This window comes from Pseudomonas sp. AC239 (genome assembly GCF_979258545.1).
On sequence record NZ_OZ409864.1, the window covers coordinates 3,459,247 to 3,514,975 of the forward strand.

Here is a 55,729-nt window from a genome sequence, read left to right on the forward strand (position 1 = left end):
TTCGCCTTATTGTTGTAGTGCGAGCGAGACCTTCAGTTGAAATGCGGTGCTTGCCCTGTGGGAGCGAGCCTGCTCGCGAAAGCGGTGTCTCAGTCAATGATGTGTTGACTGACCCTCCGTTTTCGCGAGCAGGCTCGCTCCCACAGTTGTGGTTACGCACTGGATTTGCTCAGCACTCATTCAAATCCTGCTTTGGCTTGCTCTTGTCGCCAAGCCCTTCAAGATCGAACACCTGATTTTCACCCAATGCTCGGTAGTGCTGGCGCAGCGCCTCCAATTGCTGCAAATCCAGCGCCTCCAGCCCGAGCATTGCGTTCTGCGCCTCCTTGTTCACCCGCAACAGCTCATCGAGCTTCAAATGCAGAATGTCGGTATCGCGGTTCTGCGTGTTCTGAATCAGGAACACCATCAGGAACGTGATGATCGTCGTCGATGTATTGATGATCAGCTGCCAAGTGTCGTTGTAACCAAAAATCGGCCCGCTCAAACCCCACAACCCGATCAGGATCAACGCCCCCATGAACGTCTTCGGGCTACCGGCCCACAGGGCAAGTTTTTGGGCAATTTTTGCGAATTTCATGATGGGAGTCCTTGTTTTGGGAGCTTGAAATTCAGACATCAGCGTTGCGCTGAAAATTCTGTTTACAAGTTTCGGTGCAGGACTTTGGTAGGGAAGGCGTGCCGCACGGATCGCTGTATTGTGTCGGCAGTTGCCAGAACACCCTCGACAGGAGAACGCAATGAGCTGGTCTGCCAAGCAATACGTCGCTTTCGAAGATGAACGCACCCGCCCGGCCCGTGATCTGCTGGCGGCAACACTCACGGCACAGCCGCGGGCGGTGATGGATATTGGTTGCGGGCCGGGCAATTCCACCGAGTTGCTGGTGCAGCGTTTTCCCGAGGCTGGGGTCAGTGGCTTGGACAGTTCGGCGGACATGATCGCCGCCGCGCGCAAGCGCTTGCCTGATGTGCTGTTCGAGGTGGCCGAGATCGACAAGTGGACTGATCAAGGCCCGTTCGATGTGATTTTCGCCAACGCGGTTTTGCAATGGGTGCCTGATCACGCTTCGTTGCTGCCAGCCTTGGCGAGCAAGCTTTCAGATGGTGGCAGCCTGGCGATTCAGATGCCGGACAACCTCAACGAACCGTCCCACCGTTTGATGCGTGAAGTCGCCGCCAATGGGCCGTGGGCGAGCAAGCTCGCAGACGCTGCCGGGCAGCGTACCGACATGGCCAGTGCCAGTGAGTATTTTTCAATCCTGCGGCCGCACTGCGCGCGGGTCGATGTGTGGCGCACCACCTATCACCACCAACTTCGCGATGGTGCGGCGGGGGTGGTGGAGTGGTTCAAGGGTAGCGGGTTGATTCCATTCCTGAGCCCATTGACCGAGGAGGAGCGGGCGCAGTATCTGCAGCGGTATCTGGCGGAGGTTGCCAAGGCTTATCCGGCCTTGGCTGACGGCTCGGTGCTGCTGCCGTTTCCACGGCTGTTTATTGTTGCGACTCGCTGAATCACGCCGCTAACTTTCTTGAGTTCGCCACGTTATCTCAGGTCGGCGCATCTCTTGAACACAACTCGGTCAGTTCCTCAAGGCCGAGGAATATATCGAGCAGACTCTCGCTGCGCTCGCCAACTGGAAGAAAGTATTAACTCGATTGAATGTCCCGCACAAAGCCGGGGAGCCGATCTTCAATGTACTGGCGAGGCTGCATCTGGATTTCGAGGAAGCAAGCTGCAGACGGGTGGGCAGCATTGTTCGTTCTGATAGATGTTGACGCTGACATTTCAAATCCCAGCCGCTAAAAAGCGACCAGCAAGGCAATTCCAACACGCCGTGACAACTGCCCAATAAAAAGCCCGGCGCGTGCCAGGCTCTACTTTACTCTCTCAGCACCGTCACGCTTGCTTCTCACGTGCCGCCAGCATCACTTCAATCTGCTTTTTGGTAGCTTCGGTCAGCACTTCGCTGTAAACACGCTTTTTCTTCTCCGATTTAGCATTTCGGATGAAGTCTGCGAACGGACTGGTGGATTCCTTTTCGGATCCGAATTTCATGTGATTGCTCCGTCTGTGATCCTCTGAATTGGTCTGCGCTGGTAACCAGATCTCAAATCCCACGCACAAAAAAACCGGCCATCAAGACCGGTTTTTTCCATTCCTGCATCCCGCGTCAGACGACACAACGCGAGATCAATATTCGGTGGAGCGGGTAGAGGGAATCGAACCCTCATCTAAAGCTTGGGAAGCTTTCGTTCTACCACTAAACTATACCCGCTCAGAGCGGCTGACTTTGTACCAGACTCGGCCACGGATTTGAAGTTTTCTTTTCTCTGCGAGGGCCTTGCCACGCAGAAATCGGTCGATCGCGAGCAAGGGCTGCGCCGGTGCAACAGGCACTTCAAGCTCGCAGCCTTGCCCGCGATGACGCTGTTTCAAATGGCCAGGGCATGGTGATCCTGCATAAACGAGTAGCGCGTTCGGCTGGCTTGCGGCGCAGGTTTCAGGAAGCCGAGCAGAGCGTTCTGGCTGTCGCGGCAGGCGGCTTTGTGCTCCATGTCGAGGAAGTGCCCGGTGGCTTGCAGGGTAGTGAAGCTGCTTTGCGCTACGTGATTGCCAAACAGGCGTGCGTCTTCAGCGGCGGTGTATTCGTCCCATTCACCGTTCAGGAACAGCACCGGCACGTTGATCTTTTTCGCCGCATTCAGATAGCACTGCCGATCGCTGTGCAGGACGTCGTTGATGTGAAAGTGCATCTGCCCGTATTCATGCTCGGCGAGGCTGCTGACGTGGCGATAGTTGAAGCGTTTGAACAGCGACGGCAGGTGTTTGCCAATCGTGTTGTTGACCAGATGGCCGACCCTGTCGCCGTCGCGGCTGCCGAGGTAATCGACGCCGCGCTCAAGGTAATCGAGCATGTGCGCATTGATCACCGGCGAGAATGAGCTGATCACGGCTTTTTCGATGCGCCGGGGCTGCTGGGCGAGGGCGACCAATGTTGCCGCACCGCCCCAGGAGAACGACAGCACGTGCTCGGCAGCGAAGTGGTCGATCAGCTCCAGCAGAATCTGCCCTTCGACTTCCTTCGTAAGATGTTTCTCATGCCGGTTGTGGGCTTTTGAGCGGCCCGCGTAGGGCTGGTCATAGCAGACCACGTTGAATTGCGGGTGCAGGTTTTTCACGGTCTGTGCAAACGACGCAGTCGTGGCCATCGAGCCGTTGACCAGAATGATGGTCTTTTCTGCGGCGTCTGCGCGATAGAACTCCGTGTAAACCCGATACTGACCCTGTATATCCAGCACAGCGATTTCTGGCCTCATGTCATAAGACTCCTGGCAAGCAAGCGGGTATGCGCGCAATCGAGATTGCACGAGCTTTGTGACAGGTAGGCATACGCCTGGAATTTGCTGGCCCATGTCGATCCGTTACGGCAGGTCGACGGGTGTTGTTATTGGCGGGCAGATTGCCGGCTGAGGCGCAGCCCTTGAGGGCAGACGACCGACAAAAAGTTTCTTGGAAGTATGTGGTGACTCATCGGTCACATTTCGGCCGACGTCCTGATTCAAGCAGGGGACTCAGGATCACGCAAGTGCCGTCGGCGAATTGTTCGACAACTTCGGCTGAGCGGTCGGCGGCTTAGAACAAATGAATCTCTTCGGTGCGCAAAGCGCGGTACTCGCCCGGTTTTAGCGCGTGATCGAGCGCCAGTTCACCCACGGATTCGCGGTGCAGGCGCAAGACTTTGTTGTTGAAAAACCCAAACATGCGCTTGACCTGATGGTAGCGGCCTTCAACGATGCTCAGCCGCGCCGAGCGTGGGCCGAGCAGCTCAAGCTGCGCCGGTAGCGTGGTCAGATCTTCGAAAGCGAAGTAGATGCCCTCGGCAAATTTCAACGCGTAGCTCGCGTCAATGTCCTGCTCGGTTTCGACGTAATAGACCTTCGGCAGTTTGGTTTGCGGCTGCGTCAGGCGCCGCGACCAGGCGCCATCGTTGGTGATCAGCATCAGCCCGGTGGTGTTGAAATCCAGACGTCCGGCGATGTGCAGGTCGTCCTTGTGCGGTTCATCGAGCAGGTCGAGCACGGTCGCATGCTGCGGATCACGGGTGGCGCTGACGCAGCCCGGCGGTTTGTGCAGCATGAAATAGCGCGTCGGTTTGCCACTTTGCAGCACCTCATCGTCGACTTCGACCCGACTGAATTCCTGCACGTCACTGTGCGGGTCGCTGACGACTTTCCCGTCAATCCGCACGCGCTTTTCTACCAGCAACAGGCGAACCTGCTGACGGTTGTAGCGAGGCAGATTGCTGAGGAAACGGTCGACGCGCATGGTCAGAATTCAACGGACAAAGGGCCGCGCATCTTACGGGATCGGCCGCCGGCCTGCTTGCAGTTGCGCTTCGACCTGCGCGCAACGCGGGCACAGGCAGGCTTGATTGCGCAACTCGACCGGCAGCGCTTCGAGCACCGCCGGGTCGATGGTTACGCCGTAACACCAGCATTCGCGGTCGGCGGTGCGTGGGTCCGCGAGGCTGCAGTCGTTGCGGGCGCCGCAGGCCGGGCAGTGGTCGGGTTTGACGTCGTTATCAGGCATAGGTCGAGTGCGGCATTTCCATGCAGGTGCGGTTGCGCCCGGTTTGCTTGGCGCGGTACATCGCATGATCGGCCCGCGACAGCAGAGTGTGCAAGGTGTCATCGCGTTGCACGGTGGTGGCGCCGATGCTCACGGTCAGATGCAGGCTGTGGCCATCGTAGGCATATTCGTGTTGCTCGACGTGTTGACGGATTTTCTCGGCGATTTTCTGCCCGGTCTCGCCGTCGGTATCTTTCAACAGAACGATAAACTCTTCACCGCCCCAGCGGCAGACGATGTCGGCGTGACGCAGGCAACTTTGCAGGTCACGGGCGAAACCGATCAACACCTGATCGCCGGCCATGTGGCCGTAGGTGTCGTTCAACGCTTTGAAGTGGTCGAGGTCGAGCAACAACGCGGTCAGCGGCCTGGTTTCTCGTTGGGCCTCGTGCAGCGCTTGCGCGGCGAGGATGTCGAAACCGCGTCGGTTCGGCAGTTCAGTGAGACTGTCGAGGGTGGCGTGCGCCTGAATCTTCGCCTGGAAGCGCTTGATGACCCGATTGAGCAGCGCCAGCACGATCAACGTCACCAGCAGGCAGATCAGCAGATTGAGATACAGCGACTGGCGGATCTCGCTCAGCGCGCCATCCTCGCGTTTATCGACGAACAGGTACCAGTTCAACTCGGGGATAAACCGCACGTTGAGAAAATGCCCTTGGCCCTGAGTGGAATATTCGTAGCTGCCGCTGTGCGGCTTGGGCAACTGGCTGACCAGACTTTTCATGCTCTCCAGTTCGCCAAGACTCTGGCCGATGTGCGCGCCTTCCGGGCCACCCTCGGCACCGGTCAATACGAGCCGGCCGAAGGTATCGACGAAGTACACGCTGCGTTGATAGCGCTGTTGATACTTGTCGATCAGCTTGATCACCGCATCCACGGTGAGGCCCACGCCCGCTGCACCGATGAAGCGGTTGTGGTAGTCGTAGACCTTGTAGTTGATGAAGAACGTCAGGTTGTCCTTATTCGCCAGATCCGGGTCGACGTTGATCTCGTACGGGTCCTGCATGTCGCGCACGCGGAAGTACCAGGTGTCGCGCGGTTCATCGACTTTGACCTGCTTGAGCACGCCTTTGGCGTGGTAGTAGGTGAGCGTGGCATTGGAAACGAAGAACGCCGTGTAGGCGCCGTAATGGGTCATGACCTCGTCGAGATAGCGGGTCATCTGCTCGGGATTCTGCTCGCCGTTAACCACCCAGTCGCGCATGAACGTGTCACGGGACATCATCGAGGAAATCAGGATCGGCCGGACCAGATCTTTCTGGATTTCCGAATAGACCGTGTCGGAGGTCAGTGGCAGTTCAGTGTTGACGATGTTGTCGCGGATCGACTCGCGGGAGGCGAAGTAGCTCAACAGTGACGTGGCGAGAAAGCCGGCGCCGAGCAGGGCGACCAGGGTGAGCACCAGGGAACGTTGCGAGTACAAGGGAGAACGAAGCGGCATGGCAGATCCGTTGGCAGTGGCCCGATGGGATGCATTCTAGTGGGATGGTCGGGAAAACACTGCGGGATTTGTGCCTGAAATGGCGGGGGATATGACGTAGCGGTGTGTCAGGGAAATCGCAGCCCCTCACCCCAGCCCTCTCCCGGGGGAGAGGGAGCTGGATTGTGGGTGATGGAAAATCTGTGATCGACTCGGTATCAGCCAATGGCAACCGATGGACAATCGCCTCACCCTGGCCCTCTCCTGGGGGGGAGAGGGCCAGGGTGAGGCGAGCTTTCGGATCAGCCCCGGGATGCCAGATACGCCCGCCATCCCCCCAAATGACTGATATCCACCGCACCCTCCAACCCATACGGCTCACAGATAAACCCGCTCTCCCAGCGCCCATCCGCCAGTTGCACCTTGCCCAAACCCAGCGGCGCCGGAATCCCGGTCAGAAACGAGCCCAGCTCACTGCTCGGCAATTCCCACACCTCCACGGCAATCGCCACGCCGGCGTCCTTGACCCGTACCATGCCCGGCCGCAATGGCGGGCCGCCGGCGAGGGCGTGCAGTCGATAGTCCGGCGAACTGAACGTGGTTTCCAGCAAGCGCCCGCCACGCTGGGTCAGTTGCCAGTTCAGTGCCAGCCCTTGCAAGTGCGCACCACAGACCACCAATCGTGCACGGTCATTGCGCGCAGCGTTCGCCGGAGCTGGCAGGGCGCTGTCCTGCTGGCGCTGCAAGGCATCGGCCACGCTCAACAGATATTGATCGGTAAACACCCGCCCGAACAGCGTTACGCCCCACGGCAAACCGTTGCTCATGAACGCGGTCGGCACGGCGACGGCGGCGTAGTCGAGCAGGTTCATGAAGTTGGTGTAATAGCCGAGTTCGGAATTGCGCAGCACCGGCTCGGCCGCAAGCTCGGCCAACGTCACTGGACGGCCGATGGTCGGCGTCAGTACGCAGTCGAGATTTTCCAGGGCCTCGTCGCAGAGGGCCTTCAGCGCCTGCAATCGATATTGCGCGCGGAAGGTCTGCACGCCAGTCACTGCCGGAGCCTTGGCCAGCACCGCACGGATCACTGGCAGCACCGCTTCGGGATTCTGCTCCATCAGCTCACCGGCGACGCTGTAACGCTCGGCGACCCAAGGCCCGTCGTAAAGCAACCGCGCTGCTTCGAGAAATGGCGACAGGTCCAGTTCGACCGCTTCGCCACCCAGAGCCTTGAGCCGTTCGATGGCCGCTGCGAACAGTTGCGGCCCTTCGTTGCAGCCGAAAAATTCAAGGTCCTGCGCCCGTGGCACGCCGAAGCGAAACGGCCGTACCGCGCCGAATGCCGAGCCGTCGTTCCATGCCGGGTTGCGTCGGCTGTATTCATCGCGAGGATCATGTTTGGCTGTCAACGCCAACAACTGACTGGCCTCGCGAGCAGTGGCGGTGAAGGTGGTTACGCAATCCAGCGTGCGGCACGCCGGCAGCACGCCAGCGGTGGAAATCAGGCCCTTGCTCGCCTTCAAGCCCACCAGATTATTCAGCGCCGCCGGCACGCGCCCGGAACCGGCGGTGTCAGTGCCCAAGGCAAAACTCGCCACACCCAGTGCTACCGCCAGTGATGAACCCGCGCTGGAACCGCCGGACGGATACTCCGCCAGCACACTGTTCGGGCACGCACCATAAGGCGAGCGGCTGCCATTGAGGCCGGTGGCAAACTGATCGAGATTGGTCTTGCCCAGCGGTATCGCGCCCAGCGCCAACAGTTGCTCGACGATGGTCGCCGACTGTTGCGGCACATAGGCAAACGCCGGGCACGCGGCGGTGGTGGGAATGCCGGCCAGATCGATGTTGTCCTTGATCGCGAACGGCACGCCATACAGCGGCGAACTGTCGAGGTCACGACCGTCGAGGGCGGCCAGATACGGCTCCAGTTCATCGACGCTGAGCAGGTGGATGAACAGGTGATAGTCGGGATTCAGCGCAGCGGCTTTTTCGCGCAATTGCAGCAGCAGTTGGCGCGGTGTGGTGTCGCCATTGCGATAGGCCTGGCGCAGTGCATCGAGTTGCAGATTCATCGGTTGATCCTTTTCAGAAATGGCTTCAGTCGAGTTCCAGCACCACCACCCGTTGTCCGGCGCGCACCGCCGAACCGGGCTGCACGCGGATCTCTCGCACCACGCCGGCCAGCGGTGCGAGCACAGGGATTTCCATCTTCATCGACTCGAGAATCACCAGCACATCGCCCGCCGCGACACGCTGGCCGGCCTCGACCTGCACCTGCCAGAGGTTGCCGGCGATGTGGCTGTCGACGCTGTGTTCACCGCTCTGCAGCGGTGCTTCTTCGCTGGCGTCAGGCACGGCTTCTTCGCTGTCGAAATGCGCCTGGCCGCTGGCGATCCAGCGCTCGCGTTCAGCCTTGAACGCGCCCTGTTGCTGCGCACGGAAAGCGCTGATGCCCGCGGCTTCCTGACTGAGAAATGCCTGATAGTCGGCGAGGTTGAGCTGGCTGTGTTCGATGTTCAGATCAAAGCGCCCAAGGGGGAAATCGCGGCGGATGCGCAGCAGTTCTTCGGCGCTGACCGGGTAGAAGCGGATCTGATCGAAGAAGCGCAGCAGCCACGGTTTGCCGTCGAACGCGGCGACTTCGCGATAGCGATTCCACATCTGCAGAGTGCGCCCGACAAACTGATAACCGCCCGGGCCTTCCATGCCGTACACGCACAGGTAGGCGCCGCCGATGCCCACCGAATTCTCGGCGGTCCAGGTGCGTGCCGGGTTGTACTTGGTGGTCACCAGACGATGACGCGGGTCGAGCGGCGTGGCCACCGGCGCGCCGAGGTAAACGTCGCCAAGGCCCATCACCAGATAGCTCGCATCGAACACCGTGCGCTGCACTTCGTCGAGATTCGGCAGGTCGTTGATGCGCCGGATGAACTCCAGATTGCTTGGGCACCACGGCGCGTCCCTGCGCACGGTGGTCATGTATTTCTCGATCGCCAACTGGCAGGCCGGGTCGTCCCACGACAGCGGCAGATGCACGATGCGCGATGGCACCTGCAAATCCTTGGCGGCGCACACCGCGTCCCATTCGCCAGCGATGATGCCGAGCAGATCGGCCAGCGGCAGTCGCTCCGGCTGGTAGTGGATTTGCAGCGAGCGGATGCCCGGGGTTAGGTCGATCACGCCGTGCAGGGCTTGGCTTTGCAGCGCTTGCATCAGCGCGTGGGCGCGAAAGCGCAGGACCAGATCGAGCTCCGGCGCGCCGATTTCCAGCAGTAAATGAGTGTCGCCAGAAACCCGGCCGACAAGCCGCCGATCACCTTGACCCAACTCAAGAACCACAGGCGACACAATCCCTTGTGGGAGCTGGCTTGCCAGCGATGAAGTTGATGCGGTGTCAAATCGGGCGCCATCGCTGGCAAGCCAGCTCCCACAGGGTGCATCCCATTTCAGGGCGAGATCGCGGGCGGTGCCGAGGTCGACGGCGATGAACTGAATTTTATCGCCCGCCTTGAGCTGCCCCAGTTGCCACAGATCCGCCTCGATCACCGTCACCGGGCAGACAAATCCGCCCAGACTCGGGCCATCCGGGCCGAGGATCACCGGCATGTCCCCGGTGAAATCCACCGCACCAATCGCATACGGATTGTCATGGATGTTCGACGGGTGCAGACCCGCTTCACCGCCATCCTCACGCGCCCACTCAGGCTTCGGCCCGATCAGGCGCACGCCGGTGCGGCTGGAGTTGAAATGCACTTCCCACTGGGTCGCGAAGAATGTGGCGATGTAGTTTTCGCTGAAGTACTCCGGCGCGCCGTGCGGGCCGTAGATCACCCGGATCTGGCGCACGCTCGGCAGCGCAGTGATGAGCTGTTCGGCCAGTTGCTGGCCGGCGCTGCGCTCGGTCAATGCCGGCAGATGCAAGACATCACCGGCCCTCAATGCGCGACCGCCATGCCCGCCAAACTGGCCGAGGGTGAAGGTACTTTTGCTGCCCAGATAATCCGGCACCTGCACGCCGCCGCGCAGGCACAGATAACTGCGCGCGCCGGCGCCGCTGATGCTGCCCAGCTGCAACGTCGCGCCGGCCGGGATCAGCAGCGCGGTGTTCATCGGCACCGGTTCAGCGTCTAGCGTCAGGGCAATCGGTGCGCCAGTGACTGCGACGACGGCATCACAATTAAAACGCAGGATCGGCCCGCTCATGGTGATTTCCAGCGCGGCCGCGCCTTGTTCATTGCCGAGCAGACGATTGCCCAGACGCAGCGCTCGGCTGTCCATCGGCCCCGACGGAGGCACGCCGACGGCCCAGTAACCGAGGCGTCCGGGATAGTCCTGCACGCTGGTCTGCGTGCCGGCGCTGAGCACCTCGAAGGTATTGGCGTGATACAGCAGATTTTCCAGGCAACGGGTCCACGGCTGGCCGCTGGCGAATGGAGTATCGAGCAGAATCTGGCGCAGGTAATCGCGGTTGGTTTCCACGCCATATAGCAGGCTATCGCCCAATGCCTGATTGAGTTCGGCGCGAGCCTGTTCGCGACTCGGCGCCCACGCGATGAGCTTGGCGATCATCGGATCGAAATACGGCGGGATTTCCACGCCGGCCTCGACCCAGGTGTCGATGCGCAACTCAACGCCGTTGGCGGGCGCAAATTGCACAGCGGTCAGCAGGCCCGGGCTTGGCTGGAAATCACGCCCCGGATCTTCCGCGTACAGACGTGCCTGAATCGCATGGCCCTGCGGTTCCAGGCCTTGATACAACTCGCGCAGCGGTGGCAGATCACCGGCGGCCAGCTCGATCATCCAGCGCACCAGGTCCACATCCCACACCTGTTCAGTGACGCCGTGCTCGACCTGCAGCCGCGTGTTCACTTCAAGGAAATAAAAACGCTGAGCCTCGCTGTCGAAGACGAATTCGACGGTGCCGGCGCTGCGGTAATTCACCGCTCGCGCCAGTTTGATCGCCGCCGCGCACAGCTCATCGGCCATGCCTTCGGGCAGGCTCGGCGCCGGGGTTTCTTCGAGGACTTTCTGGTTGCGCCGCTGCACCGAGCAGTCGCGCACGCCGAGAGCGATGACTTCACCGCAGCCGTCGCCGAACACCTGCACTTCCAGATGCCGCGCGCGTTCGATGTACTTCTCGATGAACACCCCAGCGTCGCTGAAGTTGTTCTGGCCGAGGCGTTTCACCGCTTCGAATGATTCGCTCAATTCATTGGCGCTGCGGCACACGCGCATGCCGATGCCACCACCGCCAGCGGTGCTTTTCAGCATTACCGGGTAGCCGACCTGTTCGGCGGCGCTCAGCGCGCAATCGAGGCTGTCGAGCAGGTCGGTGCCTTCGAGCATGGGTACGCCGTGCTGTTTGGCCAACGCGCGAGCAGTGTGCTTGAGGCCGAATACCCGCAATTGCTCCGGCGTCGGTCCGATGAAGGCGATGCCCTGCGCTTCGCAGGCTTCGGCGAACGCTGCGTTCTCGGAGAGAAATCCGTAGCCGGGATGAATGGCGGTGGCGCCGCTTTGTTTGGCGATCGTGAGGATTTTGTCGACGGCCAGATAGGTCGCGGACGCCGCGCCTTCGCCCAGGCTGTACGCTTCAGCGGCCTGTGAGATGTGCAGGCTGGCGGCATCGGCTTCTGAGTACACGGCGACACCTTTGGCCTTCAGCACGTCAATCGTGCGCAGGATGCGACAGGCGATCGCGCCACGGTTGGCGATAAGGATTTTTTCGAACATGGCATAACCCCTGAAGGGGAAGCGGGCCGTCCCGCTGTTTTTCGACAGACATCCGGGCCGTCCCGGATGGAAAAAACACACTTCACTCAAACCCACCGCAAACTCCCTGTGGGAGCGAGCCTGCTCGCGAAGGCGGTGGATCAGCCACATCAATGCTGAATGACACGGCGCATTCGCGAGCAGGCTCGCTCCCACAGGGTTCAGGGTTGTCTGGTGGATTTCAGGCACTGCCCGGAACGCGCCTGGCACAGTGCAAAAAGCCAACGGCGTAAACGGCTGATGGTCAGTTCCATACCAGCAACTCCGCCGGAGTCGGGTTGTAGGCATTGCACGGGTTGTTCAACTGCGGACAGTTGGAAATCAGCACGATGACGTCCATCTCCGCGCGCAAATCAACGTACTTGCCCGGCGCCGAAATACCGTCCTCGAAGGTCAGCCCGCCATCCGCCGTTACTGGCACGTTCATGAAGAAATTGATGTTCGGCCCGATGTCGCTCTTGCTCAATCGGCCGTCGTGGGCGCAGGCGCGCAGGTAGTTGTCGCGGCAGCTGTGCATGTAGCGTTTTTCCAGGGCGTAGCGCACGGTGTTGCTCTCTTGCGCGCAGGCGCCGCCGAGGGTGTCGTGGCGCCCGCAGGTGTCGGCAACGATGGTCAGCATCGGCTGGCCGAGGTTGGAATACAGCACGCTGCCGGTGCTCAGGTAGACGCTGTTCTGCCGGCGCAAGGTGCGTTGCACGTCGTAGCGTTCCTTGGGGTTGGCGAGGCTGTAGAACAAGGTGTCGACCGCCTGATTGCCTTCCAGATCAAGGATGCGCAGGGTCTGCCCGGCCTTGACCTCCATCAGCCAGGGCTCGCCGGCGGGAATGGTCGCGCGGTAGATCGCGCTGTCGGCTTGCTTGTGCGAAGTGGCGATTGCGAGTGACATGGCAGCGATCCTCAGGCGAACAAACGGTCGGTGTTGATGAAGCCGCGCTCGTTTTCCGGGCGCGAAATGCGGCAATGTTCGGCGACGCTGGCGTCGGCGTTCATCCAGCTCAGCTTCAAGGGTTTCGGGGCGTATTCGGGGGACGGGTCCATCGGATGTTGCAGGGCGGTGAGCACCACCAAAGTGTCCATCGGCGCGTATAACTCGATGTAGTCGCCGGCCTTCGAATTGCCCTCGACGAAGTGGAAACGCCCGGCCTCATCGACGTTCACGCGGCTGAACAGATTGAGGGTCATCAGCAGGTCGGACAGGCCCAGGCCCCACTTGCCGAGTTCCACCAGCAAGTTGTCGGTGCCGTTGCGAAAGAAGCCGTTGCGCAATTCCTGATAGCGGCCCTGGCCGTATTTTTCGGCGACCTCTTGCGCGCACAGCACGCCGCCGAGGCTGTCGCTCCAGCCGCAGGTGTCGGCACTGATCGCGGCGAGTACGCGGCCCATGTCCGAGTACAGGCAGTGGCCGGCGGTGAGCTTGGCGGTGTGCTGGCATTTGAGGCTGTCGGGCAGGTTCAGCCGCTCGGTTTTTTCGTTGGCATTGAGCAAGGTCAGGCTGACATTGGCGCCGCCGCGCAGGTCGGTCAGACGCAGCAATTGGCCGCGCTTGAGCACGAACGAACGGTGGCCGCCGCCCGGCAGCAGTTCTTCAGCGAAGGGTGGGAAGAGTTGGATTGAATCAGTCATTGGAGCAGTCCTCTCAAGCAGTGCGAAGGGTGCCCGCCAGCGGTAGCGGCAGGGCCTCGACGGCGGCGCGCTGGGCGCGGCGGTCGCTGTTCAACGGGATGTCGTAGGTGATGCGTGCGCCGTAGGCGCCGGGGGCGTGCGGGTCGAGGCGCACCTTGTCGAACACCAGCAGACGCGTGCCGAGGCTGAAGCCTTCCGACAGGTCGTGGGTGACCATGAACACCGTCAGTTGCGTCTCGCGCCACAGCTCCAGCAGCAGCGCGTGCATGTCTTTGCGGATGCCCGGATCCAGCGCGCCGAAGGGCTCGTCGAGCAGCAACACGCGCGGCTTCATGATCAGCGCCTGAGCGATGGCCAAGCGTTGCTGCATGCCGCCGGACAGCTGTGCCGGGTACTTGTCCAGCGCATGGCCGAGGCCGACTTTTGTCAGCAGGGCTGCAGCCTGTTCGCGGGCCTCGCGTTTGGCGCTGCCAAACAGCCGGCCGAGCAAGGGCGCGCGCGGCAATTCGAGACCAAGGGCGACGTTGTCGAGCACGCTCAGGTGCGGGAACACCGAGTAGCGTTGGAAGACCACGCCACGGCTGGCATCCGGCTCGCTGGCCAAGGGCTGGCCGTCGAGCAGAATCTCCCCGCGACTGGCGCTTTCCTGGCCGAGCAGCAGGCGCAGGAAGGTCGATTTGCCGCAACCGGAGGCGCCGACCAAGGTGCAGAACTCGCCTTCGCTGACGCTCAGGTTCAAGCCTTCCAGCACCACTTGATCGGCGTACTGCTGCCAGACGTTTTTTACTGTGATGAAGCTCATTTTGCCGCTCCCTCGTACCAAGGGAAAGCGCGCTGGGTCAGCTGTTTCAAGCCCCAGTCCATCAGCCAGGCGAGCAGGGTGATCCACACCACGTAGGGCAGGATCACATCCATCGCCAGGTAGCGCCGCACCAGAAAGATCCGGTAGCCGAGGCCATCGGTGGAGGCGATCGCTTCGGCGGCAATCAGGAACAGCCACGCCGAACCGAGCATCAAGCGCAGCGAGATCAGCAAGCGCGGCAACAGCTGCGGCAAGACCACGCGCAGCATCAGCGTCCAGGTCGAGGCGCCGAGGGTCTGCGCCTTGATCAGCAGTTCGACTGGAATGTCACGGGCACGCTGTTCCAGATCCCGGGCCAGCGCTGGCGTGATGCCGATGACGATCAGCATGACCTTCGACAACTCGCCCAGGCCGAAGACGATGAACAGAATCGGCAGGATCGCCAGCGGCGGCACCATCGACAGCACCGTCAGCAACGGCGACAACGGCGCGCCGAACAGCGGCAGGGTGCCCGCCGCAATACCGAGGCAAAGACCCGCCAGCGCCGCGATGCCGAGGCCGATGGCCAAACGGCGCAGACTCGACGCAGTGTCTTGCCACAGCAGGTATTCACCGGTGCGGCTGTCGGCGTTGAAGGCCAGGCGTTTTACCGCGTCGCTCATCTGCACGGCGCTGGGCAGCAGTTTGTCGTTGGGGTTGTCCGCCAGGCGCTCGGCCGAGCCTGTGAAGTAGGCGAACAGGACAAGCGCGAACGGCAGGATCACCAGCAACAAGCGACTCGGGCGATCGGGGTGGCGATTGATCAGGCGCATGGCCAAATCCTCTGTGGCTTACAGCTTGGCGTCGGCGGCCATCTGCACGTAGGTCGGATCGAAACGCAGCTTGAGATTGGCGGTGTCGCCGCTGGTCACGCCGTTGGCGAAGGACATGCCGACCGCGCTGGGGTCCTTCGCGCCTTCGCCGAGCAGGCCGTGCTCGAAGGAGAACTCAGCGACCTTGCGCATGGTGTCCGGCAGTTGTTTGCTGGTGGCGAAATTCAGCGCTTCGCTCGGCGTGGCGAACAGCTTTGTGGTGTCCAGTTGCGCCTGGAAGCCTGCGAGATCGGTGCCAGAGGCCTTGGCCATGTGTTCCAGTGCGGCTTTGCTCGCGGCATTTTTCGCGTTCATCAAAGCGACCACTTCGAACCACGCCCCGGTCAGCGCTTTGCCCAGTGCCGGGTTGTCTTTGAGCGTGGCGCTGTTGACCACCATCATGTCCATGATCTCGCCGGGAATCTGGCTGGAATTGAACACTTCGGTGACGCCGGGTTTGGCCTTGATATCCGAGAGCATCGGGTTCCAGGTGGTCACGGCGTTGACTTCGTCGGTGTTGAACGCGGCGGCAATGTCGGCGTCGGAGGTGTTGACCACTTTCAGGTCTTTCTCGGTCAGGTCCACCGAGTCCAGCGCGCGAGCCAGCAGGTAATGCGAGACCGACAGCTCGACCAGATTGACGTCCATGCCTTTCAGATCGGCGACTTTTTTACCTTCGCCTTTGAGCACGATGCCGTCGTTGCCATTGGAGAAATCGCTGACGATCAACGCGGTGCTGTCAACGCCGCCGGCAGCGGGAATGGTCAGCGCATCCATGTTGGTCATGGTGCAGCCGTCGAACTGGCCGGCGGTGTACTGGTTGATCGATTCGACGTAGTCGTTGAGCTGCACGACGTCGATCTTGATCCCGTATTTCTTCGCCCATTTGTCGACGATGCCCTGGCTGCCGGCGTATTCCCATGGCATCCAGCCGGCGTAGATCGTCCAGCACACGCTGAAGTGGTCTTTCTGGGCGGCGGAAGATTGCGTGCTGATGAGCGCGGCGAAGGCGGCGGCGAGCAGGGCGGGGAAACGTAGTCGGATCATTGCGGATTCTCCAGTTGATCGAGGGCGGACAGGAAGGCAACGCGGCACCGCGAACGGTGGCTTGTCTCCCGGGCTTTTGTCCCGCCGTGTAACCTCAACTGGAGGTCGCCAACTCTCGGACCAGCCACTCGCGCTTGCGAGCCGGAACCCTAGTCAGCCATTGCAAATTGTGGTGCCGCGAACCTGTGATGACTCCTGCACAGGTTTGCTAAAGCGAGAGACGTGCCAAGTCGCGCCGAGGCCTCTGCGGCGGGGATCTGCTGGATTGCCGAGGGAAGCGGGGGGAGCTATAGCGCATCGTGGTGGTGCGCGGTTGCACCGTCATGCAGCGCGTTTACGCTTCACGGGTCGCTGATTTTGCGGATAAACAAGATTTCATAATCACTTGTTTCAACTTGTTGCAGGAACGCACCAGATTCTGAAATCGCTGTCTGATTCTTCGACAGTCACGCAATTGCTGACGGTCGCCTGCCAGCGTCGCTGGTGTGGCCAACCCGCGGTCCAGGAGGCCGCCATGTATCGCCGAATCGTACTGCTTGCCGTGATGCTTTTTTCCCTTGGCGGATGCGTTCCTTATTCCTATGGAGACAGCTACTACAGGTCAGAGGTCTACACATCACCCGCACCGGCCTATTACAGCGGTGGCGGCTCCTATTACCGCAGCGGCGGCACTTATTACACTCAGCCGCGCTACTACCAGCCAGCGCCGCGGTACTACCAGCAACCGCGTTATTACCAGGCGCCGCGTTACTATCAACCGGCCCCGCGTTATTACGAAAGCCGTCGCTGGCACGGCAACGATCGCGGACGCTGGGACGGCCACCGTCGCGGCGGTTGGGACAACGACCACCGGGGTCGCGGCAACTATGACCGTCACAGCGGTCGCCGTGACTACAACGGCCGTGGCAACCGCTGGTAAATCACCGCAACGAACAAGCGGCGCATCAAGCGCCGCTTTTTTTTGCCTGTCGAAAACGTGTTCCGTGGGCCGTCTCCCAAGGCAATCCCGGAAGCGTCCTACAGTTTCATTTCGTGGTGTTTGTTAGCGTTCGTGGATGCCGAACGAGGCGAGCAATCCTCAGCTCGATAGCGGCGAAAAATGGACGTTCAGCGCTATGAAGCTACTGGTTATTCATCAAAATTTTCCCGGTCAGTTCCGTCATGTGGTGCTGGCAGCACTGGACCGCGGTGATGAGGTCGTGGCGATAGGCCGGGACACGGCACCGGGCGTCGACGGTGTGAACACCCATCGCTATCGAGCGACCAGCCGAGCGCCCGGCAATATTCACCCCTATCTGATCCGATACGAACAAGCGGTAATTGATGGGCAGAAGGTCTTCGAAATTCTGAGCAGGCTGAAGCGTTCGGGTTATCAGCCAGATGTCATTCTTGCTCATCCCGGATGGGGAGAAACGCTGTTCGCCAAGGACGTCTATCCCGATACGCCGCTGATTCACTATTGCGAGTATTACTATCGAGCGCAGGGCGCCGATTGCGGGTTCGACCCTGAATTCCGCCGAGCCACAAGGGAGTCGTCACGGCTGCGAGTGCTCAACTCGCTGCATCTGTTGAATCTTGAACACTGTGATGCCGCGATTGCGCCTACGCAGTGGCAGCGCAGCCTGTTTCCGGCTGCTTACCAGTCGGCAATCCGGGTAGTTCACGAAGGTGTGATTCAACGTTCTGACCTGGCGAAAGTCGCGGCAGTCAGATTGCCCAATGGAATCGAGTTCAAAGCCGGACAGCCGATCGTCACCTATGTCGCCAGAAACCTCGAGCCTTATCGCGGCTTTCACAGTTTCATGCGAGCGATCCCGCTTATTCAGGCCGAGTGCCCCGATGCGCAGATCATCATGGTTGGCGGTGATGGTGTCAGTTACGGGAGTAAGCCGGTCGGGTATCCGGATTGGCGCAGCAGGATGGAGGCAGAGGTCAGTTTCGATCACTCCAGCGTGCATTTCACAGGGAAACTTCCTTACCAGACTTACCGCGCGGTTCTCGCATGTTCCAAAGTCCATGTTTATTTGACGTATCCGTTTGTCTTGTCGTGGTCGTTACTGGAGGCGATGGCGTCCGGTTGTGTGGTTGTTGCGTCGGATACGGCTCCGGTAAGGGAAGTCATTGTCGATGGGGCTAATGGCATGTTGGTGGATTTCTTCGACCATCAAGGAATTGCCAGCAGTGTAAGCAAGGTTTTGCAGTCGGCAGGTGAGTACGATGGTCTTGCCAGCGCCGCGAAGTTGACGGCAGGTCGGTTCAGTGTGGAATCGGGCGTGAGCCAATACTTTGAGGTTTTTGCAAACGCGATATCCGGACATAACGACATACCAACCGTTCCGCAGTTTGAGCGGGAGGTTTGAAATGTCCAGGAAGTCGCGTAAGCAGGCGATCAGGTGGTTTAAAAGGTTATTGAAGTATGGATTGTTCTTTTATGTCTGTTATTGCGTAGCGGGATTTTATATTCGCCAAGAACAATCCGCGGCGTCGGCGGCTATTCACCAGGCAGACGAGAAAGCTTGTCAGAACAAACTGGCGAGCATGCAGCAAGTGCCGATATTGGGCGGCGCCTATGTGGATAAGACGCTGGTCCCGGAGTTTTACGTTGGCATGCCGGAAATGGTGAACAAGAAAGCTTGCCTGGCCATTGCTCTGAAGGGGCTTTTCTGGTGGACCGGGACGGGACTGCACCGGCACCAGAATCAGCGCCTGGGACCGATCCCCGAAAGCTGGCGGCTCTATAAATTGAATGCCGGGCTTTTTACCAGAAAAGAAACTACCGAGCCCCATGAACGGGGTTATCGGCACGTCAACTGGCCGGATGAGTTGATTGTGAAACTAAAGAATTATCCGGGGCTGGAGATTTGGCTGGATGCACCTCCGCCGCATTTCAAGAATGAAGACTCGGTTAGAACGTTTGTCATTACTGGCTGGCCGCGGCGAGATGGAACCCCTCGGTTGATCAACTGTGACGGCTTGATTCGCCCGGCGTCGGAGGAAAAACTGACTGACGAGAAACTGGCAAGGTTCAGCAGAGCTGAATTGGAAAATCTTGATTTCGGCAAACTGAATTTCTTCTGCAATATCAATCTGGATAACTTCGACTTTTCCGGGGGGCACGGTAGCGTAGGACTCGGATTAGCGTCATTACGCGAAGCACCTGAGATGCTCAAATATCTCAGTGACTATCTTTCACGCTCTGTTATTACAAGGAAGTAACAATGAGTTATTTATTCAGCGATATGGAAAAATCAGAGATTATCAACGCAGCCAATATTTGCAAAGGAATGAGGCTGCGCTCAAAACAGCTTCAGTACGATGCACTGAAATTAGCAGGGGCAAGCTGCGCCCCCCTGTACCAAAAGCTGTTCGATATTATTGGCGAAAAAATTTCTGAGGTTTTCGCTGTCGATAATGAGGCTGGAGAGGTGCTGAAAAACGCCAGACTCTGGCTTGCCGTGGCCATTGATGCCAACGGTGGAAACGGTGCCTACTCGGCCCTGATTCGTGGTTACACCTCACGTCAGGGTGAACTCAGACTGAATACGATTTTCAGTGAAGACCTGATGCAGCTTTCATCCAACCAGGTTGCCGTCAACTTCATCAATACCCTGATCAACGGATCCCTTGCCGGTCAACTGGCGCCATGGACGGTTCCGTCAATCAGCCAGATCGCTGAAATCGACGCCAGCGCGATTGGCGAGGCGCTGTTCAAGGAGGTTTGCGGGGAGGACGATACCGCCGTGAAACGCAATGCCGGCTGGTCTGGAACAGTCGGATTCAGCCTGTTGGGCGGTAAACCTCCCTATGAAACGTGGAGACTGATCTCTGCGGGCGACCCGGATGCGGAAGATGGCGGCCCACCCACCCATCCAGGCAAAACCCAACCGGCTCGACGACTATAAAAACATTCTCTTCGCCATCGACGCCTACAGCGTCGGCCTGCGAGCGGCGATCAGCAATTTCGGCATCAATCCACTGCAAAGTCTGCTATCGGTCGTACCCGAGCAAATCAACATCGCGCTGGCCAGTGGCAGTGTGAATCCGCTGATTCAGCATGTAGTCAAAGGCACGCCTGTTGCCGCCGTGGTCGAGCTGATCTTGCGCTACGGCCAGAACGAATTTTTCGACATGTTCAAGCGCACTTACGACGGCGATTCTGCTGCCACACCCACCACCAACGAAACCTTCGCCAGCAACGCTTACGCATTCTTTTCGGCATTTTCCCCAGAGCAGTCGCAAAGCATCGTCACCCGGACAATAGGCGAGTTCGGCAATGCCAATGCATGGGCGAAACTGGCAGGCGAGGCGACGCCGCTCGGTCTGGCGTTGCGCAACTCTTTGCAGCAACTCAGTGAAGTCGTAATAGAGCGAGCCGACGCTTATCCCGACCGCAACCTTGAACTTTACGATCCGCACACTGGCGAAGGCGTCATCACCGCGCCGTGGCTGGCGGATCGAGCGCAAATGCTGGCGCGGTTGATTGCCCGAACCCAGGGCTCGTTTGGCGAACACTCGCTGCAGCAGTTTTCCTACTCCGATCTCGCCTCAGGCAAACAGGCGCCGATGACCACAGGTGTGTTGAACCCGCTGGCCCTGTTCGGTGATGACGGCGGGCGATCTTTCGCTGGTGGCGCCAATGCCGATCATCTGTATGGCGGCGTGGGCAATGACTCGATCCATGGGATGGCCGGTCGCGATGTCATTGAAGGTGGTCGCGGCAATGACTCGCTGAGCGGAGGTGACGGCAATGATGTGTTGTACGGGATGGCCGGTGATGATGTGCTGATCGGAGGAAGGGGTAACGATTCTCTGATCGGGGGCGAAGGCAACGACCGTTATGAATTCTCCAGCGGCGATGGCCTCGACGAGATTCTTGAGGCCAATGCCGATGGGCAACTGTGGATCAACGGCGCGCCGATTCCCCAACTCAAACGCCACGCGCCTCTGAGCAATATCTTGTCTACCGAGGATCGGTCCATCAGCCTGACGCTTGTTGAAAGCACCCTCAACATCAAATACGGCGAGGGCGATCTGGTGGTGATCAAAAACTTCCAGCCCGGGATGCTTGGCATCCGCCTCCCTGAATACGAGGGGCAGCCGCTCACTGCTGCGGATTTGACGCTTCAGGGCGACTGGAAAGCCAAAGACACAGATCCAACTGTCCCCGGCGATCAGCCCTCCTTTGATGAACTGGGCAACGTGGTGCTGCTGCCCCAGGTAAAACAGCGCAACAAGGCCGACGTACTTTACGGTTCCGCCGCAGACGACGTCATTCTCGGCTTGGGTGGTTCTGATCGATTGTTCGGCAAGGCTGGAGACGATCGATTATTCGGCGACAAGCAGACGACAATCGAAAAGGCCCTGGTTGAGGGTGATGCCATGGGCAAGGCAAGTCGCGGAGACTGGCTCGACGGCGGGCAAGGTGACGATTTGCTTATCGGTACGGCATCGCGAGATGTTCTGCTCGGTGGCAATGACCGGGATACCCTGATCGGCGGTGCTGGCGATGATGTGTTATCCGGGGACGAAACCACCGGTGCGCTGGAACAAGGTTGGGCGGTCAAGCGCGCTGCCGTCACGATTGCTCGCGGTGTGACCAGTCACCGAGCGGTCTATTCAAACGCCTCGATAAACAGCGCGCCCGAGGGCGCTGACGACGTGCTGTACGGGCAGGGCGGCAAGGATATTATCAACGGCGGCTGGGGGGAGGACCTGCTTGACGGCGGAGCTGACGACGATTTTCTCAAAGGCGATCAAGGTAACGACACCCTGGCCGGTGGCAGCGGCAACGACGTAATGCTCGGCGACAACCTCGATTGGGGCGGTGGTCTACCCAGCAAACACCATGGCAACGATATGCTGGACGGCGGCAGTGGTGATGATTCACTCGGCGGTAACGGTGGCAGCGACGCTTTGTATGGTGGCCCTGGCAACGACATCTTGCAGGGTGATGACGGCGTACTGGACGGCGTCGAAGGCGATGCCGCGCATTTTTTTGGCGATGATCTGCTGGACGGTGGCCCCGGCGATGACAAGCTCTGGGGCGGCGGTGGCGATGATTTGCTCTTCGGCGGCGAAGGCAATGATGATCTGATTGGCGATAGCCCCGAGCATCCGGTTCGTTATCACGGTAACGACTTTCTTGATGGCGGTGCGGGGGATGACACCCTGCGAGGCATGGGCGGCGCGGATACGCTGCTGGGTGGGGCGGGAGCTGATTTCCTCGATGGTGACGTGTCTGACCTGCAGCCGGGCGGCATCAATGATGATTTGCTTCAGGGCGGTGAAGGAAACGATACGTTACAGGGTGGTTTCGGTGCGGACACGCTGTACGGCGGCGCGGGTGACGACATCCTGGCCGGCGATTACGAAAACAGCGCTGAGGCCGAGCACAATGCCGATTATCTGGACGGTGGTTCAGGCAACGACACGCTGCTCGGAGGCGGTGGCAACGACACCTTGCTGGGCGGGGAAGGGACGGACTACCTGCGCGGCGATTCTGGCGATAACGTGTTTGATGGCGGTCCCGGTCACGACGTGTTGGATGGGCTGGAGGGTGCTGACATCTACTATTTCGGCACTGGCGACGGGCTGGATGTTGTCAACGACTCGGGTGGCCGCAACGTTGTCAGGTTCGGCGCAGGTTTCTCCGCGCAAAGTCTGAAAGCCGACGTTATCGAAGCTGCCGTCGGTACGGTGTTGCGACTGGCCAATGGCACGGGCGATGCGATACTCATCAAGAATCACCAGATGTGGAAGGATTCCACATTCAGTTTCAACGACGGCGTGGTACTTGATTACGCAGATGTCCTGCGCAAAACATTGCCGCCGATAGAGGTGCCCGAATCACCCGTATCGGAAGTTGTAACCGCCACAGGAACCCAGGAAGGCAAAGTTGAGGATCCGGTTAAGCCAGACGATGTAACCGCTGCGGCGCAAGCCCCGGTGGCATCTGTTCAAACGGTCAACTGGACCGATCAACTCCTCGCGCAACTCAAGTCAAAACGCTCTGCCCGCAAACTCGCCACAGGTTTTACCTTGAACGACCAAGGCGTCTGGGTTCGCAGTCATATCTCCACCAGCGCCACCGGCTACACCACTCACACCGAACTGAACGATGACAGCATCGGGGCCGGGGCACTGTCTGAAACGCCGCCATGGATGAAGGCTGATGCCGGGCAAGCCGTGATCAGTGAGAGGCAGTCGAAGACCACAACCCGTGTCGAACATAAACCGGTGAAAGCGGAGGGAGCAATGCCTTCCTCAAGCCAGGCACCTCGCTATTATCGATCCGGCTCGGCCAACGGGTTTTCATTCAATACGGGCGACGTATTGGTTGAAGACCGACAGCAATCCGGCGCGCTTGAAGGCTGGTACGTCTATCCGGCGGCAAGCTTCAGTTCGGGTGCAACAGTGCCCAAGGCGTTTCGCTGGGATGTCACGACTGAAACGATCAAACGCAAAATCGTCCATGGCAACGATGCCGGCGGGCGAGTCAACGTCGAAGTGGAAAACGTTTTCCACGGCGGCGCGGGAGACGATCTGATCGTCGCTTATGCAGGCTCCCCACTTGACTACGGCACTGTCGGTGACAGAACACCGGGCGCGTTTTTATCCGCAGGTGCAGGTGACGATACCTTGCTGGGCTCCGAGGGCGCCGACTATCTGCTCAGCGGCTCGGGTGATGACTGGCTCTACGGCGAAGACGGCGCCGACACCTACATCGTGCAAGCGCATGCCGGAGCGACAACCACGATTGCGGACGTGCTCAACCCTGTTTTCCACCGAGCAGAAATTGGCGTAGCGGGGTGGAAAGACGAATACGGATTGATCGATCAGGACACGGTCGTTCTTCCAGCAGGCGCGCAGCGCGATGTACTGCAATTGAGCTGGGGTGCTGCGCTGATAGAGACCACCCATGTCGAGCTGGAGCCCAACCCGAGTCGCGGGGCTTACCGCAACCCGCCGAGAGCGAAAATGCTTCATCCGACACTCGATATCCAATGGGGCGGGACGCAAAAAGTCCGCATCGTCTTGCCCCACAACGGTGAACTTGAGGGCGCCGGTATTGAGCTCGTAAAGTTCGCCGATGGGTCGGTCGCAAGTTTGAAGCAGCTCCTGGAATCAAGTCAGCTGGGACCCGCGCCCGAGACTTTTCATACGGGTGTCATCGTCAACCATCCCACCCGTTCAACTTCCTTGCGAGACGGACGAGCACTTCCATTAGTCGGCGGTCGTGGCAATGACACGATAACCGGGGCGGGAGAGATCCGAGGTATGCAGGGGGATGATGTGCTCACGGGCAGCCCCGGTGATGATCTGCTGCTGGGTGGGCCGGGTGATGACACGCTGGCGGGCGGCGCTGGAAGTGATCTCTACCGATACGATGGCCTCGGTCGAGACGTGATCATCAATAACGGAGGCGGCCGGGACGGGATCGATTTTTCCGAACGCAGGTTGACGATCGACAACTTGAAGTTTCACCGTGAGCGCGATGATCTGGTGATCGTGGTGGATTACGGCATGGCGCCGAAAATCCGGGTTTCCAATCACTTTGCCGCAGGTGAAAGCGCTATTGGCTTCATAAGGGTCAGCGAAGGAACAGCGACTCAAGACTACACCGCAACGCAAATTGCCGAACGTCTGCATCCTCTCCCGCCACTGAGGGACGTCGAGGATATTTTGATAAAGGGCGACGATGAAGCGCAGCGGGCATTGAAGGAAATCATTGGGTTCTACGAACTGAACGTCTGAGTTGCCAAACGACCGATTGAGCCAGCCCGCGACGCAAACCAGTTGCCATCGCGGGCCACGAGTCAGCTCAATACTGAGTCAGATCCGCCAACGGATGCCGCCCCTCCCAGGCTTTATGAAAGTGCGCCTCGACCACCGCATCCGGCACGTTATTGATATCCGGCCAATGCCAGTGTGGCTTCTGATCCTTGTCGATCAACCGCGCGCGCACGCCTTCGCTGAATTCCGGGTGGCGACAGCAATTGAGGCTCAGGGTGTATTCCATCTGGAATACTTCGGCCAGCGACATGTGCCGCGCGCGGCTGATCTGTTCCCAGACCAGATGCGCGGTCAGCGGCGAGCCCTCGGTCATGGTTTTCGCCGCGCGGGCAATCAACGGATCGCTGCTGTCGCGGTGCAGGCTGATGGCTTTCCACGCACAGGCAACGTCGCTGACATCGAGCAGTTCGTCGATCTGCTGACGACGCGGCAGCCACTGCGCTTCGGGCATTTGCTCAAGTGCCTCCTGCTGCAAAGCCTTGAGCAGGCTGTTGAGCTGCATGGCGGTCTGTTCCTGCCAGTTCAATTGCAACAAGCCTTCGATCAATTGCGGTTGCTGTTCGTCGAGCAGGAAGCGGTCGGCCAGATCCAGATCCAGCGCATCACGGCCGTTGATATGCGCGCCGGTCAGACCGAGAAACAAGCCGAGCTTGCCCGGCAACCGCGCAAGAAACCAGCTGGCGCCAACGTCCGGATACAGACCAATGGTGATTTCCGGCATCGCCAGACGGCTGCTCGGCGTGACGATCCGCGTGCTGGCGCCCTGCAACAGGCCCATGCCGCCGCCAAGCACGTAACCGTGACCCCAGCAGATCAGCGGCTTCGGATAGGTATGCAGGCTGTAATCAAGGCGATATTCCGCGCTGAAAAATTGCGCGGCCAACGGAGGGACTTCGCCGGGGTGAGCGCGGCAGGCTTCGACCAGGCTGCGCACTTCGCCACCGGCGCAGAAGGCTTTGGCGCCGTTACCGCGCAGCAGCACGCAGACGACTTGCGGGTCATTGGCCCAGGCGTTCAATTTGTCGCTGAGGGCGTTGATCATCGGCAGGGACAGGGCATTCAGCGATTTTTCGGCATCCAGGCTGGCGATGCCGATGCGGGCGCCGTCGGTGCCGGTAAGTTCTTCGAAGTGCAGATTCATCGTGACCTCGATCAGGAATTTGAACGATCAGTATGATCGTTGCGTGGGAAAGTGCCGGATCTGCGTCAGATCAATTGACAAGCGTGGTCGGCTTTCCTAGGGTTCGCCCCATTGTTTTTGCCGGATATGACCATGACTGCTGACGACCGTATCAAACTCGAACCGAGCTGGAAGGAGGCACTGCGTGCTGAGTTCGACCAGCCTTATATGGCAGAGTTGCGCAGCTTTCTGCAGCAGGAGCGGGCGGCCGGCAAGGAGATCTACCCGCCCGGGCCGTTGATTTTCAATGCGCTGAACTCCACGCCCCTGGACAAGGTGAAAGTGGTGATCCTCGGTCAGGATCCGTATCACGGCCCGGGCCAGGCCCACGGTCTGTGCTTCTCGGTGCAACCGGGCGTGCCGGCGCCGCCATCGTTGGTCAACATCTATAAAGAGCTGAAGCGCGACCTCAATATTGACATTCCCAACCATGGCTACCTGCAGAGCTGGGCCGATCAGGGCGTGCTGCTGCTCAACACCACCATGACCGTCGAGCGCGCCAACGCCAACGCGCACAAGGACAAGGGCTGGCAACACTTCACCGACCGCATCATTGAAGTGGTCAGCGAAAAGCAGCCGCATCTGGTATTCATGCTTTGGGGCGCCCATGCGCAGAGCAAGCAGAAGCTGATCGACGCGACCAAGCATCTGGTGCTGACCTCGGTGCATCCATCGCCGTTGTCGGCCTATCGCGGATTTTTGGGTTGTGGCCACTTCAGCCGGACCAACAAGTTTCTCGAACAGAATGGCGAAACGCCGATTGACTGGCGCTTGCCACCAATTTGATGTCTCGACCGGGTTGGCCCTTCGCGAGCAGGCTCGCTCCCACAGGAATTGTGTGCAATCCACAAACCCCCGGTGGGAGCGAGCCTGCTCGCGAAAAGGGCAACTCGGTTTTCAGTCTTACGCGGGATGACGGTTCCAGTACCTGAACAACGGCTCCGCCAGAAACAGCACAAACAACAGCCGCATCACCTGCATCGCCGTTACCAGTGGCACCGACAATTGCAGGGTCTCCGCCGTCAAGCTCATCTCGGCAATCCCGCCGGGCATCATCCCAAGGGTCAGCGAACGCAAATCCAGATGGGTCAGCGTACTCAAGCCCAACGCGGCCAGTGACGCGATCAACATGGTCAGTGCCGTGCCGATCAAAGTCCGGCCCATGAAGGATGGGGCGTGGCGGAAGAACTGGCGATTGAAGTGACAGCCCAGACCGCTGCCGATCAGCCATTGGCCGATCTGACTGCCGCCATTGGGCAAACCGATGTGCAAATCCCACGTAATGCTCACCGCCGCACTGACCAGCAACGGCCCGAACAGCCATGGATTGGGTTGGCGCAAACGCTGCCAGAGCCAGGCGAGCAGGGCGCCCGCTGGGAAAAGAATCGCCAGCCAGCGCCAATCGACGCTGCCGGCGTGAGAAATCGGCGTGCCGTCACCGAGCAGATACTTGAACGCCGCCGGCACGCACAACACCACCACCAGTACCCGCAGACTCTGCCCGGCCGCAACATGGCTGAGCCGGGCGCCATTGCGCGCGCCGAGGTTGACCATCTCCCCGGAACCACCGGGCATGCTGGAGAAAAATGCGGTAGCGCGATCCTCGCCGGTGCGGCGCATCAGCCACACCCCGACCACCGCCGACAGGCTAGTGACCAGCGCACCGAAGAAGATCAGACCGAAATGACTGAGCACCTGCTCCATCACCAGCGGGGTGAAGTGCAGGCCGATACCGATGCCGACGATCCACTGGCCGCACTTGCGGCCGCCAGGGATTTCCGCCAGTTGCCACGGGGTCAGGCAGCGCACGAGGATGATCGCCAGCAGCGACCCGACCATCCACGGCAGCGGCCAGCCGATCTGGCTGGCGATGAAACCGCCAAGCAGACCGACCAGCGGGGTGCCCCACCAGGCTTTCAGGGACGAGCGATCAGACATCGGCGATGGCGCGACGAGCGACCGCGCGTTTGCGCCAGATGCGAATCAGCGGGAACACCAGCATCAGCGCCGTCAGCACCCAGACACCGAAAGTGATCGGGCTCGACCAGAGGATTTCCAGCGCACCGTTGGAGATCGACAGCGCGCGACGCAGGTTCTGCTCCATCAGACCGCCGAGGATGAAGCCCAGCAATACTGGCGACAACGGGAAGTCCAGCTTGCGCAGGATGTAGCCGAAGATGCCGATGCCGACCATCAGGAACAGGTCGAAAGTGGTGGCATGAACGGCGTAGACGCCAATCCCGGTGATGATCGCGATGACCGGCACCAGTGCCCAGTTCGGCACGGCGAGGATGCGCGTGAAGATACGGATCATCGGGATATTGAGGATCACCAGCATGATGTTGGCGATGAACAACGACGCGATCAGGCCCCAGACGATGTCCGGTTGTTGCTGGAACAGCAGCGGGCCTGGGGTGATGTTGTACAGCGACAGCGCGCCGATCATCACCGCCGTGGTGCCCGAACCCGGTACGCCCAGTGTCAGCATCGGCACCAGCGCGCCGCAGGCCGAAGCACCGATCGCCGTTTCCGGTGCAGCCAGGCCACGGGCGTCGCCCTGGCCGAACTTGCCGCTGGCCCCGGCGATGCGCTTCTCGGTCATGTAGGCCACGGCACTGGCCAGTGTCGCGCCCGCACCCGGCAACACGCCCATGATGAAACCGAGCAGGCCGCAACGAATGTTCACCACGAACACCGAAGCCGCTTCCTTGAAGTTGAACATCATGCGCCCGGTCGCTTTTACCGCTTCCTGGCCGCGATGGGTTTTTTCCAGCAGCAGGAGGATTTCGCTGATCGAGAACAGACCCAGCACCAGCACCACGAATTGAATGCCGTCGGTCAGGTGAATGTTGTCGCCGGTAAAACGGTACACGCCGCTGTTGGCGTCGATGCCGACGCTGGACAGGAACAGGCCGATCAACGCCGCAATAAAGGTCTTCAACGGTCGATCACCGGCCATGCCGCCGAGACAGACGATCGCAAACACCATCAACACGAAGTATTCCGCAGGTCCAAAGGCAATCGCCCACTTCGCCAGCAGCGGCGCAAACAAGACCATGCCGCAGGTGGCGATGAACGCGCCGATGAACGAACTCCACGCCGACAGGGACAACGCGACACCGGCCATGCCTTGGCGGGCCATCGGGTAGCCGTCGAGGGTGGTCATTACGGTGGAAGCTTCGCCGGGAATGTTCAGCAGAATCGAGCTGATCCGCCCGCCATATTCGCAGCCCAGATACACCGCCGCGAGCAGGATAAGCGCCGACTCCGGCGGCAAACCGAGTGCGAACGCAATCGGGATCAGCAGCGCCACGCCGTTGATCGGGCCGAGGCCCGGCAGCAGGCCGACGACGGTGCCGATCAAGGTGCCGGTCAGCGCCGTGACCAGGTTGTACGGGCTCAGCGCGACGCCGAAGCCTTGACCCAAATAACCGAGGGTATCCATATCAGTTCTCCAGCACGTCGAGCAGGCCAAGGGGCAGCGGGACTTCCATCACCCGATCGAACAACAGGTACAGACCAATGGCCATTAGCGTGGTGACGACGATGCTCGGCACCCAGCGGCCGCCGTACAGGCGCGCCATCGGAATGCCGATCACGATGCTGCTGAGGATGAAACCCAGTGGTTCGAACAGGCCGGCGAACACCAGCAACAGCGCGACGCAGATAGCAATCTTGGTCAGGGTTTCGCGGTCCAGCGGCGGCTCGTCTTCACTGTGTTTGATCGGCGCCGGACGGAACACCATGTACAGCAGCGCCAGCCCCATCAGTCCAAGCATCAGCAGCGGAAAGGCGCGCGGGCCGACCGGTTCGTAGGAAAAAGCCGCCTGGTACGGCCACGCCATCAGTGCCAGGCCGGCACACACCAGCAGCAACACCGAGGCGAATATGCGTTGAATAAGCATGAGAACTCCTGTGCCGCGCCCCCGAAGCGGGGAGCGCGGCCACTAGACAGAGACGATCACTGGATCAGGCCGAACTCTTTGGCCAGCACTTTGTAGTCGGCGACCTGCTTTTTCACGTAGGTGTCGAGTTCCGGGCCGGTCATGGCGAACGGGAACAGCTCACGCTGATCGCGCAGCTTGGCGAACTCGTCGGAAGCGAGCAGTTTGTCGAACGCGTCTTTCCACCAGGCGTAGTCTTCGTCGCTGACTTTCGGCCCGAGGTAGAAGCCCCGCACCACCGGCCAGACGATGTCGTAGCCTTGCTCGCGAGCGGTCGGGATGTCCTTCATTTCCGGCTCGTCCAGACGTTTGTCGGCGAATACCGCGAGCAGGCGCATGTCACCGCTCTGGATGTGCGGCATGGAGTCGGAGATGTCGGTACTGCCGACCTGAATGTGGCCACCGAGCAGGGCCGTGGCGATTTCACCGCCGCCTTCGAGTGCCACGTAACGCAGCTCGCGCGGGTTGATCCCGGCAGCCTTGGCGATCAGTGCGGTTTGCATCCAGTCCTGACTGCCGACGGTGCCGCCGGAGCCGATGACTACCGAGCCTGGATCTTTCTTCAGGGCTTGAACGAGATCGTCCAGAGTCTTGTAGGGCGAATCGCTTTTCACTGCGATGGCGCCGTAGCTGGTGCCAACCGCCGCGAGCCAGCGCACGTTGGTTTCATCAAAGCGACCGAACTTGCCCTGCGCCAGGTTCAACAGCGAACCGCTCGACCATGCGACCAGCGTGCCGGCATCCGCCGGACGTTGCGCGACCACCGCGTTGTACGCCACCGCGCCGACACCGCCGGGCATGTAGGTGACGCGCATCGGCTTGCTCAGCAGCTTCTGGTTGACCAGGGCGCTCTGCACCAGTTTGCAGGTCAGGTCGAAACCGCCGCCGGGGGAGGCAGGAGCGATGCATTCCGGGCGTTTCGGCTCGGCCATGAGTTGGCCGGCGAACAGCATCGCGCCAGCGGCGAGAGCGACTTTACGCAGTGATACGTTCATTTGAGTCTCCAGAGGAGTTGTTGTTATGGATGGACTGAATGATCAACGGGCAACGCTAAAGCTTAGCGGCAGGCGCAGTTTTCTCGCGGCGGGAGCGCAAGCATTGAAACAACGGAGGGGAAACAGGACCGCGGTGAGAAACCGACAGTGCAATTCTGGAATCGAGCAAGGCGAGCAGGCATTACAGCCTTGGTGCGCATGGAAGGCATGCTGGGGTACTCCGTTATTGTTCTTATGGGTCGAAAACGCTTCATGGCGTTTTTCGTTGCGCTGTGTGGCAGCAGCGCGACAGTCGAAACTGTCCGTGAGCCGACTCTAACCGGCTAACCTTTCAGCAACCTTTCAGTTGTCTTTCACGGTTTTCGGGCTTCACAGCGGCGGTTGCGGCTGTAAACTCCGCGGCAAAGCGCGGCGTCGGCCAACCCTGAACGAGGTACAAATCCATGCGTGTCCTGCTCGTCGAAGACCATTTGCAACTGGCCGAAAGCGTGGCTCAGGCGCTCAAGAGCACCGGTCTGACGGTGGACGTGTTGCACGATGGCGTGGCCGCCGACCTGGCATTGAGCAGTGAGGAATACGCCGTGGCGATTCTCGATGTCGGCCTGCCGCGCATGGACGGTTTCGAGGTGCTCGCGCGGCTGCGCGCTCGCGGCAAGAACCTGCCAGTGTTGATGCTGACCGCGCGCAGCGATGTGAAAGATCGCGTGCATGGCCTCAACCTTGGCGCTGACGATTACCTGGCCAAACCGTTCGAACTCACCGAGCTGGAGGCACGGGTCAAAGCCCTGTTGCGCCGCAGTGTCCTCGGCGGCGAGCGTCAGCAGCGCTGTGGCGTACTGGCTTACGACCTCGATACGCGTCGCTTCACCCTCGGCGAAGAACTGCTGACCCTGACCTCGCGCGAGCAAGCCGTTCTCGAAGCATTGATTGCGCGGCCGGGGCGAGTGATGAGCAAAGAACAACTGGCCGCGCAGGTGTTCGGCCTCGACGAAGAAGCCAGCCCCGACGCCATCGAAATCTACGTGCACCGCTTGCGCAAGAAACTCGATGGCCAGCCCGTGGCCATCGTCACCTTCCGTGGCCTCGGCTATCTGCTGGAAAGCCGCGATGCATAAGCCCAGCAGCCTGCGCTGGCGCTTGCTGTGGAACCTGGGATGGTTGTTGGTGGTGCTGATGCTCGCCAGTGGCTTGAGTGCTTACTGGAACGGTCGCGAAGCTGCCGACACCGCCTATGACCGCACGCTGCTGGCCTCGGCACGGACTATTGCGGCGGGATTGTCGCAGCGCGATGGCAGCCTCAGCGCCGACGTGCCTTATGTGGCGCTGGATACCTTCGCCTATGACAGCGCCGGGCGCATCTATTACCAGGTCAACGACATTCACCAGAAGCTGATTTCCGGCTACGAAAATCTGCCCGGACCGCCGCCCGGCACGCCACGCACCGACAGCTATCCGGCGCTGGCACGTTTTTATAACGCGAAGTACAACGGCCAGAACGTACGCGTGGTCAGCCTGCTCAAAGCCGTGAGCGAGCCGAACATGAACGGCATGGCGGAAATCCGCGTGGCCGAAACCGACGAAGCGCGGGTCAGCATGGCGCGCAGTCTGGCGGCGGATACTCTGCTGCGTCTGGGCATGCTGGCCGTGGGCGCGTTGTTGCTGGTGTGGTTCGCGGTGAGTGCGGCGCTGCGCCCGCTGGAACGCTTGCGCACCGCAGTGGAAGAGCGCCAGCCCGACGATTTGCGGCCACTGCCGCTGGTGGAAGTGCAGCATGAACTCGGGCCATTGGTGCGCGCACTCAACCATTTCACCGAGCGCCTGCGCGGCCAGTTCGAACGGCAGGCGCAGTTCATCGCCGATGCCGCTCACGAATTGCGCACACCGCTGGCGGCACTGAAGGCGCGGCTGGAACTGGGCCTGCGCTCGAACGAGCCGGAAACCTGGCGCACCACCCTCGAATCGTCGGCACAGAGCACCGATCGCCTGACGCACCTGGCTAATCAGCTGCTGTCGCTGGCCCGCGTCGAAAACGGTGCACGGGCGATTGCCGAGGGCGGCGCGCAGTTGCTCGATCTGAGTCAGTTGGCCCGTGAACTGGGCATGGCCATGGCGCCGTTGGCGCACAAGCGTGGCGTAGCGTTGGCATTGGAGGCGGACGAGCCAGTGTGGTTGCGTGGCGAACCGACCCTGCTCAATGAACTGCTGAGCAATCTGGTCGACAACGCGCTGGCGCATACGCCGCCGGGCGGCAATGTGATTTTGCGGGTCACGGCGCCGGCGGTGCTTGAGGTTGAGGACGACGGGCCGGGGATTCCGCTGCACGAGCGTGATCGGGTGTTCGAGCGATTTTACCGGCGTAATCAGCAGGTCGCCGGTTCAGGCCTGGGACTGGCGATTGTCGGCGAGATCTGCCGTGCGCATCTGGCGCAGATTACCCTGCATGATGGCGAGCAGGCGGGGTTGAAGGTGCGAGTCAGCTTTATTGCCGGGTAGTACTTTTGTGGCGAGGGGATTTATCCCCGCTCGGCTGCGCAGCAGTCGCAGTTCAGCGATCGCAATCTGTCTGGAAAAAACCGGGTCGCAGAGTTCAGGGTCGCTTCGCAACCCAACGGGGATAAATCCCCTCACCACAGGTCAGTAGAACATCGACCGCGATTCTTCCAGATCCGCGCAAAATTGCTTGTTCTCCGGATCAATCCCCAGCTTTCTGAACGCCGGCACACTCAGCGGATCAATCCGCGCAAAGGGATGGTCGGTGCCCTTGCGGCAATACAGGTTCGCCACTTGCACCACGTCCACGTAATCGATGCGGGCCGAGTCGCGTTCGAAATCCTCATAGAGCAACGGCAGTTGCACCAGACGCTCGGGAAACTCCCAGACCCGCAGCAACTTCTCGCCCAGCACTGGATGAATCTGCTCGATCACATGGGTGAGGCTGACTGCATCCGAGAGTAATTCGTTGTGGTCTTCGGCGTAGGTCAGAATCGGCAACACGCCAATCTGATGCACCAGCCCGCCAAGTGCTGCTTGATCAGGCTTGAGCTGGGTGTGACGGCGGCACAGTGCATAGCTGACGCCGGCGATCTCCAGGCTGCTGCGCCAGACTTCGCGCATCTTCTGCTCAACCACTTCGGAGCGGGCGTTGAAGATCTGCTCCATGACCAACCCGATCGCCAGGTTGCTGCTGTAGTTGATGCCCAAACGGGTAATGGCGGTGTGCAGGTCGGTGACTTCCTGCGCGGCGCGCAGCAGCGGACTGTTCACCACTTTGATCAGGCGCGCCGACAGCGCGGCGTCGCGGCCGATGACTTTGCTCAGATCGCTGACGCTGATTTCCGGATCCTCGGCGGCCTTGCGAATTTGCAGGGCCACTTCCGGCAACGTTGGCAGAACCAGGTCATCGTTATCGATGGCCGCAACCAAATCCTGTTGGACCTTTTCCGCCAGTTCGCTCATTTGGACTCTCTAGGGTCTTGCAACAATGCTGCGATCAGCGCTGGATTTCGCGGTCGCGATCCAGTTCGTAAGGCAGGTCGAGCACGTGCAACGCGGGGCCTTCGAGGGCGCCCAGACGCAAATCACCGGCTTCGGCAGCTTCGGCCTGCAACACGGCCAGGAGTTCAATGTTTCCCTCGGCATTGGCGGCCAGCACCACTTCGCCGATCGAACTGTTGTGGCTGGGTGCGAACAGTTGAGTGGCGGGCTCTGGCAATTCAGCCGCGTCGAGGCGCAAGCGGTACAGACGACGCTTGAGCTTGCCCAGGTACTGCATGCGCGCAACGATTTCCTGACCGGTGTAGCAGCCCTTCTTGAAACTCACGCCGCCGACCGCCTGCAGATTGAGCATCTGCGGGATGAACAATTCGCGAGTGGAAGGCATGACCTGACCGATACCGGCGCGGATCTGGCCCAGCAACCATTGATTCAGCCCGGCCTCAGGCAGGGTGGCCGACAGTTGGCTTTGCACGCTTTGCGCCTGAGCGGCAGGCACCCAGAGTTCGGCACGGTTGGGCGAGACGCGAATGGCAATCAGGCTTTCATTGCGCACAACGCTGTCGGTTTCGGCGGGCAGTGCCAGACCGAGGCTCGTCAGGGCTGCGTCGCCATGCGCCAGACCGAAGCGCCCCCAGGCGGCGCTTTCATCGGTCAGTTTCGATTTGGAGAACACCGCGTACTTTTTCAGGTCGGCCAGTTGCGGCTCGAGCAGCTCGCTGGCCATCGCCATCACCACACCGTCGCCTTCCAGCAGGATGCGAAAGCTCGACTGCATCCGGCCTTTTTGCGTGCAGCGGGCGCCAAGGCTGGCGCGGGTATCACTCAGGTAATTGATATTGCAGGTCAACTGGCCTTGCAGGAACTTTCCGGCGTCCGCACCGCGAACCGCGAGTACGCCTTCATGAGACAGGGTGCAGAAAAAAGCAGAATCGGCCATGGGTCATCGCAGGGTAAATAGACTGGGGCACATCATAAGGGGGCAGGGTTGAAATGGGTAGTTGATAAAGGATCAGGAGTGCCCGACCAAAGCCGACTGTGCGGCCCGCGTCGGGCCTGTATACTGCCCGGCAAATTCGAGGAGGGCTCCATGGTCGAACAAGTTGAACTGAATCGCCTCTTTTGGCACAGCCGTCGCGGCATGCTTGAGCTTGACGTGCTGCTGGTGCCGTTCGTGCAGGAGGTTTACGCGACGTTGAATCAAGTGGATCGCGATCTGTACGTGCGTTTGCTGACCTGTGAGGATCAGGACATGTTCGGCTGGTTCATGGAGCGCAGCGAGTCGGAAGATCCCGAGCTGCAACGCATGGTCCGGATGATTCTGGATCGTGTCCAGCCCAAGTAACACGTTCGAATGCCGCTGGCATGCCTCACGGCAGTTGCTGGCGGCGTATCTGTTGGCCCAGGCGTTCGCCATGGGCTCGTTGCTTCTGCTGTCGATTTCACTCTGGGCCAGTATGGCTGGGGTTTTCGGCTGTTTTTTGCATGGCTTCTGGGTGATTCCGCGGCAGATTCTGCTGAGTCATCCGCAAGCATTCTGCGGATTACGGCGCGACGGCGATGGCTGGCAGGTCTGGAATCAGGCTGATGGCTGGCAAGCAGTGCAATTGCGCCCGGACAGTCTGGCGCTGCCATTGATCGTGGTGCTGCGCTTTCGCCTGCGCGGAGAGTGGCGGGTCAGGTCGATCTGCGTGCCGCGTGACTCGCAGGCGGCGGATCTGCACCGACGCCTGCGAGTGCGGCTCAAGTTCAGCCGGCGTAGGTGGGCGGCACCAGAATAGTGTCGAGCGCTTCGGGCAGCATATCCGGATAGTCGAGGGTGTAATGCAGCCCGCGGCTTTCCTTGCGTTCCATGGCTGAGCTGATCATCAATTCGGCAACTTGTGCCAGGTTGCGCAGCTCGATCAGGTCACGGCTGACTTTATAGTTGCTGTAAAACTCATCGATCTCATCCAGCAACAGACGCACCCGGTGCTGCGCCCGTTGCAGACGCTTGTTGGTGCGCACGATGCCGACGTAGTCCCACATGAATCGGCGCAGCTCGTCCCAGTTGTGCGCGATGATCACATCTTCATCCGAGTCGGTGACCTGGCTGGCGTCCCAGACGGGCAGGGCGCTCGGCGCCGCGATATCATCCAGCTGCGCGAGAATGTCCGCCGCCGCCGAACGGGCGTAAACGAAGCATTCCAATAGCGAGTTGCTGGCCATGCGATTGGCGCCGTGCAGGCCGGTAAAACTGGTTTCGCCGATGGCGTAGAGGCCGGGCACATCGGTGCGCCCATGCTGATCAACCATCACGCCGCCACAGGTGTAGTGCGCCGCAGGGACTACCGGGATCGGTTGTCTGGTGATGTCGATGCCGAAGCCCAGGCAGCGCTCATAAACAGTCGGGAAGTGGCTTTTCACGAACGCTTCGGGCTTGTGACTGATGTCGAGATACACGCAGTCGACACCCAGACGCTTCATTTCATGGTCAATGGCCCGCGCGACAATGTCACGAGGCGCCAGCTCGGCGCGTTTATCGAAGCGATACATGAAGCGCTCGCCATTGGGCAGCTTCAGATGCGCGCCTTCGCCACGCAGGGCTTCGGTGATCAGGAAGCTTTTGGCTTGCGGGTGATACAGGCAGGTCGGATGGAACTGATTAAATTCCAGGTTCGCCACCCGGCAGCCGGAGCGCCAGGCCATGGCGATGCCGTCACCGCAGGCGCCGTCAGGGTTGCTCGTATAAAGATAGACCTTGGCCGCGCCGCCCGACGCCAGAATCACGAAACGTGCGCCGTAGGTATCGACTTCCCCGGTGGCACGATTCAGTACGTAGGCGCCGAGACAACGATCGCCTTCCATGCCCAAGCGGCGTTCGGTGATCAGATCGATGGCAACGCGCTGTTCCAGCAGTTCGATGTTCGCGCGCTCTTTGGCCTGGGCCAGCAAGGTCTTGAAGATCGCAGCGCCGGTGGCGTCGGCAGCATGGATGATCCGCCGATGGCTGTGGCCGCCTTCGCGGGTCAGGTGAAATTCGAAACCACCGTCTTCAGTGCCGGACTGTTCGTCGCGGGTGAACGGCACGCCCTGGTCGATGAGCCATTGGATGGCTTCGCGGCTGTGCTCGACGGTAAAACGTACGGCGTCTTCATGGCACAAGCCGCCGCCCGCATTGAGGGTGTCGTCGACATGGGATTCGACAGTGTCGGTATCGTCGAGCACTGCGGCCACGCCACCCTGGGCCCAGAAGGTCGAACCGTTGGCGAGATCGCCTTTGCTCAATACGGCAATGCGCAGATGACCGGGCAAGGTCAACGCGAGACTCAAACCGGCAGCACCGCTGCCAATTACCAGAACATCGTGTTGGAACTGTTGGCTCATTTCAGGATTCCGCTCAAAGCGACCCGGGTCGGGGTTGGCGCAAGACAGCTGGATCGGCGAGTCAAGACAGCCACACAGCCCACTAGTATATAGAGGGGTTGGGCGGCACAATAGCCGGGCCCAGATGGCATTGTGAGACTACTGCGCGGTGAAAAGGGCTGTGCTTCGTCGGAAGATTTTTTTCACAGGTGTGGGAAAAGACACCTGTATCGGCGCTGAAACAGACTTTTCCGCCCACGGTTGCGCAATCTCAGGTGGGTACGGCTATAAATAATTGGAACTTTTGCCAAAGGGCCAAGATCAATAGACGGTGCCAGAAACCACGGACAGTGTCGGCTTCAGTGCGGAATCTGCGTTTGGATTCCTGCCGGCGAAACCGATAACAAGATTATTCGCGCAGCCGGTTTATCCCGCGCTGCGTTTTTCGTGCGTGCCAAATCAGAGCTCGCAGGAAACTTGCTTGGAGGGGGAGAACTTTTGCGAAAAGCCCGAGTCTATGTTTGCAAGTCTGGTCGTTTAGTAATGCAAGTCTCCTCCGGGCTTATCGAGGAGTGTTCATGCTAACCCAGGAAGAGGATCAGCAGCTGGTCGAACGCGTTCAGCGTGGCGACAAGCGAGCTTTCGATCTGCTGGTGCTGAAATATCAGCATAAAATTCTCGGGTTGATCGTGCGTTTTGTGCACGACACCCATGAAGCCCAGGACGTTGCTCAGGAAGCCTTTATCAAGGCGTATCGGGCACTTGGAAATTTCCGCGGTGACAGTGCGTTTTATACGTGGCTGTATCGTATTGCCATTAACACGGCAAAGAACTACCTGGTTTCCCGCGGCCGTAGGCCGCCGGATAGCGATGTAAGTTCAGAGGATGCGGAGTTCTACGATGGCGATCACGGCCTCAAGGATCTCGAATCACCGGAACGCGCATTGCTGCGGGATGAGATCGAAGGCACTGTCCATCGAACCATTCAGCAACTGCCAGAGGATTTGCGTACGGCTTTAACTTTACGTGAATTCGATGGTCTGAGTTACGAGGACATTGCGAGCGTCATGCAGTGTCCGGTGGGTACCGTGCGCTCCCGGATTTTCCGCGCTCGGGAGGCCATCGACAAAGCCCTGCAACCGTTGTTGCAGGAAAACTGAGACAGCGGCGACAGCCAAGAGAGGAACGCCATGAGTCGTGAAGCCCTGCAGGAATCGCTGTCCGCAGTGATGGATAACGAAGCGGACGAACTGGAATTGCGTCGAGTGCTCAGCGCACTGGATGATGTTGATACCCGTGAGACCTGGGCTCGTTACCAGATCGCTCGGGCAGCCATGCACAAGGATCTGCTGCTTCCGCGTCTGGATATCGCTGCGGCAGTATCTGCTGCGCTGGAAGACGAAACAGCTCCGGCCAAAGTATCCCGCAGCCCATGGCGTAACCTGGGTCGCCTCGCTGTTGCCGCTTCGGTAACCGTGGCCGTCCTGGCCGGTGTTCGCCTGTACAACCAGGACGAAATCGCTGGTGTTGAGCTGGCCCAGCAGTCGAATCAGCCCACTCTGGCCACTCCACAGGTCAAGGGGCCGGCAGTTCTGGCGGGTTACAGCGAAAGTTCGGAAGCGACTGGCCCGATGGCCAATGGCGTCCTGCAAGGTCAGCCAGGCTGGCATGATCAGCGTCTGCCAGGCTACCTGCGCCAGCACGCTCAGCAGGCTGCACTCAAGGGAACTGAAAGCGCGCTGCCATACGCACGTGCCGCAAGCCTGGAAAACCGTTAAGGAGGATCATGCGCGCCATCCCTCTACTTTCGCTTCTGCTCAGTGGCTGGTTCATTGTTCCAGCCCACGCTGACGAGGCCCAGGACTGGTTGACCCGTCTGGGCCAGGCCGAGCAGCAGCAAAGCTTCCACGGTACTTTCGTTTACGAGCGCAACGGCAGTTTTTCCACGCACAACATCTGGCATCGCGTCCAGAATGGCCAGGTCCGCGAGCGGTTATTGCAGCTCGACGGCTCGGCTCAGGAAGTCGTGCGCATTGATGGGCGTACTCAATGCGTCAGCGGCACCCTGATTGCGGGATTGGGTGATTCACCCAACGCTGCCGCCCGTGCGCTGGATCCCAAACAGCTGAAGAATTGGTATGACCTTGCCGTCATTGGCAAGTCGCGTGTGGCCGGTCGCGATGCCGTGATCGTGTCACTCACGCCTCGTGATCAGCACCGCTACGGTTTCGAGCTGCATCTGGACAAGAAGACGGGGCTGCCGCTCAAGTCATTGCTGTTGAACGACAAAGGGCAGTTGCTTGAGCGTTTCCAGTTCACCAGCCTCGACACTGATGAGATCCCGTCGGACAAGGACTTGTTGGCAGACGCCGATTGCAAGCCGATCAACATCGCAAGCGACAAGGCTTCTGCAGCCAAGACCGTGCAAAACTGGCGTTCGGACTGGCTGCCGCCAGGCTTTGAGCTGACCAGCAGCAGTTCGCACAAAGATGCGCAAACCAAGACCCAAGTCAGCAGCCTGATGTATGACGATGGTCTGGCGCGTTTCTCGGTGTTCCTTGAACCGTTGAATGGCGCAACGGTCACTGACACCCGCACTCAGTTGGGCCCCACCGTCGCGGTATCCCGTCGCCTGACCACGCCGCAAGGCGAAATGATGGTCACGGTTGTCGGCGAAATCCCGATTGGCACCGCCGAACGAATCGCTCTATCGATGCGTAACAACGATGGCGCTGCGACCAGCAAGCAGTGAGCTGATTTCAGTCATTTCCACTTCGTCGTCGAGACGTCGAAATGTTTGCTGAGCATTTTCATTTGCAAAACCCCTGAAAATTTTTTATAGGTCAGAGCCTCACGGCTCTGGCCTTGTTTGTTGTTCCCGGAACAAAAATGCCGGTCTGTGGTTTCCGGTGTTCCTTTGCTCCATATCGCTTAACCCTGCTCGTCGTAACGGGAGCTGTATGTCGATACCAAGTTTAAAGTCTTACCTTTCCATCTTCGCCACCGTGCTGTTGCTCGGTCAGGCGGTGCCTGCTGCGCAAGCGGCCGATCTGCCTGATTTCACCCAGTTGGTCGAACAAGCGTCGCCCGCGGTGGTGAACATCAGTACCACGCAGAAACTGCCGGACCGTCGCGTGAATCAGCAGATGCCGGATCTGGAAGGCCTGCCACCGATGCTGCGCGAATTCTTCGAGCGCGGCATGCCGCCTCAGCAGCGCTCGCCGCGTGGCGACGGCCGCCAGCGTGAAGCGCAATCGCTGGGTTCAGGATTCATCATTTCGCCGGATGGCTACATCCTTACCAACAACCACGTGATCGCCGATGCCGACGAAATCCTCGTCCGTCTGGCTGACCGCAGTGAGATGAAAGCCAAGCTGGTCGGCACCGATCCACGTTCGGACGTGGCCTTGCTGAAAATCGAAGGCAAGGATCTGCCGGTGCTCAAGCTCGGCAAATCCCAGGACCTGAAGGCCGGCCAGTGGGTCGTCGCGATCGGTTCGCCATTTGGCTTCGACCACACTGTGACCCAAGGCATCGTCAGCGCCGTGGGCCGCAGCCTGCCGAACGAAAACTATGTACCGTTCATTCAGACCGACGTGCCGATCAACCCGGGCAACTCCGGTGGTCCGCTATTCAACCTGAACGGTGAAGTGGTCGGCATCAACTCGCAGATCTACACCCGCTCCGGTGGTTTCATGGGCGTGTCGTTCGCCATCCCGATCGACGTGGCGATGGACGTTTCCAATCAGCTCAAAAGCGGTGGCAAAGTCAGCCGCGGCTGGCTGGGCGTGGTCATTCAGGAAGTGAACAAGGATCTGGCCGAGTCGTTCGGTCTGGACAAGCCGGCCGGCGCCCTCGTTGCACAGATTCAGGATGACGGCCCCGCGGCCAAGGGCGGCCTGCAGGTTGGCGACGTGATCCTGAGCATGAACGGTCAGCCGATCGTCATGTCCGCAGACCTGCCGCATCTGGTCGGTGCGTTGAAGGCTGGCGCCAAAGCCAATCTGGAAGTGATTCGTGAAGGCAAGCGCAAAAACGTCGAGTTGACCGTCGGCGCAATCCCGGACGAAGACAAAGAGCTGGACGCGTTGCCGAAATCCGGCGCTGAAAGCAGCAGCAATCGTCTCGGCGTTGCAGTCGGCGAATTGACCGCCGAGCAGAAGAAAACCTACGACCTCAAAGGCGGTGTGGTGATCAAGGAAGTGCAGGACGGTCCTGCGGCCCTGATCGGTCTCCAACCGGGTGACGTGATCACCCACCTGAACAACCAGGCCATCGGCTCGGCCAAGGAGTTCACCGACATCGCCAAGGCGTTGCCGAAGAACCGTTCGGTGTCGATGCGCGTGCTGCGTCAGGGCCGTGCCAGCTTCATCACCTTCAAACTGGCTGAATAAACCAGCTACAAGGTAAAAAGAAACCGCCTCGAAAGAGGCGGTTTTTTTGTGTCTGCAGCTTCTACCTTGCGGGGAAACTCAGCCCATCATGTCCTTGACCATGCGCTCCTGCTCCATCAGCTCGCGCTGACGGGCGTCGATGCGCGAGGACAGCGGGAAGTTGTTGCCGGCCTTGCGCTTGGCGAAGTCCAGTTGCTGAATGGCCTGGCGGTAATCGCCGACCAGCGCAAAGTACTCAGCGCGCGCCTGATGCAGGCCAATGATGTTGCCCGACAGGCCGCGAGTTTCGGCAACCTGATACCAGACGTCCGGATCATCCGGGCGGGTCTTGAGCAAACTGTCTAGCGCCTTCTCGGCATCGGCGGCGCGATTCTGTTTCAGCAGCAGATCGACGCGCACCTGATTCAGCGGGTAATTGCCGGGGTATTGAGTGAGCATGCGATCGACCCGCGATTGCGCATCCGGCAGGCGATTGTTGGTGATGTCCAGATCGACCTGAGCGAGGTTGTAAATGATTTCGTTCGGCGACTTGGCCAATAGCTGCTTGAGGTTCTCGCGGGCTTCGTTGAGCTGGCCGCCCTTGATTTGCGCGATGGCCAAGCCGTAACGCGCCACATCGTTTTTCGGATTCTCATCGAGCAGGGCGCGGAAACGCTTGGCGCCCAGTCCCGGGGTTTCCTCGTAAATCAACTGCACGCGTGCACGAATCAACTGATAACGCATGCTGTCTTCAATGCCGCCCGGTTTCGCCTGCTCGGCGCGGTTGCGAGTGTCAGCGATACGCGATTCGGTGACCGGGTGAGTCAGGAGGAATTCCGGCGGCTTGGCGTCGAAGCGATACTGGCGCATCAGGCGTTCGAACATGGTCGGCATCGAACGCGGGTCGTAGCCGGCCTTTTCCAGGTTGAGGATGCCGATGCGGTCCGCTTCCTGTTCGTTCTGCCGCGAGAAGCGCCGTTGTTCCTGCAACGCCGCAGCCTGGGTGCCAGCGATGGTGGCGATGCCGGCATCACCGCCGCCGGCCGCCGCGATGACAATGCCGGCCAGCAACGCGGCCATCATCGGCACCTGCATTCTTTGTGACGCTTCGACGCCGCGAGCAAAGTGACGTTGCGACAAGTGCGCCAGTTCGTGAGCGAGCACCGAGGCGTATTCACCTTCGGTTTGCGCATTGAGGAACAGACCACCGTTGACCCCAACCACGCCGCCAGGTGCGGCGAAGGCGTTGAGTTGCGGACTATTGATCAGAATGAATTCCAGGCGTCGGTCGGAGACCTGGCTGGTCTCCACCAGCTTGTAGACGCTGGATTCGACGTAATCCTTGAGCTGCGGATCGTTGAGCTGGGACACCTGACTGCGCAGCATGGCCAGCCAGGCACGGCCGAGCTGGTATTCCTGTTGCGGCGAGACAATGGCAGAACTGGCGTCGCCGAGTGACGGCAGATCGTCGGCAAAGCCTGGTGAGGCGAGCAGGCAAGCGAGCGTCAGCAGGGTAGGGCGCAAAAAAGTCATGCACAAAGCCTTGGAGGACAAAGACCTTACTGTAGCCGGACACCGAAGCCGCGACCAGATATTCTAGGCAGCTCGACAACCCGAACCGGAGTGACGCAATGACTGACGCTGTAGCCCATGACGTGGAACTGGACGCCAGTGGCCTGAACTGTCCGTTGCCGTTGCTCAAGGCGAAAATGGAACTCAATAAACTGCAGAGCGGCGCCGTGCTCAAGGTCATCGCCACGGATGCCGGTTCGCAGCGGGACTTCCGCACCTTTGCCAAACTGGCCGGTCATGCACTGTTGCGTGAAGAGGACGAGGCTGGCGTCTACCGTTACTGGTTGAAAAAAGCCTGAAGCGACCGCGTTAACAATCGAAGGGATTATTGATGTTCAAAGTGTTACGCGACTGGATTCAGCGCTACTTCTCCGATGAAGAAGCCGTGGTGCTGGCAGTGCTGCTGATTCTTGCCTTCACCGCCGTACTCACCCTCGGCGGCATGCTCGCCCCGGTGCTGGCCGGCATGGTGCTGGCGTATCTGATGCAAGGCCTGGTGGTGACGCTTGAGCGGCTGCGTGTACCCGGTGGCGTGGCGGTCGGCCTTGTCTTTGCGCTGTTCATGGGCGCGCTGATGCTGTTTATCGTCGTGGTGCTGCCATTGCTCTGGCATCAGTTGATCACGCTGTTCAACGAACTGCCGGGCATGCTCGCCAAGTGGCAATCGCTGCTGCTTCTGTTGCCCGAGCGCTATCCGCATCTGGTGTCTGACGAGCAAGTCCTGCAAGCGATCGAAGCGGCGCGGGGCGAGATTGGCAAGTTCGGTCAGTGGGCACTGACCTTTTCGCTGTCGAGTTTGCCGCTGCTGGTGAACATCATGATCTACCTGGTGCTGGTGCCGATTCTGGTGTTCTTCTTCCTCAAGGATCGGGCGATGATCGGCGAGTGGGTGCGCGGTTATCTGCCTCGCGAGCGCGCGCTGATCACCCGCGTCGCCCAGGAAATGAACCGGCAGATCGCCAATTACATTCGTGGCAAAGGCATCGAGATCGTCATTTGCGGCGGCGTGACCTACATCGCCTTCATCGCGCTGGGCCTGAACTATGCGGCGCTGCTAGCGTTGCTGGTCGGCTTGTCGGTGGTGGTGCCGTATGTCGGTGCGGTGGTGGTGACCGTGCCGGTGCTGCTGATTGCACTGTTCCAGTGGGGCTGGAGCGATCAGTTCATTTATCTGATGGCGGTCTACGGAATCATTCAGACGCTGGATGGCAACGTACTGGTGCCGTTGCTGTTTTCGGAAGCAGTGAATCTGCATCCGGTGGCAATCATCTGCGCGGTGCTGTTGTTTGGCGGGTTGTGGGGATTCTGGGGCGTGTTTTTTGCGATCCCGCTGGCGACGCTGTTCAAGGCTGTGCTGGATGCGTGGCCGCGCAAGGAGCCGGTGGTGGCGCCGTTGCTTTAAAAGCAAAGATCGTCCGATCGCGGCCCGAGCCTTCGGTAGCTCCTACATTTGGAATGCTTTCCCCCTGTAGGAGCTGCCGAAGGCTGCGATCTTTTGATCTTAGGCTTTGTTCAGGGCCTCAGCCGCCGCCAGCACGGCATCAACATGCCCCGGCACTTTCACGCCACGCCATTCCTGACGCAGGACACCGTCCTTATCAATCAGGAACGTGCTGCGATCAACGCCCAGGTATTCCTTGCCGTACAGCTTCTTCAGTTTGATCACGTCGAACAATTGGCAAACCGCTTCGTCCTTGTCACTGATCAGTTCAAAGGGGAATTCATGTTTGCCTTTGAAGTTTTCGTGCGATTTCAAACTGTCACGGGAAATGCCAAAGACTTCAGTGTTGGCAGCCTTGAACGCCGCATATTGATCGCGAAAGCCCTGACCCTGAGTGGTGCAGCCCGGGGTGCTGTCCTTCGGGTAGAAATAGATCACCACTTGCTTGCCCTTGAGTCCGGACAGGCTGACGGTCTGCCCGCTGGTCGCAGGCGCGGTGAAATCCGCAACCGGTTGGTCGATGACAACGGCCATGAAAGCTTCCTTACATTGGGTTTTGTGGGCGCCAAGGCTCGATCAGCGCATCCAGGTTCATCGCGTCGGCGAAGTCGAGGAACTGATCGCGCAGCCAACTGATCTGGGTACCGGCCGGCAGGGTTACGGTGAACGTGGCGTTGAGCATGGTGCCGCCGGTCTGTGGCGCCTGATAGGTATCGCAGGTGAGGTTTTCCAGTTCGACGTTGTGGTCCATGAAGAACTGGCACAGCTCATTGATGATGTCCGGGCGATACGCCGAGCTGACGTAAGCCACGTAAGGCAGCGCCTGTGGGCGATTTTCCAGAGCCGCGCTGCGTACCACGTTGACAGTGAACGCATGACGCTTGGCCAGCAATGGCAGGCTGCCTTCGAGGCGCGCGAGGGCGTCCCAGCTGCCGGAAATTTCCAGCACCAGGGCACTGCACTCGCCGTGACGGGTCAGGCGAGAGGTGACGACGGCGCAGCGGTTTTCATGGCTGGCGCGGCACAGGACGTTGGTCAGCTCCATGGGGTTGGCGCCGAGGGCACTGATGACAAGGAATTGTTCGCGAACTGTGGGGGTGGACATGCAGCATTCCTAAAGCGATGAGCGGTCGGTAGGTTGACGGGCGTTGGTGGCCGGGAGTGCCTGTTCTGGCGGTCCGTATAAAGAGACCCGGCCGGCGCTCGCGGCTCGCTCCACTGTGCGGGAGCGCGTCGATGCGACGCAGGAACGGGCCCTGGGAGGCCGAAAAGGGAGGCTGAAACCCGGCGTACAAGCTGATCTGTACCGATCAAAGTCTGAAGGGTAGCGAAAAGCGGCGCCAAGGGGAATGGCGGCGGCGCAGTACTTCGCTTGTGCAAGCATCTTGGCGCCAGTACCATTACCGCTCTCTTTTTCCGGCAGGAGCGGTTTCATGATTGCGGGCAGTATGGTGGCACTGGTCACTCCCATGGATGCACAAGGGCGTCTTGACTGGGACAGCCTCAGCAAACTCGTGGACTTCCACCTCAAGAACGGCACCCATGCCATTGTCGCCGTCGGTACAACCGGCGAGTCGGCCACCCTTGATGTAGAAGAGCACATCGCCGTCATCAAAGCCGTGGTCAAACAGGTTGCCGGGCGCATTCCGGTCATCGCCGGCACCGGCGCCAATTCGACCCGCGAAGCCGTCGAGCTGACCCGCAACGCCAAGGCCGCCGGCGCCGATGCCTGCCTGCTGGTGGTTCCTTATTACAACAAGCCGACCCAGGAAGGCCTGTACCAGCACTTCAAACACATCGCTGAAGCCGTCGACATTCCGCAGATTCTCTACAACGTTCCCGGCCGCACCTCCTGCGACATGCAGGCCGAGACCGTGATTCGCCTGTCCACCGTGCCGAACATCATCGGCATCAAGGAAGCCACCGGCGACCTCAAGCGCGCCAAAGCGATCATCGATGGCGTGAGCAAGGATTTCATCGTGCTGTCCGGCGACGATCCGACCGCTGTCGAGCTGATCCTGCTGGGCGGCAAAGGCAACATTTCGGTCACCGCCAACGTCGCGCCGCGCGAAATGGCTGACCTGTGCGAGGCCGCGCTCAAGGGCGACGCCGATACCGCACGGGCAATCAACGAAAAACTGATGCCGCTGCACAAGGACCTGTTCATCGAAGCCAACCCGATTCCGGTGAAGTGGGCTTTGGTCGAAATGGGCCTGATGCACGAAGGCATCCGCCTGCCACTGACCTGGCTGAGCACCCCTTGTCATGAAACGCTGCGCACGGCCCTGCGCCAGTGCAGCGTCCTGGTTTAATTGAGGAAGTACAACGCATGAAGCGAATGGCCGGACTTTCCGCACTTGCCTTGATTATCTCCAGCACCAGTGGCTGCGGATGGGTCTGGGGGCCGGAAGGTTATTTCCGCGACCGTGGAAGCGATTACCTGCAAGCGCAACAGACTGCACCGATGCAATTGCCACCGGATGTAAGCACTGCCAAGCGTCTCGATCCGCTGTTGCCGATCCCGCGCAACGTGGCCGATGACACCGCGACGGGCGAATACGTTGTTCCGCGTCCTCAACCGCTGTCGGCGGTTGCCGATGCCACTGATTATTCGCTGCAGAAGAGCGGTGATACGCGTTGGGTCGTGGCCCAGCATCCACCGGCCGAAGTCTGGCCAGTGGCGCTGCAGTTCTTCCAGGACAACGGTTTCCGTCTGGATGAACAGCGTCCGCAGACCGGTGAATTCACCACCACCTGGCAGCACTCCGACGAGCTGTCCGCGTCGATGGCCAAGCGCCTGAGTGCGGCCGGTATCGCCAGCGACAGCGAAACCCGCGTGCGCGTGCGCATCGAGCCGGGCGTGCAGCGCAACACCAGTGAAATCTACGTGGTCAGCGCCGAGCGTCCTGCCGGCAGCACGGCGGACGTGGCTTTCACCAACCGTTCGGTCAACACTGGCCTGGACGCTGCGCTGGTCGACGACATGCTCGCGAGCATGAGCCGCACCTCCGAGAAGGGCGGTTCGGTGTCGATGCTGGCCTCGCGTGATTTCGACGCGCCAAGCCGCGTCAGCCTCAGCGAAGACGGTAGCGGCAACCCGGTGTTGAACGTCGGTACCGATCTGGACCGCGCCTGGTCGAGCGTCGGCCGTGCGCTGGAACAGGGCGAATGGCGCGTTGAAGACATCAACCGCAGCCTGGGCCTGTACTACATCAACCTGGCCGAAAAAGCCGAGAAGAAAGACGACAAGCCTGGCTTCCTCAGCAGTCTGTTCGGCAGCGCGCCGAGCAAGGAAGAAGTCGAAGCCCGCGCCGAGCGTTATCAGGTTCGCCTGAGCAAGGTGGGCGAGAACATCCAGGTCACCGTCGAAAAGAACATCAACACCGTCGCACCGGCCGATGTCGCGCGTAAAGTGTTGAGCGTGATTCAGGACAACCTGGGCTGATCCGATATGCGTTTTGCCGTTCTCGGCAGCGGTAGCCAAGGGAACGGCACGCTGATCGCCAGCGCTGATACGTATGTGCTGGCGGATTGTGGTTTTTCCCTGCGGGAAACCGAAAGACGCCTGTTGCGCCTGGGTGTGCACCCAGCGCAACTGAGCGCGATACTTGTGACCCACGAACATGCCGACCACGTGCATGGCGTGGGTTTGCTGTCTCGGCGCTACAATCTGCCGGTCTACCTCAGTCGCGGCACGTTGCGCGGGATGCGCAAACCGCTTGAACCCGCAGGCTTTCTGGCCGGCGGCGAACAATTGCAGATCGGCGCACTGAACGTCGGGGTCATTGCCGTGGCCCATGACGCGCAGGAGCCGACCCAGTATGTCTTCAGCGATCAGGAACAGCGGCGCTTCGGCCTGCTGACCGACCTGGGATCGTTCTGCGAGCGGGTGCTGGATGGCTATCGGGACCTCGATGCATTGATGATCGAGTCCAACCATTGCCGCGACATGTTGGCCCGAGGTCATTACCCGTACTTTCTCAAGCAGCGGGTGGGCGGCGAACGCGGACATCTGAACAACCATCAGGCGGCATTCCTGGTGGCCGAGTTGGGTTGGCAGGGTTTGCAACACCTGGTCCTGGCCCATCTGAGCAGCAAGAACAACCTGCCGCAGCTGGCCCGGCAATGTTTTGTCGACACCCTCGGGTGCGACCCGGACTGGCTGCAACTGGCCGATCAAGATTCAGGGCTCGACTGGCGCCACATCGCCTAGCCCACCTACTTAGCAAGCGGAGCCCATCATGGAAAAACGTGAAGAACTCTACCGCGGCAAAGCCAAATCGGTTTACAAGACCGACGACGCTGACCGCTTGATCCTGCTGTTTCGCAACGACACCTCGGCGTTCGACGGCAAGCGCATCGAACAGCTCGATCGCAAAGGTATGGTGAACAACAAGTTCAACGCCTTCATCATGCAGAAGCTCGAAGCGGCCGGCGTGCCGACCCAGTTCGACAAACTGCTGGGCGACAACGAATGCCTGGTGAAGAAGCTCGACATGATCCCGGTGGAATGCGTCGTGCGTAACTACGCCGCTGGCAGCCTGGTCAAGCGTCTGGGCGTCGAAGAGGGCATGAAGCTCAACCCGTACACCTTTGAACTGTTCTTGAAGGACGACGCCAAGGGCGACCCGTTCATCAACGAATCCCACGTCGTGGCATTCGGTTGGGGCACCGCCGAGCAACTGGCGCGCATGAAAGAACTGTCGCTCAAGGTCAACGAAGTCCTGAGCAAACTGTTCGACGACGCCGGCCTGCTGCTGGTCGACTTCAAGCTTGAGTTCGGCGTGTTCAGCGACGGCTCCATCGTCCTCGGCGACGAGTTCAGCCCGGACGGCTGCCGTCTGTGGGACAAGGACACCAAGAAGAAGATGGACAAGGACCGCTTCCGCCAGGGCCTCGGTGACGTCATCGAAGCCTACGAAGAAGTCGCCGCTCGTCTGGGCGTACCGCTTTAATCGACGCAAGCATCTGATAGCACGGAAAAAATTTCGTTTGGGGGGTTCGCAACCAACGAAAGTGTTGTTATGATGCGCGCCGTTGGAGAGATGCCAGAGTGGCCGAATGGGACGGATTCGAAATCCGTTGTACCTTCACCGGTACCTAGGGTTCGAATCCCTATCTCTCCGCCATTATTGAACAAGACGAAGCCCCCGTAATCATTGCTGATTACGGGGGCTTTTTCGTTTCTGGCGTTTTGTTCGTTGCGCTTTTCGGGTACAACCTGCCGACTGCATAAAAGGAACAGCTCGATGAGTGAAGTTCAGCCGTTGGCGGGTGATGACGACATTAGGCCGCAGGCCGTGAGTCTGCGCGAGGCGTTCTGGTTCTGGTTGAAGCTGGGCTTTATCAGTTTCGGCGGGCCGGCCGGGCAGATTTCGATCATGCACCAGGAGTTGGTCGAGCGGCGGCGCTGGATTTCCGAGCGGCGTTTTCTGCATGCCTTGAACTACTGCATGTTGCTGCCGGGGCCGGAGGCGCAGCAGTTGGCAACTTACATTGGTTGGCTGATGCATCGAAGCTGGGGCGGCATTGTAGCCGGGGCGTTGTTCGTGTTGCCTTCGCTGTTCATCCTGATGTTCCTGTCGTGGCTGTACATCGCCTTCGGTGAAGTGCCGGTGGTGGCCGGGCTGTTTTACGGGATCAAGCCTGCGGTGACGGCCATCGTGGTGCAGGCGGCGCATCGCATTGGTTCGCGGGCGCTGAAGAACAATTGGCTGTGGGCGATTGCGGCAGCGTCGTTTACCGCGATCTTTGCGTTCAATGTGCCGTTCCCGCTGATCGTGCTGGGCGCGGCGGTGATTGGCTATTTTGGCGGACGCTTGGCACCGGAGAAATTCAGGGCCGGCGGGCATAGCGCGGCGAAGAAGTCTTTCGGCGCGGCGTTGATCGACGACGACACGCCAACTCCGGCGCATGCCCGTTTCAGCTGGACGAAACTGGCCATGCTCGCCGTGATTGGCGCCGCGCTTTGGGCATTGCCGATGGGCGTATTGACCGCGCTATTCGGCTGGCAGGGCACGTTGACGCAAATGAGCTGGTTCTTCACCAAAGCTGCGCTGCTTACCTTTGGCGGAGCTTATGCGGTGTTGCCCTATGTCTATCAAGGTGCGGTCGGCCACTACGGCTGGCTGACGCCGACGCAGATGATCGACGGTCTGGCGCTGGGCGAAACCACGCCCGGGCCGCTGATCATGGTGGTGGCGTTTGTCGGTTTTGTCGGGGCTTATGTGTCGCAGGTGTTCGGCGCCGATCAGGTATTTCTCGCCGGAGCGGTCGCCGCTGCGCTGGTGACGTGGTTCACCTTTTTGCCTTCATTCCTGTTCATCCTCGCCGGCGGCCCGCTGGTGGAGTCGACGCACGACGAACTCAAATTCACTGCGCCGCTGACCGCGGTCACCGCTGCGGTGGTAGGGGTGATTCTCAATCTGGCGTGTTTCTTCGGTTATCACGTGCTCTGGCCGCAGGGCTTCAGCGCCAGCCTGGACTGGCCGTCGGCGTTGATTGCGATTGCCGCGGCCATTGCGCTGTTTCGCTTCAAGCGCGGGGTGATTGAGGTGCTGCTGGGGTGTGCGCTGATCGGGTTGGTGGTGCATTTGCTGCGTTGATTCATGCGGTCAGGCCCAGCCAGCCGTGGAAACCGACGTAAAGCCCAACCGCGATAATCAGAACGCCAGACACATACGGCGCCCTCCGCGCCAATGTGCCCAACCACGGCCAACGATTGGACGCCTGTCTGGCGCCAATCGCCGCCGCAGCTCCCACGGTCACCAGAGTGATCGCCAAGCCGATGCTGAAACACAACACCAGCATGCCGCCCAGCGCGACCTCTTTGACTTGCAAACACAGCAGCAGAACGGTGATCGCGGCGGGGCAGGGGATCAAACCGCCGGTCAAACCGAATACAACAATCTGCCCCGTTGTCACTTCGCGATGGCTAAAGCGCTTGCGAATATCCTCGGCATGCGCGCGCTCATGGGCGTCCTGATAACCTTCAACTGCCAGCGCCAGACCTTCCGATTCGGTGTGACCATGGTGATGCTTGTGATCATGACCGTCATGATGATCATGCCCATGAGCAACGTTGAACATCCGCTCACCCCGCCAGGTCCGCCACAACATCCATAGCGCAATCGCAATGATCAACGCCGCAGACGCCAGCTGAAAGTACGGCTCGGTGGTCTGCGCATCCAGCCCGGCGCCCAGGTACATTCCGCCGATCGCCACCAGCCAGACCACCGCCGTGTGCGACAACGTCGCGGCCAGGCCCAACAGCACGGCCTGTTTGACCGAGCCACGAATGGCGACGATGAACGCCGCCATCATTGTTTTCGAATGGCCCGGTTCCAGGCCATGCAAAGCGCCGAGCAGAACCGCACTGGGGAAATACAGCCAGGCGTTGGCCCCGCCTTGTTGCAGCAGTTGAGCAAAATCGGGCATGTCGGAACCTAGAGGTATTTGGTGATTTGTTTGAACGCTTCCAGCGGTGCGCGCTCGCCGTTGCCTAGTGCCGAGACGGTGTCTTCCAGGCAATGGTCGATGTGATCCTGAATCAACGTGCGCTTGGCCTGGCAGATGGCTTTTTCAACCGCGTGCAGTTGCTGGGCGATGTCCACGCACTCGCGGCCTTCTTCGATCATCGTGATGATGCCGCGCAAATGACCGTCCGCACGCTTGAGGCGTTTGATGATTGCTTCGTGGCTTTGGTGAACATGAGCATGCCCGTGTTCGTGTGTGTGCTTACTCATTTTTTGCACCTCGAAGCAGATCTGAACGTGCGCCAATGCTATCCCCCCTGGGGGGATACTAACAAGCCCTGAAACAGCGCGTCGTGAACCCGTTGCTGTGTGATTAGTTCCGCTCAATTCAAAGCGAGCAGCGCAAGCGGCACACGGCCGTTTCGCTTGATCCCGCGGTTCAGACCATTTGTCCTGTCACTTCAAATTTTTTGAAATTTCCGCGAAGACAATGCTTCACAAAAGGGTAGGCAGGCTTTTAACCCACGACTTGCCACGCTTATCCGACTGAGGAGATTTGTCATGTTTCTACATAACAAGCGACTTCAATACACCGTTCGTGTCGCCCAGCCCAATCCGGGACTGGCCAATCTGTTGCTCGAGCAGTTTGGCGGCGCACAAGGTGAACTGGCGGCGGCTTCGCGCTATTTCACTCAAGCGCTGGCCGAGGACGATCCGGGACGCAAAGACCTGCTGATGGACATTGCCACTGAAGAACTCAGCCACCTGGAAATCATCGGCTCGATCATCGTCATGCTCAACAAGGGTGCCAAAGGCCGGATGGCCGAAGGTGTCGAGCAGGAGGGTGAGCTGTATCGCTCTTTGAATGGCAATGGCAATGACTCGCACATCACCAGCCTGCTCTATGGTGCCGGTTCGCCGTTGACCAACTCGGCCGGTGTGCCTTGGACGGCGGCATACATCGATACGATCGGCGAGCCCACCGCCGACATGCGCTCCAACATCGCTGCAGAAGCGCGGGCGAAGATTGTTTACGAGCGCTTGATGAACGTGACCGATGACCCCGGCGTGAAAGAGGCGCTGGGCTTTCTGATGACCCGCGAGATCGCCCACCAGTTGTCGTTCGAAAAAGCCCTGCATTCGATTCAGCCCAACTTCCCGCAAGGCAAGCTGCCCGGCATGCCTGAGTTCACCAACGTCTACTTCAACATGTCGCAAGGCACCGAAAGCATGCGCGGGCCGTGGAATCAGGGCGACGATTGGGAGTTTGTCGAAAGCCCAACGCCGGCAGTCGACGGCGGTGATGGCCTGGCCACCGTGCAACTGGATAGCGCCGACGAAGCGCTGCTGGAAAACATGAAGATGCGCACCATGTCCGATCCCAACAGCGAGCCGGTTACCGGTGCAGATCTGGGCTCCGGCGCGCAGGCTAAACCAGGCTTGTAAGGCACGTGGGGCGCGCCGGACATCAGGCGGCGCGCCTCGGTTGATCACTGTGAAATCATCAAGAAGAGGATTCGACAATGGCTACTCCACAGGAAAACCTGCTCGACTGGCTGCGTGATGCCCATGCCATGGAGCAACAGGCCGAGCAGATGCTCAAGGCGCAATCCAAGCGCCTGGAGCATTACCCGCAGCTCAAGGCACGCATCGACCAGCACATCGAAGAAACCCTCGGCCAGCAGAAACTCATCGACGAATGCCTGCAACGTCTGGGCGGTGATTCGTCAACGATCAAGGACTTGGGCGGCAAATTGATGGCGTTCGGTCAGGCGGTTGGCGGCTCCTTGATGAGCGACGAAGTGATCAAGGGCGCCATGGCCGGCTACGTTTTCGAGAACATGGAGGTTGCCAGCTACACCGTGCTGATCGCAGCGGCGAAAGCAGCGGGGGACACGCAGACGCAGAAGGCCTGCGAACAGATTCTGCCGCAGGAAGTGGCCATGGCTGAATGGCTGCTCAAGCATTTGCCGCAACTGACTGACGCGTTTCTCGAGCGCTCGGCGGATCCGGACAAGGAAGCCAAGAAGTAACCCTGCTCACCGGCGTCCGCCTGCCGAGCGGGCGGACGCGGTATCAAGCTACGGCGCGACTTCCAGCGGTTTGCGCTCGATTGCCACGGGCTGCAAATGACCCAAGCGGTCGAGGTGATAGCGCTGAAGATCCCGCGCCAGAATCAGTCGGCCGTTATACAGCGCCGCCGCTTCGCTGCGCACATCTTCGATCGACGGACTCAGCGCCGGGTTGGCCTGATAGCGTGCGCTGAAGTGCGTCAGCACCAGATTGCGCACCCCTGCGGCCTCGGCAAAACCGGCGATCGCAGCGGCGCTGCTGTGGCCGTAACTGGCACGAGCGCGGTCGATTGCTGCCTGCACGAATGTCGCCTCATGCACCAGCACGTCCGCCGATTGCGCCACTTCTGCCAGGAGTGCCGGGCGATCGTTATCGCCGCAAACGATGATGCGCCGATCAGGTCGCGCGCTCAGCAGATAGTCGCGTGCGTGCAGCATCCGCCCGTCAACCTCCACGTTTTGACCATGGGCCAACTGACCCCACAGCGGGCCGCGTTCGATGCCCTCGGCGTCGAGGCGCCGCACGTCGAGACGCGGCTCCGGGTCGGATTCGGTAAACACATAACCGTGACACGGCACACGGTGCGACAACTCGACGGTCTGCACTTGGACGTTAACGTTGCGCCATTCGGTGAGCGTTTCCACCGCGTGCAGGTTGATCTCGAAGGGCAGATGCGATTGCGTCACCTCAAGACTCATTCTCAGCCACGGATGCAGCGCCGCCGGCAGAATAATGTCCAGCGGCCGCGAGCGTCCGGACATGCCGGTGCTCGCCAGCAGACCCGGCAAGCCCAGGCAGTGATCGGCGTGCACATGAGTGATGAAAATCGCTCGCAATTCACTCAGTGACAGCGGTGTGCGCAGCACTTGGTGCTGAGTGCCTTCACCGCAGTCGATCA

The 55,729-nt window shown here is 60.1% G+C and carries 51 protein-coding genes, 2 tRNA genes and 1 riboswitch (1 of these 54 cut by a window edge); of the genes, 25 read left to right on the plus strand and 28 right to left on the minus strand.

Annotated elements, in window-relative coordinates; genetic code table 11:
• Positions 1-169: 169 nt before the first annotated feature.
• A complete protein-coding gene (locus tag ACZ0AZ_RS15740) occupies positions 170-580 on the minus strand; it encodes a low affinity iron permease family protein (RefSeq protein WP_129999066.1) in 411 nt (136 codons plus the stop codon).
• A 160-nt stretch (positions 581-740) separates the two neighbouring features.
• Between ACZ0AZ_RS15740 and tam the strand changes: the two genes are divergently transcribed.
• A complete protein-coding gene (gene tam, locus ACZ0AZ_RS15745) occupies positions 741-1,511 on the plus strand; it encodes a trans-aconitate 2-methyltransferase (protein ID WP_463537699.1) in 771 nt (256 codons plus the stop codon).
• A 386-nt stretch (positions 1,512-1,897) separates the two neighbouring features.
• Here tam and ACZ0AZ_RS15750 read toward each other — a convergent pair whose 3' ends face one another.
• The 13 genes from ACZ0AZ_RS15750 to ACZ0AZ_RS15810 all read right to left on the minus strand — a co-directional run bounded on the left by ACZ0AZ_RS15750 (position 1,898) and on the right by ACZ0AZ_RS15810 (position 16,148).
• Positions 1,898-2,056, minus strand: a complete 159-nt coding sequence (locus ACZ0AZ_RS15750; protein WP_463537700.1) for a hypothetical protein — start codon at positions 2,054-2,056, stop codon at positions 1,898-1,900.
• A 146-nt stretch (positions 2,057-2,202) separates the two neighbouring features.
• Positions 2,203-2,276 (minus strand) — tRNA-Gly (locus ACZ0AZ_RS15755).
• A gap of 157 nt (positions 2,277-2,433) precedes the next feature.
• Positions 2,434-3,318 (minus strand): alpha/beta fold hydrolase, encoded by an 885-nt coding sequence (locus ACZ0AZ_RS15760; protein WP_039760857.1) that lies wholly within the window; start codon positions 3,316-3,318, stop codon positions 2,434-2,436.
• 316 nt (positions 3,319-3,634) lie between these two features.
• Positions 3,635-4,327, minus strand: a complete 693-nt coding sequence (locus tag ACZ0AZ_RS15765; protein ID WP_129998878.1) for a pseudouridine synthase — start codon at positions 4,325-4,327, stop codon at positions 3,635-3,637.
• A 33-nt stretch (positions 4,328-4,360) separates the two neighbouring features.
• On the minus strand, positions 4,361-4,591 hold the full coding sequence (locus ACZ0AZ_RS15770) for a cysteine-rich CWC family protein (RefSeq protein ID WP_129998879.1): 231 nt from the start codon (positions 4,589-4,591) through the stop codon (positions 4,361-4,363).
• A complete protein-coding gene (locus ACZ0AZ_RS15775; RefSeq protein ID WP_310407697.1) occupies positions 4,584-6,071 on the minus strand; it encodes a sensor domain-containing diguanylate cyclase in 1,488 nt (495 codons plus the stop codon). Before ACZ0AZ_RS15775 ends, ACZ0AZ_RS15770 begins: the two co-directional genes overlap by 8 nt.
• A 281-nt stretch (positions 6,072-6,352) precedes the next feature.
• Positions 6,353-8,125: an allophanate hydrolase gene (atzF, locus tag ACZ0AZ_RS15780; protein WP_463537701.1), complete on the minus strand. Its 1,773-nt coding sequence runs from the start codon at positions 8,123-8,125 to the stop codon at positions 6,353-6,355.
• A gap of 25 nt (positions 8,126-8,150) precedes the next feature.
• On the minus strand, positions 8,151-11,786 hold the full coding sequence (uca, locus tag ACZ0AZ_RS15785) for an urea carboxylase (RefSeq protein WP_463537702.1): 3,636 nt from the start codon (positions 11,784-11,786) through the stop codon (positions 8,151-8,153).
• A 283-nt stretch (positions 11,787-12,069) separates the two neighbouring features.
• Positions 12,070-12,711 carry an urea amidolyase associated protein UAAP2 gene (locus ACZ0AZ_RS15790; protein WP_016771291.1) on the minus strand — a complete coding sequence of 214 codons (642 nt, stop codon included), beginning with the start codon at positions 12,709-12,711 and terminating at the stop codon, positions 12,070-12,072.
• Between the two features lie 11 nt (positions 12,712-12,722).
• Positions 12,723-13,448: an urea amidolyase associated protein UAAP1 gene (locus tag ACZ0AZ_RS15795; RefSeq protein ID WP_129998883.1), complete on the minus strand. Its 726-nt coding sequence runs from the start codon at positions 13,446-13,448 to the stop codon at positions 12,723-12,725.
• 13 nt (positions 13,449-13,461) lie between these two features.
• Entirely contained in the window at positions 13,462-14,250 is a 789-nt protein-coding gene (locus ACZ0AZ_RS15800) for an ABC transporter ATP-binding protein (protein ID WP_129998884.1), read from the minus strand.
• Positions 14,247-15,062 carry an ABC transporter permease gene (locus tag ACZ0AZ_RS15805; protein ID WP_024011982.1) on the minus strand — a complete coding sequence of 272 codons (816 nt, stop codon included), beginning with the start codon at positions 15,060-15,062 and terminating at the stop codon, positions 14,247-14,249. Before ACZ0AZ_RS15805 ends, ACZ0AZ_RS15800 begins: the two co-directional genes overlap by 4 nt.
• A gap of 18 nt (positions 15,063-15,080) precedes the next feature.
• Entirely contained in the window at positions 15,081-16,148 is a 1,068-nt protein-coding gene (locus ACZ0AZ_RS15810; RefSeq protein WP_415763407.1) for a putative urea ABC transporter substrate-binding protein, read from the minus strand.
• A gap of 63 nt (positions 16,149-16,211) precedes the next feature.
• A riboswitch (guanidine-I (ykkC/yxkD leader) is annotated at positions 16,212-16,312 on the minus strand.
• 350 nt (positions 16,313-16,662) lie between these two features.
• Here ACZ0AZ_RS15810 and ACZ0AZ_RS15815 point away from each other — a divergent pair.
• The 5 genes from ACZ0AZ_RS15815 (at position 16,663) to ACZ0AZ_RS15835 (ending at position 24,902) form a co-directional block, all read left to right on the plus strand.
• Positions 16,663-17,067: a hypothetical protein gene (locus ACZ0AZ_RS15815; RefSeq protein WP_463537703.1), complete on the plus strand. Its 405-nt coding sequence runs from the start codon at positions 16,663-16,665 to the stop codon at positions 17,065-17,067.
• A 196-nt stretch (positions 17,068-17,263) separates the two neighbouring features.
• The gene (locus tag ACZ0AZ_RS15820; RefSeq protein WP_463537704.1) at positions 17,264-18,508 is read left to right on the plus strand and encodes a glycosyltransferase family 4 protein; all 1,245 of its coding nucleotides are present in this window, start codon (positions 17,264-17,266) and stop codon (positions 18,506-18,508) included.
• 1 nt (position 18,509) lies between these two features.
• The gene (locus ACZ0AZ_RS15825) at positions 18,510-19,364 is read left to right on the plus strand and encodes a hypothetical protein (RefSeq protein WP_463537705.1); all 855 of its coding nucleotides are present in this window, start codon (positions 18,510-18,512) and stop codon (positions 19,362-19,364) included.
• A 2-nt stretch (positions 19,365-19,366) separates the two neighbouring features.
• Positions 19,367-20,050: a hypothetical protein gene (locus tag ACZ0AZ_RS15830; protein ID WP_463570780.1), complete on the plus strand. Its 684-nt coding sequence runs from the start codon at positions 19,367-19,369 to the stop codon at positions 20,048-20,050.
• Positions 19,998-24,902 carry a calcium-binding protein gene (locus ACZ0AZ_RS15835; protein ID WP_463537707.1) on the plus strand — a complete coding sequence of 1,635 codons (4,905 nt, stop codon included), beginning with the start codon at positions 19,998-20,000 and terminating at the stop codon, positions 24,900-24,902. The genes ACZ0AZ_RS15830 and ACZ0AZ_RS15835 overlap by 53 nt, the downstream gene beginning before the upstream one ends.
• A gap of 67 nt (positions 24,903-24,969) precedes the next feature.
• Here ACZ0AZ_RS15835 and ACZ0AZ_RS15840 read toward each other — a convergent pair whose 3' ends face one another.
• Positions 24,970-26,082 carry an enoyl-CoA hydratase/isomerase family protein gene (locus tag ACZ0AZ_RS15840; protein WP_463537708.1) on the minus strand — a complete coding sequence of 371 codons (1,113 nt, stop codon included), beginning with the start codon at positions 26,080-26,082 and terminating at the stop codon, positions 24,970-24,972.
• Between the two features lie 132 nt (positions 26,083-26,214).
• Between ACZ0AZ_RS15840 and ung the strand changes: the two genes are divergently transcribed.
• Positions 26,215-26,907 carry a uracil-DNA glycosylase gene (ung, locus tag ACZ0AZ_RS15845; RefSeq protein WP_083353373.1) on the plus strand — a complete coding sequence of 231 codons (693 nt, stop codon included), beginning with the start codon at positions 26,215-26,217 and terminating at the stop codon, positions 26,905-26,907.
• A gap of 117 nt (positions 26,908-27,024) precedes the next feature.
• On the opposite strand, the gene ACZ0AZ_RS15850 is transcribed toward ung, so the two are convergent.
• Genes ACZ0AZ_RS15850 through ACZ0AZ_RS15865 form a run of 4 tightly spaced genes read right to left on the minus strand, consistent with a single transcriptional unit; the run spans position 27,025 to position 31,060 of the window.
• Positions 27,025-28,059: an AbrB family transcriptional regulator gene (locus tag ACZ0AZ_RS15850; RefSeq protein WP_463537709.1), complete on the minus strand. Its 1,035-nt coding sequence runs from the start codon at positions 28,057-28,059 to the stop codon at positions 27,025-27,027.
• Positions 28,052-29,566, minus strand: coding sequence for a tripartite tricarboxylate transporter permease (locus ACZ0AZ_RS15855; RefSeq protein ID WP_129998890.1), 1,515 nt, complete (start codon positions 29,564-29,566; stop codon positions 28,052-28,054). The genes ACZ0AZ_RS15850 and ACZ0AZ_RS15855 overlap by 8 nt, the downstream gene beginning before the upstream one ends.
• A gap of 1 nt (position 29,567) precedes the next feature.
• Positions 29,568-30,026 carry a tripartite tricarboxylate transporter TctB family protein gene (locus tag ACZ0AZ_RS15860; protein ID WP_039760883.1) on the minus strand — a complete coding sequence of 153 codons (459 nt, stop codon included), beginning with the start codon at positions 30,024-30,026 and terminating at the stop codon, positions 29,568-29,570.
• A 56-nt stretch (positions 30,027-30,082) separates the two neighbouring features.
• A complete protein-coding gene (locus ACZ0AZ_RS15865) occupies positions 30,083-31,060 on the minus strand; it encodes a Bug family tripartite tricarboxylate transporter substrate binding protein (RefSeq protein ID WP_129998891.1) in 978 nt (325 codons plus the stop codon).
• A 443-nt stretch (positions 31,061-31,503) separates the two neighbouring features.
• Here ACZ0AZ_RS15865 and ACZ0AZ_RS15870 point away from each other — a divergent pair, with 443 nt between their 5' ends.
• On the plus strand, positions 31,504-32,175 hold the full coding sequence (locus ACZ0AZ_RS15870) for a response regulator (protein WP_007898613.1): 672 nt from the start codon (positions 31,504-31,506) through the stop codon (positions 32,173-32,175).
• A complete protein-coding gene (locus ACZ0AZ_RS15875; protein ID WP_039760888.1) occupies positions 32,168-33,553 on the plus strand; it encodes a sensor histidine kinase in 1,386 nt (461 codons plus the stop codon). The genes ACZ0AZ_RS15870 and ACZ0AZ_RS15875 overlap by 8 nt, the downstream gene beginning before the upstream one ends.
• A gap of 141 nt (positions 33,554-33,694) precedes the next feature.
• On the opposite strand, the gene ACZ0AZ_RS15880 is transcribed toward ACZ0AZ_RS15875, so the two are convergent.
• Together ACZ0AZ_RS15880 and ygfZ are read right to left on the minus strand one after the other, a co-directional pair.
• Positions 33,695-34,516, minus strand: a complete 822-nt coding sequence (locus tag ACZ0AZ_RS15880; protein ID WP_039760890.1) for an HDOD domain-containing protein — start codon at positions 34,514-34,516, stop codon at positions 33,695-33,697.
• Positions 34,517-34,550: 34 nt separating this feature from the next.
• Positions 34,551-35,492, minus strand: coding sequence for a CAF17-like 4Fe-4S cluster assembly/insertion protein YgfZ (ygfZ, locus tag ACZ0AZ_RS15885; RefSeq protein ID WP_463570778.1), 942 nt, complete (start codon positions 35,490-35,492; stop codon positions 34,551-34,553).
• A gap of 150 nt (positions 35,493-35,642) precedes the next feature.
• Between ygfZ and ACZ0AZ_RS15890 the strand changes: the two genes are divergently transcribed.
• Complete coding sequence (locus ACZ0AZ_RS15890; RefSeq protein ID WP_007911418.1) at positions 35,643-35,897, plus strand: FAD assembly factor SdhE; 255 nt, start codon at positions 35,643-35,645, stop codon at positions 35,895-35,897.
• On the plus strand, positions 35,881-36,333 hold the full coding sequence (locus tag ACZ0AZ_RS15895) for a protein YgfX (RefSeq protein ID WP_463537710.1): 453 nt from the start codon (positions 35,881-35,883) through the stop codon (positions 36,331-36,333). Before ACZ0AZ_RS15890 ends, ACZ0AZ_RS15895 begins: the two co-directional genes overlap by 17 nt.
• On the opposite strand, the gene nadB is transcribed toward ACZ0AZ_RS15895, so the two are convergent.
• Complete coding sequence (nadB, locus tag ACZ0AZ_RS15900; RefSeq protein WP_039760896.1) at positions 36,302-37,918, minus strand: L-aspartate oxidase; 1,617 nt, start codon at positions 37,916-37,918, stop codon at positions 36,302-36,304. The two genes, ACZ0AZ_RS15895 and nadB, sit on opposite strands and share 32 nt — an antisense overlap.
• A 557-nt stretch (positions 37,919-38,475) precedes the next feature.
• Here nadB and rpoE point away from each other — a divergent pair.
• The 4 genes from rpoE to ACZ0AZ_RS15920 all read left to right on the plus strand — a co-directional run bounded on the left by rpoE (position 38,476) and on the right by ACZ0AZ_RS15920 (position 42,291).
• Entirely contained in the window at positions 38,476-39,057 is a 582-nt protein-coding gene (gene rpoE, locus ACZ0AZ_RS15905; RefSeq protein WP_003172477.1) for an RNA polymerase sigma factor RpoE, read from the plus strand.
• A 30-nt stretch (positions 39,058-39,087) separates the two neighbouring features.
• The gene (locus tag ACZ0AZ_RS15910; protein ID WP_008077804.1) at positions 39,088-39,675 is read left to right on the plus strand and encodes a sigma-E factor negative regulatory protein; all 588 of its coding nucleotides are present in this window, start codon (positions 39,088-39,090) and stop codon (positions 39,673-39,675) included.
• Positions 39,676-39,683: 8 nt separating this feature from the next.
• The gene (locus tag ACZ0AZ_RS15915) at positions 39,684-40,649 is read left to right on the plus strand and encodes a MucB/RseB C-terminal domain-containing protein (protein WP_463537711.1); all 966 of its coding nucleotides are present in this window, start codon (positions 39,684-39,686) and stop codon (positions 40,647-40,649) included.
• A 208-nt stretch (positions 40,650-40,857) separates the two neighbouring features.
• On the plus strand, positions 40,858-42,291 hold the full coding sequence (locus ACZ0AZ_RS15920) for a DegQ family serine endoprotease (RefSeq protein ID WP_039760902.1): 1,434 nt from the start codon (positions 40,858-40,860) through the stop codon (positions 42,289-42,291).
• A 78-nt stretch (positions 42,292-42,369) separates the two neighbouring features.
• Here ACZ0AZ_RS15920 and ACZ0AZ_RS15925 read toward each other — a convergent pair whose 3' ends face one another.
• Complete coding sequence (locus ACZ0AZ_RS15925) at positions 42,370-43,803, minus strand: M48 family metalloprotease (protein WP_039760903.1); 1,434 nt, start codon at positions 43,801-43,803, stop codon at positions 42,370-42,372.
• Positions 43,804-43,901: 98 nt separating this feature from the next.
• On the opposite strand from ACZ0AZ_RS15925, the gene ACZ0AZ_RS15930 reads away from it, so the two are divergent.
• Positions 43,902-44,141, plus strand: a complete 240-nt coding sequence (locus tag ACZ0AZ_RS15930; RefSeq protein ID WP_016771269.1) for a sulfurtransferase TusA family protein — start codon at positions 43,902-43,904, stop codon at positions 44,139-44,141.
• Between the two features lie 32 nt (positions 44,142-44,173).
• Positions 44,174-45,244: an AI-2E family transporter gene (locus ACZ0AZ_RS15935; protein WP_039760905.1), complete on the plus strand. Its 1,071-nt coding sequence runs from the start codon at positions 44,174-44,176 to the stop codon at positions 45,242-45,244.
• Positions 45,245-45,343: 99 nt separating this feature from the next.
• Here ACZ0AZ_RS15935 and ACZ0AZ_RS15940 read toward each other — a convergent pair whose 3' ends face one another.
• A complete protein-coding gene (locus ACZ0AZ_RS15940; RefSeq protein ID WP_463537712.1) occupies positions 45,344-45,817 on the minus strand; it encodes a peroxiredoxin in 474 nt (157 codons plus the stop codon).
• Positions 45,818-45,827: 10 nt separating this feature from the next.
• Positions 45,828-46,388: a glycine cleavage system transcriptional repressor gene (locus ACZ0AZ_RS15945; protein ID WP_039760908.1), complete on the minus strand. Its 561-nt coding sequence runs from the start codon at positions 46,386-46,388 to the stop codon at positions 45,828-45,830.
• 328 nt (positions 46,389-46,716) lie between these two features.
• Here ACZ0AZ_RS15945 and dapA point away from each other — a divergent pair, with 328 nt between their 5' ends.
• The 6 genes from dapA (at position 46,717) to chrA (ending at position 51,888) form a co-directional block, all read left to right on the plus strand.
• Positions 46,717-47,595 (plus strand): 4-hydroxy-tetrahydrodipicolinate synthase, encoded by an 879-nt coding sequence (dapA, locus tag ACZ0AZ_RS15950; RefSeq protein ID WP_129998904.1) that lies wholly within the window; start codon positions 46,717-46,719, stop codon positions 47,593-47,595.
• Between the two features lie 17 nt (positions 47,596-47,612).
• Positions 47,613-48,728 (plus strand): outer membrane protein assembly factor BamC, encoded by a 1,116-nt coding sequence (gene bamC / locus ACZ0AZ_RS15955; protein WP_039760911.1) that lies wholly within the window; start codon positions 47,613-47,615, stop codon positions 48,726-48,728.
• Positions 48,729-48,734: 6 nt separating this feature from the next.
• Positions 48,735-49,496, plus strand: coding sequence for an MBL fold metallo-hydrolase (locus tag ACZ0AZ_RS15960; RefSeq protein WP_463537713.1), 762 nt, complete (start codon positions 48,735-48,737; stop codon positions 49,494-49,496).
• A gap of 28 nt (positions 49,497-49,524) precedes the next feature.
• Complete coding sequence (gene purC / locus ACZ0AZ_RS15965) at positions 49,525-50,238, plus strand: phosphoribosylaminoimidazolesuccinocarboxamide synthase (protein WP_016771262.1); 714 nt, start codon at positions 49,525-49,527, stop codon at positions 50,236-50,238.
• Positions 50,239-50,322: 84 nt separating this feature from the next.
• Positions 50,323-50,412, plus strand: a tRNA-Ser gene (locus tag ACZ0AZ_RS15970).
• 120 nt (positions 50,413-50,532) lie between these two features.
• Entirely contained in the window at positions 50,533-51,888 is a 1,356-nt protein-coding gene (gene chrA / locus ACZ0AZ_RS15975; protein ID WP_463537714.1) for a chromate efflux transporter, read from the plus strand.
• Between the two features lies 1 nt (position 51,889).
• On the opposite strand, the gene ACZ0AZ_RS15980 is transcribed toward chrA, so the two are convergent.
• Complete coding sequence (locus tag ACZ0AZ_RS15980) at positions 51,890-52,720, minus strand: nickel/cobalt efflux transporter (protein ID WP_463537715.1); 831 nt, start codon at positions 52,718-52,720, stop codon at positions 51,890-51,892.
• An 8-nt stretch (positions 52,721-52,728) separates the two neighbouring features.
• Complete coding sequence (locus ACZ0AZ_RS15985) at positions 52,729-53,028, minus strand: metal-sensing transcriptional repressor (protein WP_129998945.1); 300 nt, start codon at positions 53,026-53,028, stop codon at positions 52,729-52,731.
• Positions 53,029-53,319: 291 nt separating this feature from the next.
• Here ACZ0AZ_RS15985 and ACZ0AZ_RS15990 point away from each other — a divergent pair, with 291 nt between their 5' ends.
• Positions 53,320-54,204 (plus strand): manganese catalase family protein, encoded by an 885-nt coding sequence (locus ACZ0AZ_RS15990; RefSeq protein WP_039760923.1) that lies wholly within the window; start codon positions 53,320-53,322, stop codon positions 54,202-54,204.
• Between the two features lie 77 nt (positions 54,205-54,281).
• The gene (locus ACZ0AZ_RS15995) at positions 54,282-54,791 is read left to right on the plus strand and encodes a ferritin-like domain-containing protein (protein WP_039760925.1); all 510 of its coding nucleotides are present in this window, start codon (positions 54,282-54,284) and stop codon (positions 54,789-54,791) included.
• A 48-nt stretch (positions 54,792-54,839) separates the two neighbouring features.
• On the opposite strand, the gene ACZ0AZ_RS16000 is transcribed toward ACZ0AZ_RS15995, so the two are convergent.
• Positions 54,840-55,729, minus strand: partial view of a ribonuclease Z gene (locus ACZ0AZ_RS16000; RefSeq protein ID WP_129998946.1) — the 3' portion only. Its footprint extends 100 nt past the window's final position; only the last 890 of its 990 coding nucleotides appear in the window; its start codon lies off the right edge, out of view; the stop codon is at positions 54,840-54,842.

What these genes read in the sequence shown, in the direction of transcription:
- ACZ0AZ_RS15740 (WP_129999066.1), bottom strand. Translation starts at nt 580, where the DNA reads ATGAAATTCGCAAAAATTGCCCAAAAACTTGCCCTGTGGGCCGGTAGC.
- tam (WP_463537699.1), top strand. Translation starts at nt 741, where the DNA reads ATGAGCTGGTCTGCCAAGCAATACGTCGCTTTCGAAGATGAACGCACC.
- ACZ0AZ_RS15750 (WP_463537700.1), bottom strand. Translation starts at nt 2,056, where the DNA reads ATGAAATTCGGATCCGAAAAGGAATCCACCAGTCCGTTCGCAGACTTC.
- ACZ0AZ_RS15760 (WP_039760857.1), bottom strand. Translation starts at nt 3,318, where the DNA reads ATGAGGCCAGAAATCGCTGTGCTGGATATACAGGGTCAGTATCGGGTT.
- ACZ0AZ_RS15765 (WP_129998878.1), bottom strand. Translation starts at nt 4,327, where the DNA reads ATGCGCGTCGACCGTTTCCTCAGCAATCTGCCTCGCTACAACCGTCAG.
- ACZ0AZ_RS15770 (WP_129998879.1), bottom strand. Translation starts at nt 4,591, where the DNA reads ATGCCTGATAACGACGTCAAACCCGACCACTGCCCGGCCTGCGGCGCC.
- ACZ0AZ_RS15775 (WP_310407697.1), bottom strand. Translation starts at nt 6,071, where the DNA reads ATGCCGCTTCGTTCTCCCTTGTACTCGCAACGTTCCCTGGTGCTCACC.
- atzF (WP_463537701.1), bottom strand. Translation starts at nt 8,125, where the DNA reads ATGAATCTGCAACTCGATGCACTGCGCCAGGCCTATCGCAATGGCGAC.
- uca (WP_463537702.1), bottom strand. Translation starts at nt 11,786, where the DNA reads ATGTTCGAAAAAATCCTTATCGCCAACCGTGGCGCGATCGCCTGTCGC.
- ACZ0AZ_RS15790 (WP_016771291.1), bottom strand. Translation starts at nt 12,711, where the DNA reads ATGTCACTCGCAATCGCCACTTCGCACAAGCAAGCCGACAGCGCGATC.
- ACZ0AZ_RS15795 (WP_129998883.1), bottom strand. Translation starts at nt 13,448, where the DNA reads ATGACTGATTCAATCCAACTCTTCCCACCCTTCGCTGAAGAACTGCTG.
- ACZ0AZ_RS15800 (WP_129998884.1), bottom strand. Translation starts at nt 14,250, where the DNA reads ATGAGCTTCATCACAGTAAAAAACGTCTGGCAGCAGTACGCCGATCAA.
- ACZ0AZ_RS15805 (WP_024011982.1), bottom strand. Translation starts at nt 15,062, where the DNA reads ATGCGCCTGATCAATCGCCACCCCGATCGCCCGAGTCGCTTGTTGCTG.
- ACZ0AZ_RS15810 (WP_415763407.1), bottom strand. Translation starts at nt 16,148, where the DNA reads ATGATCCGACTACGTTTCCCCGCCCTGCTCGCCGCCGCCTTCGCCGCG.
- ACZ0AZ_RS15815 (WP_463537703.1), top strand. Translation starts at nt 16,663, where the DNA reads ATGTATCGCCGAATCGTACTGCTTGCCGTGATGCTTTTTTCCCTTGGC.
- ACZ0AZ_RS15820 (WP_463537704.1), top strand. Translation starts at nt 17,264, where the DNA reads ATGAAGCTACTGGTTATTCATCAAAATTTTCCCGGTCAGTTCCGTCAT.
- ACZ0AZ_RS15825 (WP_463537705.1), top strand. Translation starts at nt 18,510, where the DNA reads ATGTCCAGGAAGTCGCGTAAGCAGGCGATCAGGTGGTTTAAAAGGTTA.
- ACZ0AZ_RS15830 (WP_463570780.1), top strand. Translation starts at nt 19,367, where the DNA reads ATGAGTTATTTATTCAGCGATATGGAAAAATCAGAGATTATCAACGCA.
- ACZ0AZ_RS15835 (WP_463537707.1), top strand. Translation starts at nt 19,998, where the DNA reads ATGGCGGCCCACCCACCCATCCAGGCAAAACCCAACCGGCTCGACGAC.
- ACZ0AZ_RS15840 (WP_463537708.1), bottom strand. Translation starts at nt 26,082, where the DNA reads ATGAATCTGCACTTCGAAGAACTTACCGGCACCGACGGCGCCCGCATC.
- ung (WP_083353373.1), top strand. Translation starts at nt 26,215, where the DNA reads ATGACTGCTGACGACCGTATCAAACTCGAACCGAGCTGGAAGGAGGCA.
- ACZ0AZ_RS15850 (WP_463537709.1), bottom strand. Translation starts at nt 28,059, where the DNA reads ATGTCTGATCGCTCGTCCCTGAAAGCCTGGTGGGGCACCCCGCTGGTC.
- ACZ0AZ_RS15855 (WP_129998890.1), bottom strand. Translation starts at nt 29,566, where the DNA reads ATGGATACCCTCGGTTATTTGGGTCAAGGCTTCGGCGTCGCGCTGAGC.
- ACZ0AZ_RS15860 (WP_039760883.1), bottom strand. Translation starts at nt 30,026, where the DNA reads ATGCTTATTCAACGCATATTCGCCTCGGTGTTGCTGCTGGTGTGTGCC.
- ACZ0AZ_RS15865 (WP_129998891.1), bottom strand. Translation starts at nt 31,060, where the DNA reads ATGAACGTATCACTGCGTAAAGTCGCTCTCGCCGCTGGCGCGATGCTG.
- ACZ0AZ_RS15870 (WP_007898613.1), top strand. Translation starts at nt 31,504, where the DNA reads ATGCGTGTCCTGCTCGTCGAAGACCATTTGCAACTGGCCGAAAGCGTG.
- ACZ0AZ_RS15875 (WP_039760888.1), top strand. Translation starts at nt 32,168, where the DNA reads ATGCATAAGCCCAGCAGCCTGCGCTGGCGCTTGCTGTGGAACCTGGGA.
- ACZ0AZ_RS15880 (WP_039760890.1), bottom strand. Translation starts at nt 34,516, where the DNA reads ATGAGCGAACTGGCGGAAAAGGTCCAACAGGATTTGGTTGCGGCCATC.
- ygfZ (WP_463570778.1), bottom strand. Translation starts at nt 35,492, where the DNA reads ATGGCCGATTCTGCTTTTTTCTGCACCCTGTCTCATGAAGGCGTACTC.
- ACZ0AZ_RS15890 (WP_007911418.1), top strand. Translation starts at nt 35,643, where the DNA reads ATGGTCGAACAAGTTGAACTGAATCGCCTCTTTTGGCACAGCCGTCGC.
- nadB (WP_039760896.1), bottom strand. Translation starts at nt 37,918, where the DNA reads ATGAGCCAACAGTTCCAACACGATGTTCTGGTAATTGGCAGCGGTGCT.
- rpoE (WP_003172477.1), top strand. Translation starts at nt 38,476, where the DNA reads ATGCTAACCCAGGAAGAGGATCAGCAGCTGGTCGAACGCGTTCAGCGT.
- ACZ0AZ_RS15910 (WP_008077804.1), top strand. Translation starts at nt 39,088, where the DNA reads ATGAGTCGTGAAGCCCTGCAGGAATCGCTGTCCGCAGTGATGGATAAC.
- ACZ0AZ_RS15915 (WP_463537711.1), top strand. Translation starts at nt 39,684, where the DNA reads ATGCGCGCCATCCCTCTACTTTCGCTTCTGCTCAGTGGCTGGTTCATT.
- ACZ0AZ_RS15920 (WP_039760902.1), top strand. Translation starts at nt 40,858, where the DNA reads ATGTCGATACCAAGTTTAAAGTCTTACCTTTCCATCTTCGCCACCGTG.
- ACZ0AZ_RS15925 (WP_039760903.1), bottom strand. Translation starts at nt 43,803, where the DNA reads ATGACTTTTTTGCGCCCTACCCTGCTGACGCTCGCTTGCCTGCTCGCC.
- ACZ0AZ_RS15930 (WP_016771269.1), top strand. Translation starts at nt 43,902, where the DNA reads ATGACTGACGCTGTAGCCCATGACGTGGAACTGGACGCCAGTGGCCTG.
- ACZ0AZ_RS15935 (WP_039760905.1), top strand. Translation starts at nt 44,174, where the DNA reads ATGTTCAAAGTGTTACGCGACTGGATTCAGCGCTACTTCTCCGATGAA.
- ACZ0AZ_RS15940 (WP_463537712.1), bottom strand. Translation starts at nt 45,817, where the DNA reads ATGGCCGTTGTCATCGACCAACCGGTTGCGGATTTCACCGCGCCTGCG.
- ACZ0AZ_RS15945 (WP_039760908.1), bottom strand. Translation starts at nt 46,388, where the DNA reads ATGTCCACCCCCACAGTTCGCGAACAATTCCTTGTCATCAGTGCCCTC.
- dapA (WP_129998904.1), top strand. Translation starts at nt 46,717, where the DNA reads ATGATTGCGGGCAGTATGGTGGCACTGGTCACTCCCATGGATGCACAA.
- bamC (WP_039760911.1), top strand. Translation starts at nt 47,613, where the DNA reads ATGAAGCGAATGGCCGGACTTTCCGCACTTGCCTTGATTATCTCCAGC.
- ACZ0AZ_RS15960 (WP_463537713.1), top strand. Translation starts at nt 48,735, where the DNA reads ATGCGTTTTGCCGTTCTCGGCAGCGGTAGCCAAGGGAACGGCACGCTG.
- purC (WP_016771262.1), top strand. Translation starts at nt 49,525, where the DNA reads ATGGAAAAACGTGAAGAACTCTACCGCGGCAAAGCCAAATCGGTTTAC.
- chrA (WP_463537714.1), top strand. Translation starts at nt 50,533, where the DNA reads ATGAGTGAAGTTCAGCCGTTGGCGGGTGATGACGACATTAGGCCGCAG.
- ACZ0AZ_RS15980 (WP_463537715.1), bottom strand. Translation starts at nt 52,720, where the DNA reads ATGCCCGATTTTGCTCAACTGCTGCAACAAGGCGGGGCCAACGCCTGG.
- ACZ0AZ_RS15985 (WP_129998945.1), bottom strand. Translation starts at nt 53,028, where the DNA reads ATGAGTAAGCACACACACGAACACGGGCATGCTCATGTTCACCAAAGC.
- ACZ0AZ_RS15990 (WP_039760923.1), top strand. Translation starts at nt 53,320, where the DNA reads ATGTTTCTACATAACAAGCGACTTCAATACACCGTTCGTGTCGCCCAG.
- ACZ0AZ_RS15995 (WP_039760925.1), top strand. Translation starts at nt 54,282, where the DNA reads ATGGCTACTCCACAGGAAAACCTGCTCGACTGGCTGCGTGATGCCCAT.